This is a genomic window from Desemzia sp. C1, from assembly GCF_020882875.1.
In the GTDB taxonomy this organism is placed as follows: Bacteria; Bacillota; Bacilli; order Lactobacillales; family Carnobacteriaceae; genus Desemzia; species Desemzia incerta.
The window spans coordinates 1,704,499-1,762,169 of sequence record NZ_JAJIZP010000003.1 but is presented as its reverse complement, the minus strand read 5'-3'; the positions used below and the strand labels follow the sequence as shown (position 1 = coordinate 1,762,169).

Here is a 57,671-nt window from a genome sequence, read left to right as displayed (position 1 = left end):
ACCATTTCGTCTGTCTTCATAGCTAATAGATATCTCTTCAATCCTTCATACACACTTGGTGATTCAATATTCGATTCACTCAACATCTTTTCGACAAATGATTCCTTCACATTTCCGGCATCAATAGCCTCAGCTGCTAGTTTTTCCAAATATAGAACCTCTACACCATTGTCTTCTAGAGCTTTTGCAAATTCATCGTGTTCTTTTTGGATCACTTTTAAATAAGGAATATCATCAAATAACAATCGCTCCATAATTTCAGGAGTTAAGTTCTCTACTTCTCTTCCTGGTCTTTTCAATAAGACGGTTTTTAGTTTCCCTATCTCTGAATTTACATGAATAGGTGCTGTCTGTTTTGTCATATCATATCCTCCTCATTTATCTTTCCACACCCTTATAATAGCGGTTCCAACCTCCATAAAGGAAATGAAACGTACAAACAAAATGTCGATTTGCTCACACTATGAAAAACACTTTTTATAAATATACGTTTTAAGCATGAAAATCCATTTCTTGTTTATAATAATTGCATAAAAAATGTATTTATACAATTATTATAAACTATAAGAAATGGATAATTTTTTAATGAGAGTTTGTACAGAATTAAAAAATAAGTGTTTTATTTTGTTTAAAAGCTTAATTCCAACTGTTAGGATTTTTTATTTCTGTTTTTGCTGTGCGAAAACACCAATTGAATTTTTTATAAAACGTATTTTATTGAAAGGATTGTTGTAATGTATTTTTATGAGTTGATAGACAAAAAAGCCTTTGTAAGATTAGACTCTACTCTAACTTACAAAGGCTCTCTGTGTTGGTTATTTAGCTAATTTGCTCATTTCATCTGCCACAAATTGAACTTCTGTACCTACAATAACTTGAATGTTTCGATCACTGACTTTGTTGATACCTGCAATGCCTGCAGATTTGATTTTAGCATCATCAACAACAGTCATGTCATTGATTTCTAAACGTAAACGAGTGGCACAATTATCGATAGAAGAAACATTTTCTTTCCCGCCTAATCCAGCTAGAATCGTCTCGGCTTGTTTTCTAAAACGTTCATCTCTAGAGCTTAGTCTAGAAGAAATGCTGTCTGTTTCACTTTCTTGCATGTCTTCTGCTAATTCATCTCCACGTCCTGGAGTAGCTAAATCAAACTTAAGAATAATGAAACGGAACAAGAAATAGTAAACAGCAGCAAAAATTAATCCTTGAATCAGCAGCATATACGGCTGATTAGCCAACGGCAAATTGAATGACAATATATAATCCACTAAACCAGCTGAAAAACCGAACCCGGCTGTCCATTGGAAAGCAGCAGCCATAAATAACGAAAGACCTGTCAATACTGCATGTGTTACATACAATGCTGGAGCAGCAAACATGAATGCAAATTCTAACGGCTCAGTTACACCGGTGAAGAAAGAAGCAAATCCTGCTGCCATCATTAATGATGCTGTCGTTTTCTTTTTAGCTGTTTTAGCTGTATGATACATTGCCAAAGCTCCAGCTGGAAGACCGAACATCATAACCGGGAAAAACCCAGCTTGATACATGCCGGTAACTCCTTTTACGCCAGTACCTGCCCAAAAATTATTGATATCTGCAATACCAGCTACATCAAACCAGAATACAGAATTTAGTGCATGATGCAATCCTGTAGGAATCAGCAGACGATTGAACAAACCATATAGTCCCGCTCCTGCTGCTCCTAAACCACTGATTGTCGTACCAAAAGTAACTAATGAATTATAAACTGGCGGCCATACAAATAACAGCGCCATAGATACCAGCATCATAACAAATGAGGTTACGATTGGCACTAACCGCTTCCCGCTGAAGAAAGCTAATGCTTGAGGTAATTTGACATTGTAGAAGCGATTATACAATGCTCCTGCGATCAATCCAGATAAAATCCCAATGAATTGCGTCTCGATACTTTTAAATGCTAAATCAACTTCTTCAATAGGAATACTTTGCAGCATAGCCACAGACTTAGGATCCAGCAACACCGTAACGATTTGCCAAGCAACTAGTCCACTTAACGCTGCTGCTCCATCTTTATCTTTAGACATTCCTAATGCGACTCCTACTGCAAATAAAACTCCCATATGATCAATAAGTGCACTACCCGATTTGATCAGAAAAGCAGCAATCACGCTGTCTCCGCCCCAACCAGATGGATCTATGTAATATCCAATACCCATTAATATTGCTGCTGCAGGTAATACAGCAACTGGCAACATCAATGATCTGCCTAATCTTTGTAAGTAAGCCTTCATTTTTTTCCTCCAATATGTTCTAACCTAAGTGACCGGTGACTGTTTTTTTCTTCGCTCCTTTTGTGTAGTAAAGTAAATCACTTTCAAAAAATAAAATCGATGAATAAGTTCTTTTTCACGAGTATTAAATCTAGCAATAAATGCACTAATAACATTTGATTCATGTGATCACTTTCTAAATGAAATCATACCAATCCAGCAGATTAATGTCAATCCAATGTTCTGCTGTTGAATACGTATTCGAATAAACCCGACACCTAGGTTTTTCTGGGTCACTTCATGTGATACAGTTATGTAGTAAGCGTTTTATTTTAATGTATACCAATTAAAAAAACAGCAAGGTCACATCTTTTAGACATGAACTTGCTGCTGTGTATTTGCTGATTGGTATTTTCGAAATTGTGTTTACTTCACGGTTAATTGTTGCCCTACAAATATCAAGTCTGAGCTTAAGTTGTTCCATTGTTTTAATTGAGCAATAGAAACTTTATTAGCTAAAGCAATGCCTGATAGCGTATCTCCACTTGTTACTGTATATTTGCTGTTTGAAGCAACAGGTTTAACAGTTGTAGACGTTCCTACTTTAACCGCTAATTTTTGACCTACATAAATCGTATCGGAACTTAATTTATTCCATGATTTCAAATCTGAAACCGAAACACTGTATTTATTAGCAATTGCTGTTAATGTGTCACCACTTTTGACAGTGTAATTGACATCCAGATTGCTGACAACTGTTTCTTGTTTTGGAGCAGGAGCCGTTGAGTTAGAAGATGCTGTTCCTTGAATCGTTAACTTTTGCCCCACATAAATGGTATCCGATGACAATTTGTTCAACGATTTCAAATTAGCTACTGTAGTATTGTGTTTTCTGGCAATACCTGACAATGTGTCTCCAGATTTGACTGCATAGCTGCTTGTCCCAGTGTTAGAACCAGTACTTGGAGCTGAAGGTTTTACGGTTTCTTCTTTAACCGCTCCGCTAACAGTTAGCTTCTGACCTACATAAATCGTATCGGATGACAGCTTGTTCAATGATTTCAAGTTCACTACAGTAGTATTGTATTTTCTTGCAATACCTGACAACGTGTCTCCAGATTTAACTGCATAGCTGCTTGTTCCAGTATTAGACCCAGTACCCGTAGATGGTGCTGGTTTAGTTTCTGTATTAGCTGTACCTTTAATTACTAACTTTTGACCCACATAAATAGTGTCAGATTTTAAGTTATTCACCGATTTTAAATTAGCTACTGTTGTTCCATATTGCTTAGCCAATCCAGACAATATATTTCCAGCTTTAACTGTGTGTTGAGTAGCGGTTGATCCAGTATTGTTTGAAGGAGTTCCTGCAGAAGGTTTTGTCTCTTCTTTAACCTGACCACTAACAGCTAATTTTTGACCGACATAAATTGTATCAGATGATAATTTGTTCAACGATTTCAAATTAGCTACTGTAGTGCTGTATGTTCTTGCAATGCCTGACAGCGTATCTCCAGATTTAACCGTATAGCTGCTTGAAGTATTCGAACCTGTGTTAGAGCCGTTTCCTCCAGTTGAAGGTTTAATTTCTTCTTTAACAGCTCCATTTACAGCAAGTTTTTGGCCTACATAAATCGTATCGGATTTTAAATTATTCAACGATTTTAATTTCGCTACAGTTGTGTTGTATCTTCTTGCAATCGCTGATAATGTATCTCCAGATTTAACAGTATACTGACTCGTATTCTCTGTATTATTATTGCCGTTATCAACCGGTTTTTGTGTTTCTGGAATCGAAGGAGCAGGAGTGTTTCCATTTGAACCTCCAGATTGCTTCACATCAAAACGAGTTAAATTGTATTCGTTGATCAAATTGTTTAATTTTGCTGCATACGTTGGATCTGTTGCGTAACGACCTTCTAACCAAGCTGTAGCTTCGTAAACATTAGAAGTATTGCTGACCCAAGCTCCAGCATAAAATTCGGGATTCCATGAAGTTCCTCTTTTTAGTAAGTTTGCATTATCTTGGAAAGATTCAGCATATGAAGGATACTTTTTAAAGTTTTGCGGAATGTTGATCCAGCCTGTACTCGTTGAGTATTCTTTTGTGTACATCGTAACGGACTCGCCATTATATGAACCTTTGATACCAAACAAGTTGTGATTTGGCGATTTAGCAAGAGCACTTCCTCCCCAACCACTTTCCAATCCTGATTGAGCAATCATTACAGATGCATATAAATTGTTTTTCGCTGCTATTTCACTTGCAAAAGAAGCTACCGTTTCAATGAATTGTGCCGGTGTTTGAGATTTATTGATATCTTTTAATTCTTCTTTAGGAGCAGATGAAGCTTGTTGGTTAACAGTTAATGTTTGTCCGACACGAATAACATTTTTATCAGAAATATTGTTCCACTTTATAAGATCATTTACATTTACACCATATTGTTTAGAGATCTTGTTTAAAGTATCTCCGCTTTTAACGACATGAACAACTGGCGCAGCTTTTTTAGCAGCAGTCGTCGTTACAGCTTTTTCTTCTTTCACATCTGTTGATGTAGTTGCCACCATCATTCTGGCTTTAGAAGGTGCTGGTGTATTTTGCTCAGTTTTCACGACTGTTTCTTTTACAGGAGCTGATTTAACCTCTTCGGCAGCCTTATCCTCTACAACTTTTGTAGATTCTTCTACTTCAGCAGGTTCTTTTGCTTCACCATTAATATCTACAGCTTCATTAGCAGGTATTTCAGTTACGACTTCCTTATCTGTTTCTGCTGGAGCTTCCTGCTCAAATGCTGGTTCAATTTCATTTTTTTCTGTAGCGTTGTCAGTCTCTGTTGCAGTATTTACAGCTTCCTCTAATAATTGATCCACTTCTTCAATTGATAATTTTTCAAAATCAATCGAGTTAAAAATTTCTGGAGTCACTAACTTTTTCAATTCTACTAATAATTGCTCTTTTGCAGTTTCTTGGTCTTCTAACGGGCTTTCGACAGCTACTGTTGCAGTTTCACTAGTTTCTGTTTCAACAGCCACTTCATTGCCTTCAGCAACGGTGTTGTTTTGTTCTACTTCAATAGTGTCTGTTTTACTGTTATCAGCTTCGGTTCCATTAGCTTCAACAGCTTCAGTATATGTAGGAAATGCTAGTAAACCTAGTAATAAAGACGTGCTAAACAGTGCAGTGCCTTTTTTTAATCGGGCATTAGAACACAGATTCTTTTGCATTGTTTTTTCTTTTTCTACTAAGAAAATTCTTTCTTTTCTAGTTATCACCAAAGTAGGTCCCTCCTATGAATAAATCCTTCAACATTTTACGATAGATAATCTAATTATAACGGTAATCTTTTATAAATGAACCCTAAAAAAATAGTTTTGTTAAACTTAACATTTGTCACACGAATGTAATTTTACAAATAAACATCTGGCTCTATTATAACTGAAATTTCACTCTTATTTTGTATATAAAATAAGAACTTTTAGTGAAGTGTTTATTCAAAATTATGATAAACTAAATGGAGTATATTCAGAAAGCAGGTAACTTATGACATCTACTAAATCATCTACATTTATGAAGCGTTATCCTTGGTATGTTTGGAGTTTGATTTTAGCGCTCCCTTTTATTTTAATTGTTTTAAGCGGTTCAATAAGCGAGGAGATTATTCAATTTATCGATCGCAGCATTGGTCAACCTATCTTATCTTTGAGAAACCCAACACTGACTCCTTTTTTTATTTTTCTAACTGACTTGGGAGGAACCATTTTTTTAGGCCTCTTCGTCCTTTTGACAGCTGTTTTGTGTGCTTGGAGATACAAAAATCGTTCAGCAGCTTTATGGTTAGTTGTACAATCTGTTCTGGGAGCAGGCCTACTGAATCAACTCTTAAAAGTGATTTTTCAACGTGCTCGGCCTGTTATTGAACATTTGGTGGAACAAGGGGGACTCTCCTTCCCGAGTGGGCACTCAATGGGGTCTATGATTTGTTATGGTGGGATTTTATTTCTGCTTACTAAAATTATTCGTCAAAAAAAACTGCGTATTGGTTTATTTATTTTTGCAGCGGTTCTTATCTTGCTTATTGGAATAAGTCGCATCTATCTTGGTGTACATTTTGCAACAGATGTTATCGGAGGTTTTTCAGCCGGTGCTGCCTGGTTGAGCTTTACGATTGGAACATACCCTAAGTGGAAGACTGTTATAAGTCGAAGTAAATAAAAGGAGTGTTCATAAGTGCTTGAAAATGCTTTACGATTCAGCCATACATTATTGAAAAATACTATCAGTCAAGGAGATATCGTGGTAGACGCTACTGTAGGAAATGGATCAGATACCGTCCTACTAGCTAAATTGGTCGGAACTAACGGTAAGGTCTACGGATTCGATGTCCAAAAAAAAGCCATAGAAACGACTAAAGAAAAATTGATTTATACAAATTTACATCAGCAAGTGGAGTTATACCAACAAGGTCATGAAACACTAGGTGAAATCATTGACCCCAAAACTCCCGTCTCTGGAGCTATATTCAACTTAGGCTATTTACCTAAAAGCGATAAATCGATCATTACTAGAAGTTCAACGACACTAAAAGCTATTTCTACTCTCCTACCGTTGCTAAGAAAAGGTTCCTTATTGATTATTGTTGTCTATTATGGTCACGAAGGCGGAGAAGAAGAAAAAGATGCTGTACTTGAATACGTTTCGCAATTGCCTCAAAAAGAATACAGTACATTGAAATATGGGTTTATAAATCAAAAAAATTACCCGCCATTTTTGTTGGCTGTTGAAAAACTAGTTTAAGAGGCAAAATAAAAAAGAGATGGAATATCCATCTCTTTTTTATTTAACTTAATAATTCTTTTAATACATCTACTTTATCCGTCTTTTCCCAAGGCAGTTCAATATCTGTTCTGCCAAAATGACCGTAAGCTGCAGTTTGCTTGTAGATAGGTCTTTGCAAATCAAGCATTTGAATAATACCTGCAGGTCTCAAGTCGAAATTAGAACGAACAGCTTCAATCAATTTAGCTTCTGAAACTTTACCCGTTTCAAATGTATCAATCGAAATAGAAACGGGTTGAGCTACACCAATAGCATAAGCTAATTGCACTTCACATTTATCTGCTAAACCAGCAGCAACGATGTTCTTCGCAATGTATCGTGCAGCATAACTTGCTGAACGGTCAACTTTTGTAGGATCTTTTCCAGAGAAAGCTCCTCCACCATGACGAGCGTATCCACCGTAAGTATCTACAATAATTTTACGTCCTGTCAACCCAGCGTCACCTTGTGGTCCACCAATAACGAATCGACCCGTTGGATTAATAAAGTATTTTGTTTCTGCATCCAACAATTCAGCAGGAATTTCTTGTTTGATCACTTTTTCAATCATATCTTGCTTTAGCTCTTCATAAGCCACTTCTGGAGCATGTTGGGTACTAATAACCACAGTATCCACTCGAACTGGTTTCCCTGCTTCATCATACTCTACAGTAACCTGTGCTTTAGCGTCAGGTCGTAAGTAAGATATCTCATTCTCTTTACGTAAAGCTGCAATTTTTCTTGTTAAACGATGACTTAACGAAATAGGCAACGGCATCAATTCTGGTGTTTCGTTGATAGCAAAACCAAACATCAATCCTTGATCTCCAGCTCCTATTTGACTTAACTCATCATCATTCAATTCTCTAGATTCAACTGAATCATTGACCCCTTGAGCAATATCTCCCGATTGTTCATCTATTGCGACAAGTACACCACATGTTTCTGCATCAAATCCATATTTTGCTCTTGTGTATCCAATATCTCGAACGGTATCACGAACGATTTTTTGAATATCTACATAAGCAGTAGTTGAAATTTCTCCTGCTACTAAAACTAAACCAGTTGTGACTATTGTCTCACAAGCTACACGAGCTGTTGAATCTTTTTCTAAAATGGCATCAAGAATTGCGTCGCTTATTTGATCCGCAATCTTATCCGGATGTCCTTCTGATACGGACTCGGATGTAAATAATTTTCTTTCTGACATTAGATATCCCCCTTTGTTTTTTCGGTTACAAGGCTTCTCCACTATTCAAAGTGAATCCTATCGGGAATCCTTTTGCAAACCTTATACAGTTTATCACAATTAGATACAAAATGATACGTCAATTGGTCTATGAAAAACTTTTTATTTATCCATTGTATTTTTTTGGTATGATAGATAAGAAAATGATCCACTGCACTCATTACCTATTTGAATATAATGTTACCTCAAGAAAGGAGCTTCTCAGTGACACAAACTTTTAAACACTTTATTGAGCAATTTTTATACAATCCTATTGTACTGGTTTTTCTTAGACCACTTAGTTATTTAATAATAGGAACAGTATATGCCTTACAATATAACACTTTTAATCGCTCCGTTTTTTTCCTGTTATACCTATACTTATTTACGAACTACTATATTGAGTCGTATTTGTCCAAACATGAACTGTTTGCTAAGAGCACTCTCACTCTTCCATTTATCCTGTTAGAAATCATTAATCTTGTGCTGATTAGTACACTTGCTGTATCAACGAATTACTTAGTAGCATTGTTAACTATTCTCTATAGTCTAATCATGCACTTCCAGCATTATCTTAAAAGTATAGGGTGGTCCAATTTGACCATTTTAGTTGTCAGTTTTTTTAAAGGCGGAATCATTACCTACTTGAGTTTCTTTACTCAAGTTCACTTTTTACCGCTGGAGTTATTAAAATGGAGCATTCCATTGGTCCTGGTCAATATTTTGGTAGAGATGCATACGTATTACCTGCAAACAACTGTCCAGCAACCTATATTGAAAAAAGATTTCCTTTTAAAGACACTTATCCTGATTACACTTATTTATCTGACAACTATCTTTTTACTCGCCAGCACTTTTGGTTACTTGTTAGTATTGTTCCTATTCACTGTTCCATTTATTCTTCATTTTATAAATATGATCCATCGTAAAAAAGAAAAAAAACTGTGCTTAAAAACACTGTTCCTTTATCAAATGACTTATCTATTTGTCTTTACTCTTATTGAAACCATTTCTTTTTACCTACTATAATGTGCAGCAAAAAGCATCCTCATAAAAAGGATGCTTTTGTTTGTTCCATTCAAAATAAAAAAACTGACGGCGTCATTATGACGTCGTCAGCTTTTATCGCATGACCCGTACGGGATTCGAACCCGTGTTACCGCCGTGAAAGGGCGGTGTCTTAACCGCTTGACCAACGGGCCTTAATTAATTATTTTTAACCATAAGGTAATGGGCCTAAATGGACTCGAACCATCGACCTCACGCTTATCAGGCGTGCGCTCTAACCAGCTGAGCTATAGGCCCTGAAGACATAAAAAAAGAGCGGGTGAGGAGAATCGAACTCCCATCATCAGCTTGGAAGGCTGAGGTTTTACCACTAAACTACACCCGCATTTTAGTTATGGCCCGGGACAGAGTCGAACTGCCGACACCTTGAGCTTCAATCAAGTGCTCTACCAACTGAGCTACCGGGCCTTATATTCAGTTAAAACGGTCTCGACGGGAATCGAACCCGCGATCTTCTGCGTGACAGGCAGACATGTTAACCCCTACACCACGAGACCTTTGTTGCTGTTTCTATTGCTTATAGAGCAATATATTGCGGGGACAGGACTTGAACCTGTGACCTTCGGGTTATGAGCCCGACGAGCTGCCAACTGCTCCACCCCGCGATAATATAAATGTTTCTGCCCACAAAAAGTGAGTTAAGGAGGATAAGGGATTCGAACCCTTGCGTGCTTTTACACACCTGACGGTTTTCAAGACCGTTCCCTTCAGCCGGACTTGGGTAATCCTCCGGTATAACAATTAATCTATTTGATTTGATAAGGTAATGAAACCTTATGACCCGTACGGGATTCGAACCCGTGTTACCGCCGTGAAAGGGCGGTGTCTTAACCGCTTGACCAACGGGCCTTTAATTCTTATCATATTATGGAATGGTGCTAAAACTTACGGAGAAGGAGGGATTTGAACCCTCGCGCCGCGTTAGCGACCTACACCCTTAGCAGGGGCGCCTCTTCAGCCACTTGAGTACTTCCCCAAACCACATATATGCTGTTATACATCCAAGAAAAACTTGGTGCAATGGGCCTAAATGGACTCGAACCATCGACCTCACGCTTATCAGGCGTGCGCTCTAACCAGCTGAGCTATAGGCCCATAAAAAAAGCGGGTGAGGAGAATCGAACTCCCATCATCAGCTTGGAAGGCTGAGGTTTTACCACTAAACTACACCCGCATAAACGGTCTCGACGGGAATCGAACCCGCGATCTTCTGCGTGACAGGCAGACATGTTAACCCCTACACCACGAGACCATTGTTGCTATTTCTATTGCTTATAGAGCAATATATTGCGGGGACAGGACTTGAACCTGTGACCTTCGGGTTATGAGCCCGACGAGCTGCCAACTGCTCCACCCCGCGATAATATAAATGTTTCTGCCCACAAAAGTGAGTTAAGGAGGATAAGGGATTCGAACCCTTGCGTGCTTTTACACACCTGACGGTTTTCAAGACCGTTCCCTTCAGCCGGACTTGGGTAATCCTCCATAGTTACAAGGAAAATCTAATCAAAAGATCAAAGTGGACCTTGTAGGACTCGAACCTACGACCGGACGGTTATGAGCCGTCTGCTCTAACCAACTGAGCTAAAGGTCCAAGTTCTTTTATTCAATTAAAGTAGCGGCGGAGGGGATCGAACCCACGACCTCCCGGGTATGAACCGGACGCTCTAGCCATCTGAGCTACACCGCCATAATTAAATTAAGAAAGCTTGTTACAATGGAGCCTAGCGGGATCGAACCGCTGACCTCCTGCGTGCAAGGCAGGCGCTCTCCCAGCTGAGCTAAGGCCCCTAGAAAGAAATCGGGAATACAGGATTCGAACCTGCGACCCCTTGGTCCCAAACCAAGTGCTCTACCAAGCTGAGCTAATTCCCGTATACTTTTTGCAACACTCTATAAAAGAGATGCACCCAGCAAGAGTCGAACTTGCAACCGCTTGATTCGTAGTCAAGTACTCTATCCAATTGAGCTATGGGTGCAAAATAAATGGTGCCGAGGGCCGGAATCGAACCGGCACGGATATCACTACCCGCAGGATTTTAAGTCCTGTGCGTCTACCTGTTCCGCCACCCCGGCTTTAATGAACAAGTTATTGTTTCTAGCATAACTAGAAAGCGGAAAACGGGGTTCGAACCCGCGACCCCCACCTTGGCAAGGTGGTGCTCTACCACTGAGCTATTTCCGCAAATGGTGCCGGCTAAAGGATTTGAACCCTCGACCCTCTGATTACAAATCAGATGCTCTACCAACTGAGCTAAGCCGGCTGATGTTACAACCAATAAAAATATGGTGCGGGTGAAGGGACTTGAACCCCCACGCCTCGCGGCGCTAGATCCTAAATCTAGTGCGTCTGCCAATTCCGCCACACCCGCATATCTTAAATTAGGCAACATACTAGCTGATACAACTAGTATGAGTCATGCAGGATTCGAACCTGCGACCCTCTGATTAAAAGTCAGATGCTCTACCAACTGAGCTAATGACTCATGGTGGAGGTTAACGGGCTCGAACCGCTGACCCTCTGCTTGTAAGGCAGATGCTCTCCCAACTGAGCTAAACCTCCAAAAAAACTATGCGTGGCAACGTCCTAGTCTCACAAGGGGAAACCCCTCACTACCTTCGGCGCTAAGAAGCTTAACTTCTGTGTTCGGCATGGGAACAGGTGTGACCTTCTTGCCATCATCACCACACATATTGAGAACCTTGCGCTCTCAAAACTGGATTTGTCTAATATCGCATTCGTTCGGATCCGTTGAATCCACCTAAAATCTTGGTTAAGTCCTCGACCGATTAGTATTGGTCCGCTCCGCCTATCACTAGACTTCCACTTCCAACCTATCTACCTGATCATCTCTCAGGGGTCTTACTCACTTACGTGATGGGAAATCTCATCTTGAGGGGGGCTTCACGCTTAGATGCTTTCAGCGTTTATCCCTTCCACACATAGCTACCCAGCGATGCTCTTGGCAGAACAACTGGTACACCAGCGGTGTGTCCATCCCGGTCCTCTCGTACTAAGGACAGCTCCTCTCAAATTTCCTACGCCCGCGACGGATAGGGACCGAACTGTCTCACGACGTTCTGAACCCAGCTCGCGTACCGCTTTAATGGGCGAACAGCCCAACCCTTGGGACCGACTACAGCCCCAGGATGCGATGAGCCGACATCGAGGTGCCAAACCTCCCCGTCGATGTGGACTCTTGGGGGAGATAAGCCTGTTATCCCCAGGGTAGCTTTTATCCGTTGAGCGATGGCCCTTCCATGCGGAACCACCGGATCACTAAGCCCGACTTTCGTCCCTGCTCGACTTGTAGGTCTCGCAGTCAAGCTCCCTTCTGCCTTTACACTCTACGAATGATTTCCAACCATTCTGAGGGAACCTTTGGGCGCCTCCGTTACATTTTAGGAGGCGACCGCCCCAGTCAAACTGCCCGTCTGACACTGTCTCCCGACCAGATCATGGTCGAGGGTTAGAGTGGCCATACAGCAAGGGTAGTATCCCACCAATGCCTCCACCAAGACTGGCGTCCTGGCTTCAATAGCTCCTACCTATCCTGTACAAGCTGTACAGACACTCAATATCAAACTGCAGTAAAGCTCCATGGGGTCTTTCCGTCCTGTCGCGGGTAACCTGCATCTTCACAGGTACTATAATTTCACCGAGTCTCTCGTTGAGACAGTGCCCAAATCGTTACGCCTTTCGTGCGGGTCGGAACTTACCCGACAAGGAATTTCGCTACCTTAGGACCGTTATAGTTACGGCCGCCGTTTACTGGGGCTTCAATTCTGAGCTTCGCCGAAGCTAACCCATCCTCTTAACCTTCCAGCACCGGGCAGGCGTCAGCCCCTATACGTCATCTTTCGATTTAGCAGAGACCTGTGTTTTTGATAAACAGTCGCTTGGGCCTATTCACTGCGGCTGACCAATGGTCAGCACCCCTTCTCCCGAAGTTACGGGGTCATTTTGCCGAGTTCCTTAACGAGAGTTCTCTCGCACACCTTAGGATTCTCTCCTCGACTACCTGTGTCGGTTTGCGGTACGGGCTGTTTGTTTCTCACTAGAAGCTTTTCTTGACAGTGTGACATCAGAAACTTCGGTACTTAATTTCCCTCCCCATCACAACTCATCCTTAGAGAAGCAAGCATTTCACTCACTTCAAGACTCATTGCTTGGACGTGCATATCCAGCAGCACGCATTTCTTAGCCTCCTGTGTCCCTCCATTGCTCAAACAAAACAAACAGGTACAGGAATATCAACCTGTTGGCCATCGCCTACGCCATTCGGCCTCAGCTTAGGTCCCGACTAACCCTGGGAGGACGAGCCTTCCCCAGGAAACCTTAGTCATTCGGTGGACGGGATTCTCACCCGTCTTTCGCTACTCATACCGGCATTCTCACTTCTAAGCGCTCCACTAGTCCTCACGATCTAGCTTCAACGCCCTTAGAACGCTCTCCTACCATAGAACCAATGGTTCTATCCACAGTTTCGGTGTTATGTTTAGCCCCGGTAAATTTTCGGCGCAGGGTCACTCGACTAGTGAGCTATTACGCACTCTTTAAATGATGGCTGCTTCTAAGCCAACATCCTAGTTGTCTAAGCAACCCCACATCCTTTTCCACTTAACATAAACTTCGGGACCTTAACTGGTGGTCTGGGCTGTTTCCCTTTCGACTACGGATCTTATCACTCGCAGTCTGACTCCCGGACATGAATCAATGGCATTCGGAGTTTATCAGAATTCGGTACCCCGATAAGGGGCCCTAGTTCAAACAGTTGCTCTACCTCCATGATTCTACATTCCGAGGCTAGCCCTAAAGCTATTTCGGAGAGAACCAGCTATCTCCAAGTTCGATTGGAATTTCTCCGCTACCCACACCTCATCCCCGTACTTTTCAACGTACGTGGGTTCGGTCCTCCAGTGCGTTTTACCACACCTTCAACCTGGACATGGGTAGATCACTTGGTTTCGGGTCTACGACCACATACTCATTCGCCCTATTCAGACTCGCTTTCGCTACGGCTCCGTCTATTCAACTTAACCTCGCATGTAATCGTAACTCGCCGGTTCATTCTACAAAAGGCACGCTATCACCCATTAACGGGCTCTAACTATTTGTAAGCACACGGTTTCAGGTGCTATTTCACTCCCCTTCCGGGGTTCTTTTCACCTTTCCCTAACGGTACTGGTTCACTATCGGTCACTAGAGAGTATTTAGCCTTGGGAGATGGTCCTCCCGGATTCCGACGGAATTTCTCGTGTTCCGCCGTACTCAGGATACTGATCAGAGTGAACGTCGTTTCGAATACAGGGCTTTTACCTTCTTCGGCAGTCCTTTCCAGGACGCTTCTTCTACGACGTTCATTTATGACTCTATGTGTTCAGTCCTACAACCCCAGAAAGCAAGCTTTCTGGTTTGGGCTCTTCCCGTTTCGCTCGCCGCTACTCAGGGAATCGAATTTTCTTTCTCTTCCTGCAGGTACTTAGATGTTTCAGTTCTCTGCGTCTACCTCTACTGACCTATGTATTCAGTCAGCAGTAACATCCTATTAAAGATGCTGGGTTCCCCCATTCGGAAATCTCTGGATCAAAGCTTACTTACAGCTCCCCAAAGCATATCGGAGTTCGTCCCGTCCTTCATCGGCTTCTAGTGCCAAGGCATCCACCGTGCGCCCTTAGTAACTTAACCTATCATTACTAAATTGGTATTACTTGTTTTATCTTACGATAAGAACATTAAAAAACTCATTTAAAACGCGGTGTTTTCTCGGTTTTCTTACTTAAATGTTTCTATTAGACAATATCCAGTTTTCAAAGAACAAAGTTCTGAGAGACTAAACCTCTCAAAACTAAACAAAGTAAAAGCGAACCGTGTAAAGTTCCGTTATATCCTTAGAAAGGAGGTGATCCAGCCGCACCTTCCGATACGGCTACCTTGTTACGACTTCACCCCAATTATCTGTCCCACCTTAGGCGGCTGGCTCCCGAAGGTTACCTCACCGACTTTGGGTGTTACAAACTCTCGTGGTGTGACGGGCGGTGTGTACAAGGCCCGGGAACGTATTCACCGCGGCGTTCTGATCCGCGATTACTAGCGATTCCGGCTTCATGTAGGCGAATTGCAGCCTACAATCCGAACTGAGAATGGCTTTAAGAGATTAGCTTAACCTCGCGGTTTTGCGACTCGTTGTACCATCCATTGTAGCACGTGTGTAGCCCAGGTCATAAGGGGCATGATGATTTGACGTCATCCCCACCTTCCTCCGGTTTATCACCGGCAGTCTCACTAGAGTGCCCAACTGAATGCTGGCAACTAATAATAAGGGTTGCGCTCGTTGCGGGACTTAACCCAACATCTCACGACACGAGCTGACGACAACCATGCACCACCTGTCACTTTGTCCCCGAAGGGAAAGCTCTATCTCTAGAGTGGTCAAAGGATGTCAAGACCTGGTAAGGTTCTTCGCGTTGCTTCGAATTAAACCACATGCTCCACCGCTTGTGCGGGCCCCCGTCAATTCCTTTGAGTTTCAACCTTGCGGTCGTACTCCCCAGGCGGAGTGCTTAATGCGTTAGCTGCAGCACTGAAGGGCGGAAACCCTCCAACACTTAGCACTCATCGTTTACGGCATGGACTACCAGGGTATCTAATCCTGTTTGCTCCCCATGCTTTCGAGCCTCAGCGTCAGTTACAGACCAGAAAGTCGCCTTCGCCACTGGTGTTCCTCCATATATCTACGCATTTCACCGCTACACATGGAATTCCACTTTCCTCTTCTGCACTCAAGTTCTCCAGTTTCCAATGACCCTCCCTGGTTGAGCCAGGGGCTTTCACATCAGACTTAAAGAACCGCCTGCGCTCGCTTTACGCCCAATAAATCCGGACAACGCTTGCCATCTACGTATTACCGCGGCTGCTGGCACGTAGTTAGCCATGGCTTTCTGGTTAGATACCGTCAAGGGACGAGCAGTTACTCTCATCCTTGTTCTTCTCTAACAACAGAGTTTTACGATCCGAAAACCTTCTTCACTCACGCGGCGTTGCTCCGTCAGACTTTCGTCCATTGCGGAAGATTCCCTACTGCTGCCTCCCGTAGGAGTCTGGGCCGTGTCTCAGTCCCAGTGTGGCCGATCACCCTCTCAGGTCGGCTACGCATCATCGTCTTGGTGAGCCATTACCTCACCAACTAACTAATGCGCCGCGGGTCCATCTACAAGTGACAGCCGAAACCGTCTTTCTTCTTTCTGCCAGGAGACAAAAAGATCTATGCGGTATTAGCATCCGTTTCCGAATGTTATCCCCCGCTTGTAGGTAGGTTACCCACGTGTTACTCACCCGTCCGCCACTCTTCTTTCCCGGTGCAAGCACCGGTAGGAAGCGTTCGACTTGCATGTATTAGGCACGCCGCCAGCGTTCGTCCTGAGCCAGGATCAAACTCTCATATAAAGTCGTCACCCGAAGGTGACTGCTTAATGATGCTTGAAGCTCATTAATTGATTGCTAGCGAATAATTATTCACTAATGTTGTTGTTTCGGCACTTGCCGAAACTCCTTACACGTTTGGTTCGTCTTACTTTGTTTAGTTTTCAAAGGTCTAATTTCGTGTTTCGTTGTCGTTTTGACAACTACTTAATAATATCAGGTCGACATTTACTTGTCAATAACTTTTTTAAAAAAATGTATTTTTATTCAAAAGTTGTTTCTTTGCAAGCGCTACATCAACTTGTTACATATTATCACGTTGCTTCATATTAAGTCAATCTTTTTTCAAAAAATTCTTAATATCGTTTTGTCTGCTTATGTATTTCAGCGACATCAACTACTATATCAACTTTTCTATCTCTGGTCAATAACTTTTTTGAAAAATATTTATAAAACTTATTCAATAACTTTTGCATAAATAAACCTTTTAATTTATTCGGTCTTGTTTCTTCATATAATGCTGCCACGTTTAAGGTAATAGATAATGATATAAATTGAAGTCTGCTTTCTCTACACCCGTATCATAATTTTTTATTTCTTTTACAAAAGTAAATCCTGCTGCTTTATAAAACGCATTTAAATATTCTTTTTCTGCCATACAGTCTAATCGAATACCTTTTACTTGTCTTTCCATTGCGATTTTTTTTGCTTCTTCAACTATATCATGCGCCACTGAAGTGCCTGCGAATTCACGCATAATATTGACCCGATGCAAATACATCCATTCTTGATTGTCTGCCCCCCACATTTCTTTATCCCACTTGCTTTGTTGATTCCATAGTATAAACATGCCTGCGACTTTACCATCCAATGTAGCGTAGTATACTTCTCCGCGTTCGATAGCTTTTGGCGTATTATGATTATCTTTTCCTTGTAAGACTTCACTCCACTGAGTAGAACCAATGGATTTCAACCATTCTGCTGTCTGTGTCAATATTTCCTTTATCACTTGGTGGTCTTTTGCAGTTGCTTGATGGATTTGTAATGTTTTTTTCATTCAAACTGCTCCTTTCTAATGAAAAAATCGTTGTCCACTTGTCGATTTGAGGGAGAACCCTTCAGATCGATTGAGTGAACAACGATTATTTTACATTAACAATTATAGTCTGTCATTTAATTCTTTTGCTAGATCTTCAAAACCTGGTTTACCTAATAAAGCAAACATATTTTTCTTGTAAGCTTCTACACCTGGTTGGTCAAATGGATTTACGCCATTCAAGTAACCTGAAATACCTACTGCAATTTCAAAGAAGTACATTAGGTAACCTAAAGTGTATGCATCTGTTTGAGGAATTGTTACTAATAAGTTAGGAACGTCTCCGTCAGTATGAGCTAATAGTGTACCTTGGAAAGCTTTTGTATTTACAAAATCAATATCTTTCCCTTCAAGGTATCCTAAACCATCTAAATCTTCTTCGCTTTCAGGAATAGCTAAAGCTTTTTTAGGTTTGTCCACTTTGATGACTGTTTCAAAGATATTTCTTGAACCTTCTTGAATAAATTGTCCTAGCGAATGCAAATCAGTTGAGAAGTTTGCACTTGAAGGGTAAATTCCTTTTTGGTCTTTTCCTTCTGACTCACCGAATAATTGTTTCCACCATTCAGAGAAGTATTGCAAGCTTGGTTCATAATTGATCAATAACTCAGTTACTTTTCCTTTACGGTATAACACGTTACGAATAGCAGCGTATTGGTAAGCTTCGTTTTCTTCTAATTTATCACTAGAATATGCATCGCTAGCATCAGCAGCACCTTGCATCAATGCATCGATGTCAGCTCCACTTACTGCAATCGGAAGAAGTCCTACAGCAGTCAATACAGAGAAGCGTCCCCCTACATCATCAGGAATTACGAATGTTTCATATCCTTGAGCATCTGCTTCGCCTTTTAGTGCTCCTTTTGCTTTATCAGTTGTAGCATAGATTCGATCGTTTGCTCCTTCTACACCATACTTCTTGATCAATAATTCTTTGAAGACACGGAATGCAATAGCAGGTTCTGTAGTTGTTCCAGATTTCGAAATCATGTTTACAGAAAAATCACGGTCTCCAATGATTTCAACTAGTTCAGCTAAATAAGTTGAACTGATACTGTTTCCAGCAAAGAAGATTTGTGGAGTCTTGCGTTTGTCGCTTCCCAATAAATTGTAGAAAGTATGGTTTAAGAAATCTAGAGCAGCTTTTGCTCCTAAGTAAGATCCGCCGATCCCTAAAACAACTAATACTTCAGATTCATTTTGAATTTTTTTAGCCGCTTCTTTAATACGGGCAAATTCTTCTTTATCGTAATCTTTTGGTAAGTTGATCCATCCTAAATAGTCGCTTCCTGCTCCTGTTCCATTGCGCAACATAGAATCAGCTGTCGTTACTTGTTGTTGTAAATTGGAAATTTCGTGTTCTTGCACAAATTTTCCAATCTTTGAATAATCAAATTGGATATGACCCATTTTAAATAACCTCCATTAGTATGTATTATGGTTTTTGGCTTTCATCAATACTCTATTACTTTAGTTGTTTTCCCTTGAAAATGCAAGAAAAAACAGCACTTTCATTTGTGAAATGAAAACGCTGTTGATGGTTTTTTATTGATTAAATAATGGTACTCCAGAAATGTCGATATTTTCCAAAGTCTCTATCAGCGTATCAGAAGACATCCAAGCATATTGAGTTGAGTTTTCTTTCAACAATTCATTTAACTCTGTCGTAATATTCTTATTTAACGAAAATACAAATAGCGGTACACGTGAGCCGTTAACTACTGAGTTGGTCAACTCATATAAATCTAATGCAGAACCTTGAATATCTAAAATATTTTTTAGTTCTTCAATTATACAGGCTAAACCTGTCTTCTCTTCGTAAATAGGTGTCATGGGCAACTCATAAGAGTCCTCATTATGTTTTACCAAAAAAACGTATTTCCCATTAAAGGCTTGAGCCATCACAGTACCGGCTACAAAATGTCCTTCAGTCATGTATAAACCCCTCTCAAGAATGATCCACAATTACATTAGTTCAACTATATGACAATGGACTAACTATCACCTAGAATTGATTTGATTCTTCTCGTCCTCTTTGGCTTGCTTGATCCATTTAGGCAAAGTTTCTCTTATACTCTGAAATCCAATTTTCCCTTTTTTTGTGTAGTGGCGTTTTTTCTTAGGATAGTAAACAAATGTTTGAGGATCTTCTAAGGCTCTGAGGGACAAGCTGATTTTTTTAGTGTATTCATCTATGTCAATGATCATAACGGTTATTTGGTCTCCTACCTTTAACAAATCTCCCACTTCTTTGACATAACCGTGTTTGCATTCCGATATGTGAATCAAACCTTGAGTTTCTTCATCTAGCGAAACAAAAGCTCCATACGGTTGTATACCGGTAACTTCTCCTTTAGTAACCATCCCAATTTTATATTCCATCCTAACACCTCTTTTCTCAAATTTCTCGAATATCAACTTTACAACTGTATTATAACATCAACATTAAAGATTTTATACCGTTTTGAAAATGACGCCGTTTTCAAAACGGTATGTTATTTTATGTACTTTATAAAAATGTTGATTTCAGCTATTTTCTGCAGTAATTTCAAGTAACTTTTTGTTCTTTCTTTTTATCAAGACAGAATAAAGAGTCGACTAGAACAACTCTAGTTGACTCTCTATTCCTTTTTTAATTGCAAAGAATCAAAAATTTATTCAGCATCTGCTGCCAACAATAAACTTCCTAAAATTCCAGCGTTGTCTTCCAAACCAGGTGCAACAATATACTGTTCTAGATCAGGTACTTGTACATAGTCATTGATCAATTCTGCAAATTTCTGACGGACTAACGGGTACAGTTGTTTCTGCTTCATCACTCCGCCGCCTAATACAATACGTTCAGGAGAAAGAATCAATGTGTAGTTCATCAAAGCTTGAGCAAGATAATAAGCTTCCATTTCCCATACTTCTTCTTGATCAGCCAGCAAATGGCCCTTTTTCCCAAATCTGCCTTCAATAGCCGGCCCTGCAGCAATTCCTTCTAAACAATCACCATGATAAGGACAAGTCCCTTTATAAGTTTCATTCAGATGCAAGCGAACTGGGATGTGCCCCATCTCAGGATGTCCATATCCTTCTAATAATTCCCCGTTAATCACTGCTCCGCCGCCGATTCCTGTACCGACAGTCAAATACACACAACTTTTCAATCCTTTAGCAGCTCCTAATTTGATTTCTCCAAGAGCTGCAGCATTCACATCTGTTGTCCATCCTATAGGAACAGAATAACGATTTTTTACTGATCCAAGAAAATCATAAAACTTCCACGCCGTTTTTGGTGTAGAGGTAATATACCCGTATGTATCTGATTCTTTATTAACGTCGATTGGACCGAATGAACCGATACCGATAGCTGTTAATTCATATTGATCAAAAAACGCAAATACTTCTGTCATTGTTTCCTCAGGTGTAGTTGTAGGTATACTGACTCTCTCTTTAATAGTAAAGTTTTCATCACTAACCGCACAGACGAATTTAGTTCCGCCGGCTTCGATTGCTCCAAACATATTCTTCATTCCTTTCAGCATAAACTTGCTTTTTCATTATATCAAATATCTTTTGAAAAAAGAATTCGTTTTCATTGATTTTATTAAAAAAGAACTTCTGCCTCTATTCAGCAGAAGTTCTTTGCGTTTATACTAATTCAATTGTTTCGATTACTACATCATTAACAGGTTTGTCTTGGAAACCACGTTTAACGTTTTGGATACTGTTCGCTACAGCCATGCCGTCGATGACTTGCCCAAATACAGTATGACGTTGGTCTAACCATGGTGTTCCACCGTTATTTTTGTATTCTTCAACGATTTCTGCTGGATAGCCTGCTGCTTCTAATTGAGCAACCATGTTCGCTGGAGTATTTGATGCAGTTACGATAAAGAATTGGCTGCCGTTTGTATTCGGTCCAGCATTTGCCATTGATAGAGCTCCATAAATATTGAAAGCTTCTGTAGAGAATTCGTCTTCGAAAGAATCTCCCCATAAACTTTCTCCGCCCATACCGCTTCCAGTTGGGTCTCCACCTTGGATCATAAAGTCAGGAATGACACGGTGGAAGATAATTCCGTTGTAATAACCTTTTTCAGCTAATCCTACGAAGTTTTCAACAGTTTTTGGTGCGATTTCCGGGAAAAGCTTGATTGTAATATCTCCCATGTTTGTGCGGATGATGGCTTTGATTTCATTTTCTGCCACTTCTTTTGATAATTGAGTATACATAAGTTTCCTCCTAAAATAAGGTACATTGAATTGATATACCTTTTTCTTCTTTGTTCATACAGTGTTTATGATAACGAATCTTTTTCTCGAATGCTACTATTATTTTCCAAACAGCCGGTTTTAATGGACTAACCATCTTGTTTTTTTCTTTTTTGTTCAGAAAAATCGTTTTTTACTTCCACCTCTTTTAGTTCGTGGTATGATAAAATAGCTTTATATTTAAATCACAGGAAGGAACAAAGAACATGTTCTCAAATTATCCCTTAATGGCAGCTTTTTCTGCAATTGTATTTGCTCAATTTATCAAAGTCCCTGTAGCTTATGTATTAAATCGGAAGACCACTATCGCTTTAGTGACTTCCACCGGAGGAATGCCAAGCTCACACTCAGCAGCGGTTTCCTCATTGATTACTGCTTTAGCTTTAGAGTATGGTATCGAATCCCCTTTAGTAGCTATCGCAAGTACTTTTGGAGTAATCGTTATGTTTGATTCGATGGGTGTTCGCAGACAAAGTGGTGAACAAGGCATTTTATTAAACGAACTGATCATTGAGTTCACTCGTTTGCGTGAAAAAGTATGGAATTTGTCTCAAGATCCGACTACAAAAAACTTTAAACAAGAACAAAAAGAGCGTCATTTGAAAGAATACTTAGGTCATAAGCCTATTGAAGTCTTTTTTGGTATTCTGACAGGTATCGCTGTAGCTTACGTCACTAAGATGATTTTAGGACAATAGCATCTCGAATAAAGTGGTTTTTTATTGAAAATATGCGACGGAGGGTTAATTTTGGAATTAAGAAATGACATTTACGATATTACAATTATTGGCGGCGGTCCAGTTGGCTTATTTGCGGCTTTTTATGGTGGCATGAGAAATGCTAAAGTCAAAATCATCGACAGCTTGCCTCAACTAGGTGGCCAAGTTTCGATGCTTTATCCTGAAAAAGACATTTATGATATTCCTGCTCTACCTGTAATCACTGGAGCAGAACTGACTACTAATCTAGTTGTTCAAAGATCTCGTTTCGACCAAACGATTTGTTTGGATGAAGAAGTGTTAGATGTTCAAAAAAATGAACAAGAGATTTTTGAACTAACGACTACAAAAGGAATGCATTTTTCTAAAGCCGTGATCATCGCTGCAGGAAACGGTGCTTTCCAGCCGAGAAAACTGGATATTGAAGATGCCGAACACTATGAAAACAAAACGCTCCACTACTATGTAAACAACATTGAACAATTCAAAGACCGGACAGTTATGATCTGCGGTGGTGGTGATTCAGCAGTGGATTGGGCACTTGCGTTAGAACCGATTGCAAAAAAAGTTTATTTGACTCATCGTCGAAATAAATTTAGAGCTCATGAACACAGCATCAGTTTACTGGAAGACTCTAGTGTTGAAATGATCACACCTTTTATCCCTCACTCTATCAGCGGGAAGGATCATAAGATAAAAAGCGTCACCCTTCAAGAAGTTCGTAAAGACAATCAATTAGAAATCGAAGTGGATGACTTTTTGGTCAATTACGGATTCACGTCTTCTATCGGACCTATGAAAAATTGGGGCTTTGAAGTGTCTCGAAATGAAATACCTGTAAACACTAAAATGGAAACATCGATTCCCGGAATTTATGCTATAGGAGACATTTGTACTTATAAAGGAAAAATCAAATTGATTGCTACCGGATTTGGTGAAGGTCCTACAGCCATCAATAATGCTATGAGCTACATCAATCCAGATGAACGCGTACAACCTATGCACAGTACCAGCTTATTTTAATCTGTTCTAAACCCACTAATTGTAGGCGATTAGTGGGTTATTTGCTTATCATTTCATTCTTTTGATCCTTTACGGGTATAATAAGAGAGAGTTCTATTAAATGGAGGGGATCAATGTGGTAGAAAATGATAATGTCATGCACCAAACAGCAGTCAACCTGTTGCATGAACGAGGCGTTAAAGAAGAAGATATTGCAGAATTAGTTTTATTTTTGCAAAAAAAATATATTGTAGACTTGAGCTTAGAAGAATGTATTGAGAACGTTAAGTCCGTTCTAAAAAAACGAGAAGTGCAAAATGCCATTCTAACGGGTATCCAATTAGACATCTTAGCGGAGAAAAACCAACTGATGTCTCCGTTACAAGAAATTATTACTGAGGACGAAGGTCTATTTGGCATCGATGAAATATTAGCCTTATCGATCGTAAACGTCTACGGCTCTATCGGTTTTACAAACTACGGGTATATTGATAAAGTAAAACCTGGTATTTTAGAAAAATTGAACAGCCACGAAGACAACGAAGTCCACACGTTTTTAGATGATATTGTTGGAGCTATTGCAGCTTCTGCTGCTAGCCGTTTAGCTCACGACAATCCTTCTAAAGCGGAGATCACTAAATAATAAAGTTTTCAAAAAAAAGACAGCTTTCATTTGAAAGCTGTCTTTTTTGCGTAGAAATAAACTCCGGCAATCATTAATTCAATCAATACAAACGCTAAAATAAAACAATGCATGAAAAACCCTTCTGGCAATGCCATAATAATAGGATCTGTGGAAGGATTGAAAATCCAAGCATCATTGTTAAAAAATACTTGATGGAATAGCACAAATAATTGATCAAAGTTAGCTGCAATCAAAAATAATATCACTAAGGGAGCAAATATCCCCCACATAAACGGTATTAGTAAAACCCAATTTCTTTTCGTCTGCTTTAAAAATCTCAGATAGAAAAATGAAGCAACCGTTGTGACTAGTAAAATTCCATAATCTAATAGGAATAATCGTTTTACTTCATAAAAATGAAATAGTCCGCTTTTTGAGCTTGGAAAGTTTGGCATGTTCAGCTCACTGACCCACGGTTTATTCAAGTAATCCAATAAGATATGATAGTTTTCCATGATGACCGGCTTTGATAGTCCTACACGTTCTGGTATATCAAAGAAATCAACATCAAATGCATACAAGGGCGTAAAATTGATGGTGACCATTACAGAAAAAGAAACGATCCATAGAAAAATCATAGCTATCCCAGCAAAATCTATCGCTTTTGTTTTCATTAAATGATCCACTCTCCTAAAGAATCCACGATGTGGGTAGGCTGTACCTCCACTTTCTCTAGATCCTCTGGTTTTGTGAATCCAGTGTAGACAAGTAACGTGTCCACTCCGCTGTTGATACCGGCCATGATATCTGTTTCATAATTGTCACCGACCATCAAGACTTCCTCAGCAGGCAGTTTGATTAATTTCAAAGCTTCTTCCATAATAATCGTTTCCGGCTTTCCTACGAATGTCGGTTCAATTCGGGTAGCTGCAGTCAGTAACGCAGCCAATGATCCCGCACCTGGAACCAATCCGTGTTCAGTCGGCAAATTAGTATCTTTGTTCGTTGCAATATATTGGGCCCCATTGTGGATCGCTAAAGTGGCCGCTTTAAATTTTTCGTAATTCACTTCTTGATCTAGACCTAGAACCACATAATCAGGGTTCTTGTCATCTTCTACAAACCCTCTGTCTGCCAAAGCTTGCTTCAATCCTTTTTCCCCTATGATCAATACTTTATTTCCATTATTTAAGGACTTCAAGTAATCAGCTGTAGCTAACGAGCTGGTGTATACTTCTTCTGGCAAAGCAGGAATACCAAAGTTTTCTTGCAGATTTTTAGCAGCTGTTTCAGGTGTTTTTGTAGAATTATTGGTTAAGAATAGAAATGGTATGTTTTTCTCTCGTAATCTTTGGATAAATCCTGGTGCATCAGGTATGCTTTCTTTTCCTTTATACATTGTTCCATCCAAATCGATCAAATATCCTTTGTAGTTCACGTTATCCAACCTTTATGATTTATTTTTCGCTCTATCTACATCGCCGCGGCGAATGTTGAATCTTCTTGAGCCTTTTTCATCCTTAACAGTCTTTACCAAAACAGATTCTGTTTCAGAGGAAATCGTTTTGGTTTCCGCTGGGACTTCTTTTTTAACGAAGTTTCTTTTTCTCGTATTTTTATTCGTTCTTTTAGCTCCACTGGCATTCTTGCCAGGAGTGTTAGGAAACTCTTGCGTGTGAGTATTTTTTACATTGGTAACATTTTTCTTTTTTTGTTTTTTGTGACGTGTATTTTTTGAAGAACTGCTCTGGCTTTTTGCCGGCTCTAATCGTTGAATCACAAAATAAGGCGCACCAAAATTGCAGTACTCATATAAATAATCTTCTAACTGGCTGATTTTTTTATCTTGAGGAACTTTACGATTTTGATTGCTGTAAAATCCTTTCAGCCTCAATTGTTCAAATCCCCAATCACCTACGATGTAATCATACTTGTCTAGTATAGGACTGTAGCGTTCGCTTAATCGGCGAGCATCAAAAGCTTCTCGATAATCTTTTGTGATTTCATACTTTTCGCCATTTATCGTAATTGTTGTAGGATCGATTTTTTGAACAATCAGATCCTTTTCGGGAACGATCGTTTCTTCGATTGTTTTATCTAATTTTGTCGCATCATTTTTAGTGTCTTTTTCTTTCCCTTTTTCATTCTTGCGATTCGGTCTCTTTTCCGTTTGACGTTTACGCGTGTGTTTGGGTTTAGAGTCTTTTGCGTCATGAATGATTTGTTTTTTAGACGTATTTTTTTCAGTTTTCTCATTCGTTTGGGTCATATTGTTCACCTTCATTTCTTAGCTCTTCATCCAGCTTAGTTTGGTTTAGTGGGTATTGCTTTTTAAGATGTTGCCCTACTACATTACGAATAAATAAAGGAAAAATCAATTCATTTTCTCCTTTTAATTCGATCGTCGGGAAAAATGGAATATACATAAAATGGTCAACTGTAGCAAATGTATAGTCACGATCTGCTCTAACACTTTTTCCTTGCCAATACACTTCTCCAGTTGTTGGATCAAAACTCACTCCATTATACACTATTTCTCCAAAGTATTTCCCTCTGAATCCCATTCCTCGAATAGGGAATTTTCTCAAATAATGGCGATTTTTTTCCATTTCTTCTACTACACGAATCAATTCAGCTCCTGGAAGGGTTACCCTGAGTATTCGCATAGGGTGCGGCAGCATTTGATGCAATTCATCATTTGTGATGACTCCATCATTTAACGAAGTCATAAATAAACCTGCATTCAATACAGCAGCTTCTGTTTTAGCATAATATTTTAAAGCTTCTAAACTGATCTGCATCAGCTCAGAATCTGCATACCAGCTATTAGGCAAAGCTTTTGGCAAGAACGCGATTTGTTGTTGCTTCAACAATTGATGTCCTTTTTGAGAATAAGCCATAATCAATTCTTCTTCATTGAATGGAGCAGGAATCTCATCAATAGGAGTCACAGACGCAGAAGAGTCCATTATAGAATTTTCATCCACATCAATGACTACATGTCCTACATATTCTCCGTATCTTCCGGCTGCTCCTAAGAGAGAATCTCTGATGCGTTCTCCTTTTGGCAATACGTGATGTGTATGCGAACCTAAAATAATGTCAATCATCGGAAACATTTCAGCGATTTTCCGATCGTCTCCAATTCCTAAATGCGACAATAAAACGATCGTATCTGTTAATGGCTCTAGGATCTCCAGCATTTGAGTAATCACTTCAAAAGAATCTTGGATATTCCATCCTATTGGAATGTAGCTTGTTGGGAAAGACGCCGTCAAAGCAAATATTCCTATACGGTGTCCTTTTTTAGTGTTGAAAATTTCAAAAGGTACGGTTCCTTTAGGCAATTCTCCGCTTTTTGCATCTCGCATATTTGAAATAATGGTTTTAAAATTGGCAGAATCATAAAGCCGGTTTAATTGTTCTTTTGAGCTCCCAATGCCTTCATTGTTGCCAATAGTTACCGCATCATAATGAGCGTCATTCATCAAATCGATCATTGCAGTTCCATTTGTGGCTTCAATCAACGGATGCACCCGGTCACAAGCATCACCAATATCAAACGCAAAAAAGGAATCTCCGCTATTTTCGATTCGAGTGCGCTCTTCCCGCAAATAATGAGCTATACGCGGCCACTTGCTTAAGTGTGAGTGAATATCGTTTGTATGGTACAAATGAATACGTTCCATAACATTCCCCTTTACCTCTATAAACTGGTTCAACAAATGTTCGGTCAAGATCACACCTATTATTCGTTGATGGTTTTACTGGTGTTCTTACTTTTTTGTTCGTGAATAATCTTACTCTACTTTATTATACCAATCATTTGTCTCCTTTTCTTCCTTTTCAGAAAAAAAGAATTTTTAAAACAGCTGAGAATCCTGTAAAAGAAAAGAGTGTGGAAAAAGGCGTTTATCCCCGTTTCACTAGAGCGAATAAGCACAGGACGGTCGTAGATCATTCGAGCATTATTTGTGAAGTGGACGTTGGGGCTGGCTTTTTAAGCACGTTTACAAAACCAATATTCGTAAAACTAAAGGAGCTGGGAGTTATTTCCCAGCTCCTTGTCTCTAAACTTGATCTTAAGATCTTAAATCAGCAGCAATAAGACTGTAAATACTATTGATCCAACTACAAAACTGCTGATACTGCTTTTTTGTTCCTCAGGCAACTCTTCTTTCATAATGTTTAAGATCATGCCACCGGAGACAAATGCAAACAGTACTGAGACCCCAAATTCTCCGATCTCAACAAATAAAGCCAATAGCCAACCAAAAAGGGATGCAAAAGACAGTAATAGCCGCCCGTACTGATCATACACTTCTTCATGATGCCGCCGCAGACTCCAATCATTGGCGATAAAATGAACCGCTAATGCTAGAAAATAAAATATTAAGCTGCTCACTTGTTCAAAATGCTGATTTAACAGCAAATAGCCTATAATTGTGTTGTAAACAAAAAACAACCCGATATGCACCCAAAAAACGCCTGATACTTCTGCTAAAGATTGAGCAGGTTCGGTATGATTTTTTACTATCTTCGCTTTTTTTTCTAAAGCATAGAACAAAACCAAACCTGCCATAGCTACTAAATAAATATGGTGTTCAATATACCCAAAGGCTGTATTCGTCAACTCTTTTGAGAGCACTTTTTGATATTTGTTTAATTCGGGCAATAGATGAACAAATAGATACGCTACGGATACCCCAGCTGCTAGAGATAAAAATTTGCTTCTTGGTATCTTGCCGGCAAATTTCATGTATTTAGAAAAAAAGTGCAGCAAGGAAAAACCCAGCGCACAAAAAAATGTCAATGCTATGTACATTAAGGCTGCTCCTTCCTATCACAGTGGTCAAATTTTTGAGTTTTCAGTACTGAACCACTCTCTATTTGAATAAAAAAACTCTTTTTATACCTTAACTATGCCTAAAGCAAAAAAATTTGCAACCGTTATACTCCTTTAAATACAACGATTAAAGCACTTTTATCTGCTTTTAGCTTAAAGCTGGCTAGCTTGAAAAGAGTAAGTGATTATAGTAGAATTAAAAAATGGTAAAGTAACTGGACAGTTTTTAACAATCGCATAGCAAGAATACTCTAGTAGGAAGCACACAATCAGCTTATCGACCAGCATTGTGTACTTCCTAATTCTTATGTATAAAAACTACTCAACCAACTAAGGAGGAATTATCATGATTGAGTTTAAAGATGTTAATAAATACTATGGTGATTTTCATGCTTTAAAAAATATCAATCTAACTTTTACAAAAGGAGAAGTGACCGTCGTCATTGGACCATCTGGTTCAGGGAAAAGTACGATGCTTCGCTGTATTAATGGGTTAGAAGAAATAAACGAAGGTCAATTGTTGGTTAGCGGTGTAGATCTGCACGCTAAAGATACCAATATCAATAATATTCGCAAACATGTGGGAATGGTTTTCCAACATTTCAATTTATACCCGCACATGACAGTTTTAGAAAACGTTACTTTAGCCCCTATTAAAGTGTTAAAACAAGATCCAAAAGAAGCTCAAAAAACAGCTGAAAAATTGTTGGACAAAGTAAACATGTTAGATAAAAAAGATTCTTATCCAACTCAATTATCTGGTGGTCAAAAACAACGTATTGCGATTGCACGTGGTTTAGCGATGAATCCAGAAGTGTTATTATTTGATGAGCCGACTAGTGCACTTGATCCGGAAACGATCGATGATGTATTAGACGTTATGAAGAAATTGGCTAAAGAAGGGATGACAATGATCGTTGTAACTCACGAAATGGGATTCGCTCGTGAAGTTGGAGACCGCGTCATTTTTATGGCTGATGGAGAAGTAATTGAAGATAAAAATGCTCAAGAGTTTTATGAAAATCCTGAGGATCCAAGAGCAAAACAATTCTTAGGCAAAATTATCCACCATGTATAATTTGGAGGTATTAGTATGAAAATAATGAAAAAACGTCCTCTGCTTTTCTTACTGCTGCTCCCGATCATTTGGCTTTCTGCTTGTACTTCTGGACAAGTAGCCAACCAAGACATTACAGAACGTATAGCAGTAGCTTCTACCCCAGAAATTATTTGGGGAGTAAAAGCAGATACTAATTTATTCGGACTTTACAACATTGCTAAAGGCGAGATTGAAGGATTTGATATCGATATCGCTAAAGCTCTGACAGAAGAAATCACTGGCAGTGCTGATAATGCTGAGTTTGTAGAAGTCACATCAAAAACACGTATCCCTTTGATCAAGAACGGGAACATCGACGCTATCATCGCTACAATGACCATTTCTGAAGAACGAAAAAAACAAGTTGATTTCTCAGATGTGTATTTTGCAGCTGGTCAATCTTTACTTGTCCCTAACGACAGCGCTATTCAAAGTATCGAAGATTTAAATGCCGATACAACTGTTCTAGCTGTTAAAGGTTCTACTTCCGCTCAAAACATCCGTGAACATGCACCAGAAGCAAATATCTTGGAACTTGAAAATTATTCGGAAGCTTTCACAGCCTTACAATCAGGACAAGGCGATGCTATGACTACGGATAATGCCATTCTATTGGGAATCATTGATGAAAATCCTGGTTATCGCTTAGCTGGGGACCCTTTTACTGATGAACCTTACGGGATCGCTATCAATCACGGACAAGAGAACTTTTTAAATGAAGTCAATAAAGCATTGGATACTATTATTGAAAATGGAACGTATGCTGAGATCTTTACTAAATGGTTCCCTGAGGAAGAAGTTCCTGAATTAAATTAATCTGTACAGCTTCTTTAAAGAAGTTTTATGAAACGTTAGAAATGAGGTGCCTGAAATGATTGAAATCTTAACCAATTATAACGATGTATTGATAGAAGGTTTTATCAATACCTTGATTGCTAGTTTGATTGCCTTGGTCATCAGTTTAATTATCGGTACACTGTTGGGGATTTTCCAAGTATCGACAAATAAACTTTTAGCTGGTATCGCTAATTTTTATGTCCAATTATTTTTGAATATTCCATTATTGATCATTGTGTTATTTTTCTATGTAGTGTTTCCTATGTTCTTTGTTGGAGTAAATGGCTTTACTGCCGGGATCATTGGTTTGACGATCTATACTTCAGCTTTTATTGCAGAAACGGTAAGAGCAGGTATCCTAGGAGTACCTAACGGACAAATGGAAGCTGGCTTGTCTACTGGTTTGACTTATGGAGATACTATGAGATACATTATCTTGCCTCAAGCCATCAAAATCGTGATTCCTCCACTAGGCAATCAATTTATCAACTTAGTGAAGAACTCGTCTGTTTTAGCAATGGTGGCTGGTTTGGATTTGATGTATTATGGAGATTTGATCGCTAGTGAAACATTCAACACATTTGATACTTACATTATTGTTGCATTATTTTACCTGATAATTACTTTACCATTAACTTACTTGATGCAGTATGTGGAACGCCGCTTAGCTGCAAATGATTAGGAGGAGATTCATTTGGATTTTACTGGAGCTTATTCCTGGGTGAACATCCGCTTTTTATTGGATGGACTCCTAGTTACACTTGAAATAGCTGCTATTTCAATTATTTTGAGTTTTATTATAGGGGCTATTTTAGGCTTAGTACGTTATATGAAGGTTCCTGTACTTTCTTTTCTTGCAGGAGCAATCGTAGATATCATTCGTAACTTGCCTTTGCTGTTGATCATTTTCTTTACTTACTTTGCCTTACCTCAAATTGGTATTCGTTTAAGTATTTTCTGGTCTGCAGTTGCTGCCATGACGATTTTTGAATCCGCTATGCTTTCTGAGATCATTCGTGGTGGATTGAATTCCATCCCTGTTGGACAAATGGAAGCTGGTCGATCAACTGGATTGACTTATGCTCAAACGATTTGGTACATCATTATTCCGCAAGCTTTACGGGCTATGGTTCCACCAATCGTCAGTCAATTCGTAGCATTAGTGAAAGACACTTCATTAGCTACGATCATAACTTTACCTGAACTGACACACAATGCTCGAATCGTTTACGGACAAGACACAAATTTTGTTATTCCAATGTTTATTGCTATGGGATTCCTTTATTGGGTAGTCTGCTACACCCTTTCGAAATTGTCTAAACGCTTAGAAACAAGTAACGCTTAACAACAAAAAAGATCGACAAAGAAGAAATCTCTTTGTCGATCTTTTTTAATTTAGTTTTATCATTCCATCTGACAAGTGTGCAAGAACTTTTTGATGAACTGTATTTAATACGAGACGAACAGAGCCGATTTTTAACTCAGTTCCTTCATAAGCTTTCTCTATTTGTATACTCTTCTCTTCTGGGACAGCCAAGGTCGTTTTGATTGCTCCTATAGACCCGGCTTCTTTAATGATCATTCCTTCTTGAGCAAAAACCTTCCCTCCTCGAATACATCCTGCGATTTTTACTTGTCCTTTAGAAACGATTCTAGTATTCAAACATCCATGTCCTGTAATATCAATGTTTCCATTGCATTTCAACGTACTATTAACGGCACTATCAGCACTGATACTTGTGGGTTCTGTTGAATTGGAAAAAGTTGTCTCTTGCGCATCCGTCAGCTGCTGTGTCAACTCTTTTAATTGATCGACAGAGATCTCTAAATGGGCTTGTTGAATAAATAGTTCTTGGATTTTTGTTGCGCCGTCTATCCATTCTTGGGATAAAAAGGTTTTGTTTTGAGCAACGATTTGTGTGTATTCTTTGATTTGATCTAAAAAGGTTTGAAATCTTTTTTGCACTAACTTATTGAGTAAAGACCGTTGGTTCTGCCTTACACTGCTTTGTTTGTAAGCATACGATTGAGTGATTTGTTCGAGGGCTGTATAAATTTGTTCCAATTGCTTCAAGAGTTCACTGTTCAATTGACTTAAGCGAGTCAACAGTTCATTTCTTTCCCCTGCTGAAAATACAGAGTTTGAGATATGTCCTTTACATACGATAGAGTGGGTCGCTGTAATGGTGGAACTGTTCACTGAACTATGCAGTACCAAGTCATTTCCAGCATCAATGACCATATTTTCTTCTACTGCTCCGAAAACTTCCACATCTCCATAAAAATGAATATTTCCAGTGGCAATTGCTACATTTTCCTTTTGGACAAACTTTGGGATAATGGAAGCTTTCACCACTTGGTTCTTTTGATGGACGAGTGGGCGACCTATCTTTGAGGCAATAATGCGATTTTCTTCAAGACCGATTCCCTGCCCTGGTTGAAAAGTAATTGCTGTGACTGGTTTAGGATAAATCAGCTCATTCGTGACACTTCTGCCGACTTCGCCTTCAATCGGCGGATGAATGATGGCAAGGATTTCTCCCGCTTCAACAGTGGGAATTTGTTGGTTTTCTCTGAAGTCGATATTCCCTTTTTCATCTTTATGTAACACTTTCTTAACAGCAGAGTCGACTTTGGCCTCTAGATAACCATCCTTCCCTTCCTTCGCTGGTGAACCTGTTGCTACTTCAATGATTTGGTGAGTGTTAGACTGAGTCACCTCACGTAAAGCCGCTTCATTTATGCCATAAATAATACCCGCTTTATTCAGCTTTTTCTTCACCTCTACCATACCGATTTTCTGATCGATCGTTTTGTATTCTTCTACTTTAAGAACAGCCTCATGAGTTGGAGAGAAGTTTTTTATCTTTGGTACTATCTTATAACCAGGCTCCACTTCTATAAAAGCCGTTAGTTGATGTCTATCCGTTGTCACATCACATTTGGGTGGGCTAATGGATGGTTTTATTTCAATCTGCAGGTGATCTTTTTCGGTCAATTCAAAATAAGGGTCTTTTACTCTCTCGCCATTTTTTATCACCACAATATCTTCTCTGTTTTCATCTATATGTATTTTTGGCGCGACATCTGGTGCGTCCTTCACACCTATTTTCTCGTTCATCATCCAAGCTTTTCCACTTAAAAAACTATTTTTCCTTTTCATGTAACTTTTATAGAAAGAAGTATTCTCTTTCATTTCGTCTATCTTCCTTTGGTTTTCTGGCATATTCTTGTCCTCCAATCTTGTTAAATTTATCTTCAATCAATAAAACGCGCTTACATTCTATAATATTTAAACAGTATTCTTTTTCTATCTTCTCTTCTATTATAACCTTCTCTCCATTAAAGACAAGACGACTTTAATTATTTTATACTGGTTGTTATTTTTCGATTTTTTAAACAGCTTTATTATTTCCCTATTCCTACTCATAAGGGAATTGTATTTGTCTGACATTACCGTTAAAATAGGGAAAATAAATGGCTTGGAGGGATCAAGTTGGTTTTATCAGAAAAGCATCAGCATTCTGTACAGCAATTGCATCAATTGATTGATACAGTAGATCATATAGTGATCGGAAAAAAAGACATTACAACATTAACACTAACCGCTATGCTCGCTGGAGGTCATGTATTATTTGAAGATATTCCTGGAGTAGGAAAAACTTTGCTGGTCAAATCGATCGCTAAAATACTTGGTGCCGATTTCTCTAGGATTCAATTTACGCCTGATTTAGTTCCTAGTGATATTATTGGATACTCTATACCTGTATCTGGAGAAGCTGAGTTTACTTTTCGAAAAGGTCCTTTGTTTGCTTCCTTAGTCTTAGCAGATGAGATCAATCGGACTTCTCCTCGAACACAAGCAGCTATGTTGGAAGCTATGTCCGAACACCAAGTTACTATGGACGGAAAAACGTACCCTTTACCTGAGCCTTTTTTTGTATTGGCTACTCAAAATCCTATTGAACATGAAGGGACTTATCCCTTACCAGAAGCTCAATTGGATCGTTTCTTGATTCAACTTTCTTTAGGGTATCCAACTCATGAACAAGAAATTCAAATGTTGGCGAGTCCAAACCAATCTGAAATGCTAAATACGATTCAACCCCTGCTAAGTTTAAAGGAGTTTCAAGAATTAAAGCAATTAGTTCCGACAGTACATGTTCAACCTGAATTACTGGCGTACATCGTCAAATTAGGAGATTACACTCGTACAAATTCTAAAATCCGTCTCGGCATCAGCCCTAGAGGGAATCAATACTGTTTAGCAGCAGCTAAAGCCTATGCTGTATTGAATTTGCGCGATTACCTTATCCCGGATGATATACTAGCAGTTATTGCTTCTGTGTATCAACATCGTTTGTTGTTTAAAGAGTACCTTACACCTAAACAAAAAGCCGTTGCTATACAATCTCTTATCAAAGAAGTTCCAGTACCTTTAAAACGAAATAAAAGGTGATCATGATCAAAACTACATTCTTCATTCTAAAAAAATTGTTGTTTATCTTATCTTATGTCGTCATTTTGTTGTATACATTCATTTTCCCAACACCTGTTTCTTGGGTAGTGTTTTATTTTTTTACCCTTCTATTCATTTTCTTGTGGGTAACTACTCTAATTACATGGAAAGATGTTCAATTTGAGTTTTCAGCAGACAAAAAGCACTTATCGACAGGGTTTTTGAAATTGAAGACTCGATTTTATTTTCCTATATGGGTATCAAATCTAGACATAACCATAGGAAATGACAAGCAATCTTTTTCAACACGCATTCCCAGCTTATTTAAATATCGTTTGGTGGTTCCTTTTGAACAACTGTCTTTTAAGCGCGGGAAATACGATACGCTTTTGCTTCGCACTTACGGCAAGGACTATCTAGGTGTATTCACGCATCGGTCAAAGCAGCGAATTCCGGTTGATTTGTCGATTTACCCTAAACCTCTGCCCTTTGACACCCTTTACCCGCTTTTACAACAACTAAATACACGGTTGGATTTGACGCTTCTTTCTGGCCATCAATCAGCCCAGTTTCGTCAACTGCGGGAACACCAAGCAAAAGACTCTTTGAAAGATATTGATTGGAAAGCTAGTTTTAAAAAGCAATCCTTGATGGTAAAAGAGTACGATAAAGAATCGGATACTGCTGTCACAATTGTCTTTTTAGGGTATCAAACGGAGTACTTTGAAGAGTTGCTCCGTTTGGCCTATAATCTTTATTTAGAAATTTCTCATTCCCAAGCCGTAAAATTGAGGTTGATTGGAAACTTTGAAGATGTGATTTCGTTGAAAGAAACTAAAGATTGTTTTTTAACGATCCAACCGGCTTTAGACTCGACCGAAATGGATTCTATTTTGGAGAATGAGGGTGTATTACCGGCTCAAACCATTCTGATCAGTCCCAAAAATCATACTTCATTGGTCAAAGAAAATCCTTCCGCTGCTTTTTACTCTATTACTGAAGATACACTGAATGACTTTCAGATTGGAGGTGTTTGATATGGCACCTACAAAAGAAGATATCTTAAGAATTCTAAAAAAATGGTCTTTAGTGCTCATAAATAGTGGTTTGTTTTTTCCTATTTTGCGTTTTTTTGTCCAATTGAACGACTTCCCTGCTTGGACTCCTCTTTTGGTTTATCTTGTGATCGTCCAATGCGTATGGATTCTCTTACCAAAATGGTACCTTTGGATCCCTGTTCAAGCAGCAGCTCTGAGTTACTTGATGTACGTCTATTTTCCTTTGGAAGAATCTTTCGGTTTAGAATGGTTGGCTGTTTTTTTACGACAAAACCGGATACTTCTCGATCAATTGCTTTCAGGTGACATTACTCTTTTGCCTAGTACATTAAGTTTGTTTGCCATATGCGCCGTTTTGTTAATCAGCAGTTACGCATTGATAAAACGGTTCAATCCTTTTTTATCTTTTATAACAGCATTAGGTTATTTACTAATCTTACAAGTCTTTACAGCGACTGAGTTGATGAACCTTATTCTTTCAACGTTGTTTTTCGGACTTTTGCTGATTGGTCTGACAAAAATACCTTCAGATAGTTCGTGGAGAAATACTCTGGTTACTTTACTCTTGTTTATGACTATAAGCTTTCTATTCGTCTCTATATCCTCTTGGGCGACAAATGCATTTACTGCCCAACAAGAGTGGATCATTTCAAAAACGGACAGCTTTCATACTGAACTAGAGGAACAAGGGCTTTTTGAATGGATAGACAAATACAGTCCTGGCGGAGTTTCTTCTAGAAGCGGGTATAGTGAAAACGACTCTAATCTTGGAGGTCCTCTTACTCAAAGACAAAATACTGTCTTTATTGCTCATACTGATCAACCGCATTACTGGCTGATTGAGTCAAAAGAAATCTATACAGGAAAAGGTTGGGAAACGAGCGTTGAAGAACAAGTAGAAGTTGATTTATCGCTATTTCAATTATTGGATAGAGAAAAAACGACTGTTGAATTAATGGATATTCTGATTGAACTCACTGACTCTTTTGACCAAATTCCTTATACTTATCAGACTATTGGTTTTGATTTTTATGAGGAAACAGAATCTATCAATTTATTAATGGAGATTCCTACTGGGCAGTATATCCTTGAAGATAAAGAAAATCGAGTAGATTCTTATACGGTGACTTTAGCTTCACCTGATTTGGATCTTACAGATCAGGACTCTTATTCCGATTCTGATGGCGAAGCAGTTAGTACATCATTTCATGATCGTCACACTCAACTTCCTGTTGATCTGCCGGAACGTGTAGTAGCATTGGCTCAAGATATTACAAAAAATGCTGAGACTACTTACGAAAAAGTCCGAGCCATAGAGCAATACTTGAAAGAAGATGATGGATTTGAATACAGTCTGTCTCAAACAGCTTACGTTCCTGAAGGAAGAGACTATGTCGATCATTTTTTATTTGATACAAAAGTTGGGTATTGTGATAACTACTCTACAGCTATGGTGGTTTTATGCCGAGCTTTAAATATCCCTGCTCGTTGGGCAAAAGGATTCAATAGTGGGAACCGAGTCAGTGAGGATGGAGAAATTCATTATGAAGTCACCAATGCTAACGCGCATTCCTGGCCAGAAGTTTATTTTGAAGAGATGGGTTGGATCCCTTTTGAACCGACTCCGCCTTTTACTCAGCCAGTTACTGATGAAACGACTTCTAATGAAGTGATTGATGATACAATCACTGCTGACGAATCCAGAACTCCTGAGTCCAGTGAATCGATAGATGAGTCAACTGAGGAAGAAGCAAGTGTAACAACAGACTCTATGGAAGAGGAAGCTTCTTCACCAGTGATTCCTGCTGAAAAAAGCTGGATTGAAAAAAATATCAGTTTTATTAGTATTGCGGCTATTATGCTCTTGCTTATAAGCTGCTTTATTAAAAGATGGACACTGACGTCTTATTTGATTAGCGGAATGCTGCACTCCTCTTTTCTTTCTCTGCAACAAAAGACAGCTCTGGTATATAGGTTATTTCAATTGAAGAAAAGACCACTGCCTCACCAAACCTTCCGTCAATACTTTAAAGAATGGTCAATGTTGATGCCTGAAAAAGAGTCTACAATCGAATCATTTGTTCAAATGATGGAGGAAATTGCCTATTCTCCAGAAGAGGATATGGCAAGTGCTTCTACTGAACAACAAATTTTACTGCTCAAGATGGTAGAATTATTTAAACTCTACCAGGCTAAGCCTAAAAATTTAGCGCAATAGCATACCAATAAAGCGTCCTTTCTACAGAATAGAGGTAGAAAGGACGCTTTATCTATTAATTTGATAATGAAACAGATTCTTGTTGATAGATTTTTTTGGCAACTTGTAAGCTGAATTCAGCACAGTATCTTCCAGCCGTATCTAAGTCTTCGATGCCATCATCTGTTACTTCAGAATTGGATATCGTTCGTATAGACAAAAATGGCACTTTGAAAGCATCAGCTATTTGTGCTACTGCATAAGCTTCCATTTCTTCTCCACTTGTTTGGAAATGTTGATGGAACCATTCGATTCGGTCAATTTCTCTATTCCAAAAATCTGCTGTCCCTATCTTACCGACGACAACTTTTCCACGAGAATACTCTCCCGCCACATCTCTTGCAGCTGATAAAAGTTCTGGATCGCTTTTAAATACAAATTTTTCTTCTAAGCGACCATCTTCCTCGCGGATAAACGAATGCATCGGAACCCAATTTTCTGGAGACATCCCTTCTTCTTTATCTCGATGTGGTGACATAAAAGAGTTGATGTGGATGATTTCTTCTCCGATAATCGTATCAAACACACGTAAATTGGGATCATGACCACCCGCCGTTCCTTGATTGATGATCAAACCAGGATGGTATTTGTCGATCAAAATCGTAGTAGATGCAGCAGCATTAGCCATTCCAATTTCAGACCTGGAAACAATTAAAGGCATACTGTCAATTTCACCTATGTAAAACGAATATGTACCAAATTTTTCTTCTTTATATGTTTCCATTGCTTCCAAAAGTGCGATTATTTCTCCATCCATAGCTCCTTGGATAGCGATTAAAGGTTTCATTTGTATCAACATACTCTCTCCTTGTTAAAAGCGAATTTTTTTTAAATTAAAATAAAAATCGTTTGTCTTTATATACTATAATCTATTAAATAGGATTATTCAACATTAAAAAAAGATTTTAAAAACGAACTTTACTGATAAATAAAAAAACATACTACTTTGTAAAGTAGTATGTTTTTGGTTCTATTTAACTGTCACACCTTCTACAGCAACTTCTTCTGCTGTATCACGTAAAACTTTTTGCGATTGATATGGATAACGAATTCCTAATGTATGCTTAGCAATTTTTACCGTATGATCACTAATCCGTTCCAAGTTTGAAACAATGTCTACGAATAAGATTCCATCTGATGGAATCCCTACTCCTTTATTTAAACGTTGAATGTATTTTTCTCTTATGGCATGCTCTAATTGATTCACTTCTTTTTCACGCTTGATGACTCTTCCAGCTAAAGAATAACTGTCTTCGTTATAAGCTAAAATCGTGTCTTCAATATTTTGTTGAACTAACTTAAATAAAGACATCAAGTCCTCATCATAAAATACTTTCTCTATTTCCGTACTATCTAAATTCTTTTTGTTATTCTTTGCAGCTATTGAAGCTTCGCGGATATTTTTCAAAATACTTTCGCAGTGATCTCCGATTCGCTCAAGGTATTTCGTCACATCCATCATCACTACATGGTCGCCTGTGTTGTGAAGCGGCAATTCAACATTTGACAACAGCATAAGGTACTCTGTGATTTCAATATCTGTTCTGTTCACAACTTCTTCTAATTCCATCGTCTTCTTTTTGCTGTTTTCATCTTGTTTTTTATAATAAGAGAACATTTCTTGGAATTCTTCCAATACGAGTTCTCCCATTTGATTGATTTCTACTTTAGCTTGATTCAACGCCATAGCAGGGGAACTTTGGATCAATGTCTGATCCAGAGAAGTACCACCATACTTAGCTTCAGCCTCTTGGCTAGGCACTATTTTGGTCACTACAGCTGCAATTTGATTAATGAACCACATTTGAATTAACACGTTCGTAATATTGAACAATCCATGTGCAAATGCAATCTGCATTTCTGGGTTTAAGTTCAGTAAAGATCCAAGGTAAATAATCAGGTCCGTAAATGGATATAAGACCAGCATAATCAAAATAGTTCCAATCAAGTTAAAAATAACATGAGCTCCTGCTGTTCTTTTGGCCGCAACACTGGCACCGATTGCTGCCAATATAGCAGTAATAGTCGTTCCGATATTATTTCCAAATAACACAGGCAATGCACCTTCAAGAGCAATACTTCCGTGAGCGTATAATTCTTGTAAAATCCCAATTGTAGCACTTGAACTTTGTAACACTAAAGTCAGTCCTGTACCGGCAAAAACACCTAAAAATGGGTTTTCAGACAATTGAAGCATAAGATTTTTAAACTCTGGTAAGTACTCAAGTGGAGCCATACCTGCGCCCATCAATTCTAATCCGTAAAACAATCCACCAAAACCAAAAATAATTTGACCCATACTATTGATGGATGGATTTTTGAAGAAAAACAGCAATAATGCTCCTATAGCTAAAATAGGTAAAGAATAAGCTCCAATATCTATTCCAATAATAAAAGCTGTAATAGTAGTTCCTACGTTCGCTCCCATGATGACCCCTATAGCTTGTTTCAGCGTCATAAATCCAGCACTGACTAATCCTACTGTAATTACGGTTGTTCCAGAACTGCTTTGAATCAAAACTGTAACTAAAATACCTGCTAAAATCGCTCTTAGTGGTGTAGATGTAAATTTATTTAATATGTTTCGCAAGTTATCTCCAGCTGATCGTTGTAATCCGTCTCCCATGTATTTTAATCCAAAAAGGAAAATACCTAGTCCTCCTAAAAACTGAAATAACATTTCTTGTATATCCAATGATACCCCTCCATGTGTTATATAAACAATTATAAAAATAACCTTCATTTCTATAATAGAGGTTGGTATCAGAATAAAAAACATTTTTCTAGTTATTATGAGACTTTTCTTAACATAGAATTTACAATGTTAACACAAATTTTACATATTTAGAATTCATTCCGTTCTAGTCGTAGGAACAACTTAAAAAAGACATGATGCACTTTTAATCTCTAAAATGAAGGGCTAACCCTTTTAAGAAATTACGAGCGTATCTATCTAGACATACTTTATAATTGCGATGCCCTTCTTTTCTTAATAAGGCGCTTAATTCGCTTTTACTAATGTCTACGTCCACATCATAAAAAATATCCAATAGATCATCACTGGTTAATGAAAGAGCGATTTTTACTTTTTTCAACATTTCATTGTTAATACTTAAAGAGTTTTTCAATGGTTCTTCTGCTTTTAGAGAGTCATTTTTTCCAGAATCTTTTTTTCCACGTTTAAAAGTAATCAACCCATTTAAAAAACTGATCAATACGGTATTGTCTACTATAATATATGAATCTGGATCAACCTCTTCATCTTCTTCAAATTTATCTGGGTTCACCAGCATTTTTTCGACTTCTTCTTTAGTCACTTGAATACCACCAAGTTTAAACATTTCTATCATGTCATTTTCTTTGATATCCAGTGCGTAACGCAATCTAATTAAACGATCATTATTATTCATTATTTCCTCCACCATTCTAAAATTTCTATCTTACTTAGTATACCTTATTTTTCAACCAGAATAAAAAACAAACTGAAACTTGGAACCATTATATGTTCCAAGTTTCAGTTTGTTTAATCTGCAGCCCCTGCATAGCCCTCTCGAATATCAAATTCCGTGAGAGGTTCTGGACCTCTCATGACTTCTCTTTCAATATTCAACACACCGTTTCTGGTCGCTTTGACTTTCCAACGGACTAATTGAACCGTGCCGTGCTTGATCTCAATGGCGGTAATAATGGTAGGATAGATACAACAACCCGTATTAAAATAAGGATGATCTTTCTTCTTAGGGTATTTAAATCGATGGGTGTGACCACAAATCAGCATCATTTTGTGTTTCTCGATCCATTTGTTGTAATTCTTTTCTACCTTGTGTCGTTTGCTGACGTTTTTTACTGGACTAGAAGGATTGCGGATACCAAATGCATGAAGAAATCGCCAAAAATATTTAACGACAACATAGTCAGTCTCCAAAACTGATCGTTAGGGGCATCTCCTTGATGTCCATGCACAGTCAGTATTTCTTGACCAGTATCTCGATGCTTTAAAACCAAAGCTTCGACAGGTTCAAGTCCTTTTAGAAAATCAAAAAACACTTCATTATACTCATCATAATTCGTGTAGTAGTTCTTTTTTACATAGGATGGATACTTCAAGAAAATATCATGATTGCCATATATTTTGACTAATCGATCTTCATCAAAGAATTTTTTGATGGTATCGTAAACTGCAGGATGAGCATTTTTGGTGTGTTCGAAGTTTGAATACTCCAACATCTCGTCTCCATCCCCAGCCTCTACATAAGTATAATCATTTCTATAGTAATGTTGCAGTGCATACAGGTATATATCCCGATTCCTGGTAAATTCATCCGATAAGCTCCCGTCACCTCTGTGGACATCACTCATAAAAACGTATTTTGAATCATCATCAAAATATTCTACTTTAGCGTTTTTATAAGCCTCTGTTAACCTTCGATCGGTAAACATCTCCTTCACCTCTTCTGTTAAATCTTATTTACATAAAAAACGTACACTTTCTTCATTAATAAGTATACTGTATTCAGAGAATATAGTGAAAGAGAACAGCTTATAGAAGAGTGAATTAACTAAAACCGACTATAGAGTGAGGTACGTACGGCTCTTCAAGATACGCTATTTCATCCGTCGTTAATTGGAGGTTTAAGGCATTCATTGGCCCTTCTAATTGACTCATTTTCGTTGCTCCAATAATTGGTGAGACGACTGGATCTTTTTGCAGCAACCAGGCCAAAGCGATTTCCACTCGAGGCACACCTCTGTTTTCAGCTACTTCGCCTAACCGTTCAACGATTCTTCGATCTTGATCAGATGTAGAATCATACTTGCTCATGGCTACTTTGTCTGTTTCTAAACGTTTAGTCGTTTCAGACCAGTCTCTCGTCAATCGACCTGAAGCTAGTGGGCTATACGGAGTTACGGCAATTTTTTCTTCTCGGCAAAGCGGCATCATTTCTCTTTCTTCTTCACGGTAAATCATATTGTAATGGTTTTGCATCGAAACAAAACGAGTCCAGTTGTTCTTTTCTGCTACATGCAACGCTTTTTGAAATTGGAAAGCATGCATAGCTGAAGCACCGATGTAGCGCGCTTTTCCTGATTTCACCACATCATGTAAAGCTTCCATGGTTTCTTCTATAGGTGTATTGTAATCCCATCGGTGGATAATGTATACATCAACATAATCCATATCTAATCGTTTTAAGCTATTATCGATTTCTGCCATAATCGATTTACGCGAAAGCCCCGCTCCATTTGGACCATCATGCATTTTCCCATGAACTTTAGTGGCCACTACTACTTCTTCGCGTTTAGCATAATCTTTTAAAGCCCGTCCTAAAATTTCTTCACTTGTACCCAATGAATAGACATTTGCTGTGTCAAAAAAGTTGATGCCCAAGTCTAAAGCTTTTTTGATGATTGGGCGACTATCTTCCTCTTTCAAAGCCCATTTGTGCAGCCATTTATCTGGATCGCCAAAGCTCATACAACCTAAACAAATTCGTGAAACGTCCATCCCGGTATTCCCAAATTTAACGTATTCCATTACTCCATCTCCCTTTTCCATGACGATACCATTAGTATACTCCTTAGAGTCCACTCTAATGCAAGCGTTTTTAAATCGTCTTATAGCATCCCTATTTTTGTGCGAACCTCAACATCGTTCGGTTCAGTTTATCCGTCTCGTCATGAAAGATGGCGTGCCCGCTTTTTTAAAAGGCACCACGAGATTTTGCGGAATCAATTGCGACATCTCCTCTGTCAATTGATAGGAGCAAATCTGGTCTTTCTCCCCATGACAAATTAGTGTAGACACAGTAATCTTTTCCAGATCCTTGCTTAAATCTTCTTCTCGCATCATGATCGCAGAAAGCAAAGTCCCGTACGAGGAAGCTTTTAATGCTGTATTGATTAGCCAATCTCTATAGACGGCATAAGGCTTTTCGTGAAATAATTGCTTAACAAAGTCTTGAATCATTTTAGGCCGGTTTATTTGAATTTGCTCTATGACTTGAGTAATATCCGCTTTTTTCCAACCCGTTAAATAGTAAGGTCTTTTAACAAACTGCGGTGCGGCTGCACTGATCAAAATCAACTTTTGCACACCATAACTCTGATGACGAGCCATATAGCGTACTGCTGTAGCTGCACCCATCGAAAATCCCACCAAGATAGCTTCTTCAAGCTGCAGTTCTTCCATCACAGATTTAACATCATCTGCCAACTCATTGTAACTGTACTCTTCGATAACAAGATCTGAATCTCCAAACCCTCGCAAATCGACTCCTATAATGCGGTAACCTCTGGGTAAAAAGTAATTGTATTGGTATTCAAACATGCGATGATCAAATGGCCATCCATGCAAGAATACCAGCGGCTTCCCTTCGCCAATATCTTCTACTGCGATAGCATTATTCTTTTTACCTTTAATCGTCTTTTTCATACGCTGTCCCTCCTGTTTCTTCTCTACTCCAGTATAATAGAACAACGCTTTTTTCAAATGAATAAAGCTCAGGTTAAATTAGATTGTTATGAGGATCAATCTATTATCCGAATAATATAAATCTTGGTATTTCAAATCGCTCAGGTAGATGGTTTCTTTCGATTTTAGTGATTCGTTCTCGTAACTGTTCAAACTATAAAGAACAGCTAACTGATGGCATCCTTCCTTGAACTGTTCCTGAATATAAGCTTCTAAACCTCTTAAGCAACTTTTGTATTTATACGCTTGATTGTCGCGCTTATCGAATGAAGGTATATCGACAGCCAATGCGGCTGCTTGATACGGCAACTCTTTGAATGGAAAATACACACTATAACTGAAACGCTCTCCAGTGTCTTCACTCACGTTTTCTTCAAATTGAAACAGTTCTTTAAAAGCCAACAAAAATTCGTTTGATTGATAATCCTTTCTTTTCTTCGTGATCGTTTCTAGATTCAAAGGAATGGTTGAGGCAATATATATGTACTCTGTCATAGGAAAACCCCTTTTTCTGATTATACGTAAATACTAATTTTTATTCTGCAATCAAAACTACCTTTTATGTCTGCTTTCCTGTAAAATAAATCTAAGCTAAATGGAAAGATGTTTTATGGAAAGGAAGTGTTTTGATGAAACCGATTATTGGCATACCTGGAAATATCCTGACTCAACAATCTCCAAGCTTTGATGGTCTTCCGATCACTTACACTCCTCACGGTTTTGTTGAGGCTACTATTACAGCATATGGATTACCCAACATGATTCCTTTAGGAGATCCCAAAGATGCTAAAGCATATATTTCTCATATTGATGGCTTGTTGCTGGCAGGTGGGCAAGATGTGTCTCCTTTACTATACGGCGAAGAACCGATCCCTGCTTTAGGAACGACAAGTCCACTTCGAGATACCTTTGAAATAGCATTAATCAAAGAAGCCGTTAAACAGCAAAAACCTATTCTAGGTGTTTGCCGAGGATTGCAGTTGTTAAATGTAGCTTACGGTGGTACATTATATCAAGACCTTGCGACTTCGTATTCGGATCTGACCGTCCAACACATCCAGCACACACAATATGACAATGGAGCCCATACGATAACTTTGGATCCGGACAGTCGTTTAGCAAAAGTTTTTGGACCCGCTTATGTCGTCAATTCTTATCATCATCAAGCCATAAAAGAATTGGCTGAGCCTTTTGAAGCTGTTGCTTGGAGTAAGGATAAATTGATTGAAGGTTTCGAAGCTAAAGATCCTTCTGCCAATATCGTAGCCGTCCAATGGCATCCCGAATTGATGATCCACACAGACGAAAAAATGCAGCAATTATTCACTGATTTTGTGAGTCGTGTCAAAAAAAGCATTGCACCAGCTTTGTAAGCGAACACTGAAACTATTTCAAAAAATCCCGCAAAAAAACTCCGACTGGAACGTCCGGTCGGAGATCTTTTTTTGAAAAAAATAAAAAGCGGTCAAAACCTTGTTAAACCACTATATGTTGTGTTTGTAAGTTTTTTCTAATCGAAATATGGTGTTTTCCAATTGCAAGTCGATATAAACAAGTGTAGAATAATGATATCATTTAGAAGCGAAAAGGAGAATATACTATGGCTAATAAAACAATCGTCATTTACTCAAAACCGAATTGCATGCAATGTAATTTTACCAAAAAATACTTGGATGATAAAGGTGTTACTTACGAAATAAAAGATATTTTTGAATCTGAACAAGCTTTAGCAGAAGTGCAGCAATTAGGATTCAGTTCAGTTCCCGTTATCCTTGCTGATGGTGAAGAAGCATTTAATGGATTCCGCCCTGATTTATTAGATCAATTAGTATGAAAGTAGTTTATATTTCCTTGACCGGCCAAACGAGAAAATTTGTGCACAAACTAGACATGGATTTGTTGGAGATTTCTTCGACAAATCCATTTATCAGTATTAATGAGCCCTTTATCATTGTTGCGCCGACCTATGAAAGAGAAGCTACAGAAATCTTATACGATTTTATTGAAACAGCTGATAACAAAAAGTACTTTAAAGGAGTCGCTGGCGGCGGGAACTTAAACTTTGGACAGTTGTTTGTTTTTACAGCGAAAGATCTTGCAAAAGAATATGATGTACCTTTACTACATACCTTTGAATTTCAAGGGAATGACGAAGATGTAAAAAAATTGAAGAAAGCGGTGAACGACCTTGGACAAGCCTAAATTAGCAACAAAACCCAATGAGGTCACTTATTTTAAATTAAACAATGAATTGAATCGACCTGTTAATGGATCTATTCCATTGCACAAAGATCGTGAAGCAGTCCGTGCTTACTTTTTAGAATATGTGAATCCCAATACTGTTTTCTTTTATACGTTGGATGAAAAGTTAAACTATTTGGTAGAAAATGATTATATCGAAGAAGAGTTTTTAAACCAATACGATAGAGAATTCATCAAAGATTTATTTAATGAGATCTACAATCGTAAATTCCGTTTCCGTTCTTTCATGTCTGCTTATAAGTTCTACACACAATACGCGTTGAAAACAAATGACGGCAAGAGATTCTTGGAACGTTATGAAGATCGTATCGTATTTAACGCATTGTATTTGGCAGATGGCAATAAAGAACTAGCGTGGACGATCGCAGATGAGATTATCAATCAGCGTTATCAACCTGCTACACCTACTTTCTTGAATGCTGGACGTAAACGTCGTGGAGAATTAGTCTCTTGTTTCTTGATCCAAGCAACAGATGATATGAACAGTATCGGACGCGTTGTCAACAGTGCATTGCAATTGTCTCGTATCGGTGGTGGGGTTGGAGTAAATCTATCCAACTTGCGTGCTGCAGGAGATCCCATCAAGAAAATCGAAAATGCATCAAGCGGTGTTGTACCGGTTATGAAATTATTGGAAGACAGCTTCAGCTATTCTAACCAATTAGGTCAACGTAATGGTGCCGGAGCAGTTTACTTGAATGTATTCCATCCAGATATCGTTTCGTTCTTATCCACTAAAAAAGAAAACGCCGATGAAAAAGTTCGTGTGAAGACTCTTTCTCTTGGTCTAACTGTACCGGATAAATTTTATGAACTATGTGCTCATGACGAGCAAATGTACTTGTTCAGTCCGTATGATGTAGAACGTATCTATGGTAAGCCTTTCTCTTATGTAGACATTACTGCTGAATACGACAACCTTGTCAATAACGAAGAAGTTCGCAAATCTAAGATTCGCGCTCGTGATTTGGAAAACGAAATCTCTAAATTGCAACAAGAATCAGGATATCCTTACATCATCAACATTGATACAGCTAACCGTGAAAACCCGATTTATGGAACGATCACGATGAGTAACTTGTGTAGTGAAATCTTGCAAATTCAAGAACCTTCTCTAATTAACAATGATCAAAGCTATGAAACATTAGGAACAGATATCAGCTGTAACTTAGGTTCAACAAATATCGTGAACTTGATGGAATCTCCTGACTTTAGTAAATCAGTTGATGCTATGGTTCGTGCGTTGACAACTGTTACAGATCAATCAAGTATTGATGCTGTCCCTTCTATCAAAAATGGAAACGATCAATACCACACGATTGGTTTAGGAGCTATGGGCTTACACACCTACTTGGCTTTAAACCAAATCGAGTACGGTTCTCCAGAATCGGTTGAATTTACAGATGCTTACTTTATGCTATTAAACTTCTACACGTTGAAATCAAGTAACCGTATCGCTATGGAACGCAACACTTCTTTCCATAACTTTGAGAAATCAAAATATGCGACTGGTGAATACTTTGATAAATACACTGCAGCAGATTTTGCATTTGAAAATGAAAAAGTTCGTCGTTTATTCGACGGCATTGCTGTCCCAACAAAAGATGACTGGGCTGCTTTGAAAGCATCAATCATGACTGGCGGATTGTACCACCAAAACCGTCTGGCTGTAGCGCCGACAGGTTCGATCAGCTATGTAAATGAAACATCTTCCAGCTTGCATCCAATCACTCGTCTGATTGAAGAACGCCAAGAGAAGAAAACGGGTAAAACTTACTACCCTGCTCCATACCTGTCGAATGAAACACTGCCTTATTACAAATCAGCGTACGATATCGACATGCGTAAAGTCATTGATGTCTATGCAGCAGCACAAAAACACATTGATCAAGGAATGAGCTTGACCTTATTCTTACGTTCTGAAATACCTGAAGGCTTATACGAATGGAAAAACGGCCGTACAAATAAACAAACCACACGTGACTTAAACATCTTAAGACACTACGCGTGGAAAAAAGGCGTTAAATCCATTTACTACGTCAGAACATTTACAGAAAACTCAGAAGAAATCGGCTCAAACCAATGCGAAAGCTGTACGATATAAAAAGTAAGTGAAGTGCCTCGCTTAGCTCCGACAGAAAAATCTATTTTCATTTTAGAGGACGCTTTTTGTCCTCAAAAACGAAAATGATTTTATCCGAGGAGCTGAGGCACGTAACTGAACTAAAAAGGATGCGGAGAAAGCCCGAAAGAGATGAAGGAAAAATAGGGGAAAATTATTGTGGTGCTTTTCAACCACAAAATTTTCCATCTTTTTTCCAAAATCTCTGGCTTTCGCAGCTCTACTAAAGGATGCGGAAATCGCTGGTCTGACTCGAAAGGATAATCCATTCTCTTTTTAGAGGACGCTTTTTGTCCTCAAAAAAGAGAATGATTTTACCGAGAGTCAAGCGATTGCAGCTCTACTAAAGGATGCGGAGTGGGTCTGGGAGCAATGAAGCAAAAACAGGAAAATTTGAATGGGGTTCTTTCTACCCCAATCAAATTTTATCTTTTTTGCAAAATTGCTGACCCACGTAGCTCTACTAAAGGATGCGGAGTTCACCCCTCCCCTCCTCTTTAGTTTTACTCAAAAAATGCAGCAAGTAACACCTTGACCATATAAATTTGAAAGTAAGGAGATTTTGATTCGATGACAGAACAATATCATGCCATAAATTGGAATAAAATTGAGGATATGATCGACAAGCTGACCTGGGAAAAACTGGTTGAACAGTTTTGGACAGATACGCGTATCCCTGTATCAAATGACTTGAATGATTGGTACAACCTTCCTAAAGAAGAAAAAGATATGATGGGAAAAGTTTTTGGCGGACTTACTTTGCTGGATACTCTTCAATCACAAGATGGAGTCGCTTCTTTGAAAGACTCGATTCGGACTCAACATGAAGAAGCTGTTTACAATAACATCCAGTTTATGGAATCTATGCACGCTAAAAGCTATAGTGCTATCTTCAGTACTTTAAATACAAAATCAGAAATTGAAGAAATCTTTCAATGGACGAATACAAATGACATGTTGCAGAAAAAAGCAGCTGTCTTAAATGACATTTATCAAAACGGAACAGAATTGCAACGAAAAGTTGCGAGTGTTTTATTGGAATCCTTCTTATTCTACTCAGGATTTTTTGCTCCTCTTCATTATTTAGGAAACAATAAAATGCCTAACGTAGCTGAGATCATCAAGTTGATCTTGCGTGATGAATCTGTCCATGGAACATACATTGGATACAAATTCCAAATCGCATACAATCAATTACCGGAAGACGAGCAAGAAAGTTTGAAGAATTGGACATATGAATTGCTCTTCACTCTTTACCAAAATGAAGTGAAATACACTCAATACCTTTATGACGAAATCGGCTGGACAGAACGCGTAAAAGTTTTCCTACGTTACAACGCTAATAAAGCTTTGCAAAACTTAGGTTTCGATCCTCTATTCCCGGATTCTGCAGATGATGTAGATCCAGTCATTATGAATGGAATCTCTACTGGAACCTCCAACCATGATTTCTTCTCGCAAGTTGGAAACGGGTATTTAGTGGGTATGGTGGAATCTATGGAAGACGAAGATTATGCTAAGTGGACGGTTTAATAACCCCTCTATTCTAGTCTTTCCAATCTATAAGTGAACATTTAGCCTTTTTTCACTGATTTACCTTCGTCATTAACCGAAAAACAATTGCTTTTTTATGCATTAAAATTTAAAATTGTATTATTGAGCCTAGTGCATCCGCATTAGGCCGTTTCTTTTGGCGTTTTTGCTGTTTAAAACGTCAGTTAATAAAAATATTCTATAGTAAGGAGCGTATATATGAAATTTATTTGGCAATACCTGCGGAAGCATCCTAAGTTATTGATTATTAATACTATTGGAGCTTTTGGATTTATCTTGATCAACTTAGGTCTTCCTACTTTGCTGGCACAAATGATTGATAATGCAATCATTCCAGGAGATAGCGGCTTGATTTGGCGTTATGCGTTTTTTATGCTCCTGTTAACAATATTCGGTTTTGCAGGCAGGGTCGTCAATTCTTATGCGTCCAGTAAAGTCGTCAGCACGATGACAATGGACATTAGAAATGATACTTATACCAGTATGATGAAATTCTCTCATGCTGAATACAATGAAATCGGGGTTTCTTCTTTAGGTACCCGAATCACTACTGACGCGTTCGTCATTCTCCAATTTACAGAAATGATTTTGCGTTTAGGAGTCATCACTCCTTTGATGTTGGTCATGAGTGGAGTTTTGATCATACGGACAAGTCCTAACTTAGCTGTAGCTGTTCTTCCAGCGATCCCTGTCATCATCTTATTGATTTTTGTTATTGCTCGTGCAACTCAGCCATTATCCAAGAAACAACAATCCCTTTTAGATAATATCAACCGTATTTTAAGAGAAAGCCTGACTGGTCTGCGCGTGATTCGTGCGTTTAACCGTGAGGACTTTCAAGAAAATCGTTTTGGCGATACAAACAATGACTATAGAAAAGTGTCTTCTCGCTTATTCAAATTAGTCGCTTTAACACAACCTGGATTCTCTTTGATCATCAATATAGTAATCATATCAATTGTCTGGCTAGGTGCTCGTCAAATTGCTGAAGGTACTATTCAAGTCGGAGTTCTAGTAGCTTTCATTGAGTATGCTTTCCATGCCTTATTCTCTCTCTTATTATTTGCAAATATCTTTATCATGTACCCACGAGCTTCAGTGAGTGCGAACCGGTTAAAAGAAGTATTGGAAAAACAAAGCTCTATTGATCCAAATGAACAAGGTGTAAGAGCAACAGAAACAGAAGGCTACATCACTTTTGAGAATGTCAGCTTCCAATATCCTGACGCAGATAAACCTGTATTGAAAAACATCAGCTTTGCGTCAAAACCAGGCGAAACCATTGCTTTTATTGGATCAACTGGTAGCGGAAAATCTTCTATCGTTCAATTGATTCCACGTTTTTACGATGTCACTGAGGGTCGTATTTTAGTAGACGGCGTAGACATTCGTGAATACAACTTGAAAGCACTTCGCCGCAAGATCGGCTATACCCCACAAAAAGCTTTATTGTTTACTGGTACAATCACAGAAAACCTTAAATACGGAAATTGGGATGCCACACGCAGCGAGATTGAAGAAGCTTCATCTGTCTCTCAATCAAAAGAATTTATTGAACGCTTGAAAAACCATTACGAAACAGTTTTATCAGAAGGCGGAAGTAATTTATCTGGTGGACAAAAACAACGTTTGTCTATTGCCCGCTCGATCATTCGTAAACCAAGTATTTATATTTTCGATGATAGTTTCTCAGCTTTGGACTTTCAAACAGATGCTATTTTGAGAAATCAATTGAGCTTGGTCACACAACATGCAACAACGATCATTGTCGGACAACGCGTCAGCTCTATCATGAATGCAGATCAAATTATTTTGCTGGATGAAGGAGAAATCGCTGCAAAAGGTACTCATAAAGAACTATTGCAAACAAGCCCTCTTTATCGTGAAATTGCATCATCTCAGTTGAGTGAGGAGGAGTTGAACCAATGAAAGGTTTAAAACAAATAGCTCGTTTATGGGTCTACCTTAAAAATTATAAAGGCCAATTTTTCTTATCTATATTTGGAACCGTAGTTTCTTCTATCGCAAATGCTTTAGAACCATTTATTATTGGTTTAGCTATTACTGAAATTACTAGAAACTTCGCAGATATGTTACGCGGTGTTGAAGGCGCAGGAATGAATTATCCTTATTTAACACAAATATTGATTCTGTATTTCGTTCGCGGAATGTTTTTCCACGGCGGTCAATACCTTGCTCAATACACTTTAACGAATGTAGTTCAACAAGGTATGCGTGATTTAAGAAATGACATTTCTTCTAAAATCAATCGTCTGCCGGTTTCTTATTTTGACAAACATCAAATTGGAGACATTTTAAGCCGTGTTACAAGCGACGTGGACGCTATTACGAATGCTTTGCAACAATCACTCGTACAAGTACTGAATGGTCTCTTATCCATCTCATTTGCTATTGTAATGATGTTAACGTTGAACATTCCGTTAGCTTTTGTGGTCATCTTGACTATTCCATTGGCTATCATAGTTGCACGCATCATTATTTCGGCTTCTCAAAGTTCTTTCCGTGGTCAAGCAGATGCTTTAGGAGATTTGTTTGGATTCACTCAAGAGAATTTGAACGGATTTACTGAGATCAAATTATACGGAAAAGAAGATGATTCTATCACAGAGTTCAAACGCCGCAACTTAAATTTGCGCGACCAAGGATTCAAAGCTAGTTTCATTTCTTCTCTTTTAGCTCCTATTGTAGGTTTGATTTCAAACTTTGCTTACATCATTGTGGCAATGGTCGGAAGCTACTTTGCTTTCAATGGCGCTTTGACGATCGGTAACTTGCAAGCTTTCGTACAGTACGTATGGCAAGTTAACCAGCCTATCACAACCATTGCTCAGCTTTCTGGAATCATGCAAAGTGCCGGAGCTGCAGCTGGACGTATCTTCGAATTCTTAGATGAATCTGAAGAAGTTCAAGGTATGGTAACGACTGAACTGCCGGAAAAAGTTAAAGGTGCAGTTGAATTTGATCATATCTCTTTCAGTTACAATCCTAAAAACCCTTTGATGAAAGACATCAGTGTTCGCGTTAATCCTGGTGAAATGGTTGCAATCGTTGGACCAACTGGTGCTGGTAAAACTACACTGGTCAATCTATTGATGCGTTTTTATGATGTTGACGGCGGAAGTATCAAAGTTGATGGCGTCGATATCAAAAAGATTACCCGCTCTGATCTACGCAAACACTTTGGAATGGTTTTACAAGACGCTTGGTTATATCAAGACTCTGTTATGGAAAATCTTCGCTTTGGGAAATTAGATGCGACAGATGAGGAAGTCATCCATGCAGCTGAAATTGCCAACGTAAACCACTTCATTCAGACTTTGCCAAACGGTTATGGCATGGAAATCAATCAAGAAGCCAGCAACATCTCGTTGGGGCAAAAACAATTGATGACGATCGCTCGAACAGTATTGTCTGATCCAGATATTTTGATCCTGGATGAAGCGACAAGTTCTGTTGATACTCGTTTAGAGAAACTGATTCAAGAAGCGATGGATAAAGTGATGGAAGGTCGAACAAGTTTTGTTATTGCTCACCGTTTGTCTACTATCCGTAATGCAGATTTGATTTTGGTTATGGACCAAGGTTCTATTATTGAACAAGGAACACATGACTCATTGTTGGCACAAGGCGGTTTCTACGCTAACTTGTACAACAGTCAGTTTTCTGAATCGGCTGCAGAATAATGAAGTCTTAAAAACTATCTGATTATAAAAAGCGTTGATGACACAATGAACTGCTCCCTGTCAAGTAGACAGGTAAATAAACAAAATATTTGTGCCATGTATGATACTTTTCATCCATGGCTTTTTTTATGCCGGAATGCTTAAGCCCATTTTTAACGTCACCCGTTGGGTGTTATAAAACCCAATATATTGTTTAATATCATTCTCTAATTCTTCAAAGCTCACATAAGTGTTCAGCCGATACATTTCTTCTTTAATAATTCCCCAAAAGTTCTCCATTGGACCGTTATCAATGCATTTCCCCACACGAGACATACTGTGGGTGAGTTGATGTTTCTTCACAAAATTATTAAAGTCGTATGACGTGTATTGATATCCCCGATCGCTATGAATAAGCGTTTGGGTTGGTATAATCTTGTCTTCAATTTGGCGAACTGTATCACGAACTAAGGCATTATCATTACGCTTCGATAGTTTAAAGGCTACGATCTTATTTTCGCCATAATCCAATATGGCACTAAGATAAGCTTTGGCGTTCTCTCCATACTTAAATTCAGTCACATCGGTTAATAAGACTTCCATCGATTGATAGTCCTTTCGGAATTCTCTATTGAGGACATTATCGGCGATATGTGCAGGATTGTGGGGCTTGTAACGATATCGTTTCCGACGGATAACAGCTTTCAAGTTCAGTAATTTCATCAAACGATAGACACACTTATGGTTTACTTTAGCGTTCATGAAGTGGTTCAGATAGATAGTTATTCGACGATAGCCATAAATACCTTTATGCTTTTCATAGACTTGAAGGATTAATTCAACAAGCTTTCGAAGCCGTTTTTCCGACGCAGTCGGCTTGCGTTTCAACCACTTATAATAACCCGCTCTGCTCACACCCAAAGCATCACAGAGATGGATTACTTTGTATCCTTCTTTTTGTAGTTTCTTGATCGTTTGGTATTCCGCTTCATACCTCGTTTGCGTGACATCAACTCTCTTTCCACTTCTTCTAACTTTTTTAACGCTACGTTCTCCGTTTCTAGATACTCATTTCGTGCTCTTAAAGCTGCATTTTCAGCCCGGATTCTTTCTTCTTCCGTTTGAACAGAGTTTGGTTTGCCGCGACCTCGTCCATCTACTAGTCCGTCAGGACCATGCTTCTTATATTTTTGAACCCATGAATACACGCTATTGTAGGATACCTGATACTTCTCAGCAGTTTTTTTATAAGATAAACTATTAGCTAGGCAGTCTTGGACTATTTTGATTTTTTCTTCTTGTGTTGATTTTTTATCTGTCATCGTATACACCTCGGATTTTGGAGAATAGCTCCTCATTTCTTCCCCTTTAGTATACTTGTTTATCCAGCTCCTGACAGTATCAACTTTTGGGATATTATATTTAACAGCTAGCTGACCTATAGGTAATCTATCTTCTAAATATTCTTTCACGACTAAGTCCTTAAATTCTTTGCTATATTTATTGTACTTAGATTTAACTTGAATCCCACTAATTCCATGCTCTTGGTATCTTAAGACTTTATCCCAAAAGGACGTCCAATTAATTAATAAACCATAGGCTTCTTTTAATTCTTTGAAACTGATTCCTTCATTCAGATACATCAAAATATATCTTTCGATTTCTTCAGTTGTATGTTTACTGTTTGAACGCATAAAAATCCCCCTAAAGTAATTTTACTTTTTTAAGTGTCTACTTTAGGGGGAGCATATCACAATTGTCATCAACGCTTTTTTTAGATATCGAGGTTTATCTATTTTTAATCATATATAGAATTCATGAAATAAGATGCTTTAACTCATAAGTTTCAGGTTGATTGGATTCAGCTATCTTTGTGAGCGAGAATTCTCTGTCCCTCTTTTTCACCACAAAAAAGGATCACCACCTGCCAATAAGCACAGGTAGCGATCCTATTTCTTCTTTTCTATCGATATATTTCTTTTTTACTCTGTTACAGGAACTACTGCACCATCCCAAGTTTCAAGAATGTAATCTTGAACTTCTTGAGATCTTAAAACTTCTACTAATTTAGTAATAGCTTCATTGTCTTTATCTTCGCTTCTTACTGCAATGATATTTGCATAAGGCGAGCTTTCACTTTCTAAAGCAATTGAATCTTCTAACGGGTTTAATCCTTGATCTACTGCAAAGTTGGAGTTGATTGCTACAATGTCCCCTTCACCTTGTGTGTAAAGTGTTGGCATCAAAGCAGGATCATTTTCATATTCAAAGACTAAGTTCTTCGAATTTTCTGTAATATCATCAAATGTTGCAGTGGTTAAATCTGTTCCTTCGTCTACACTCACTAATCCAGCTTCTTGGAAAATAGCAATAATACGGCCCCAGTCAGGTTGGTTGCTGCTGACAAGAATCGTTGCTCCATCCGGCAGCTCATCTAAACTAGCATATTCTTGCGAGAATAAGCCGATTGGTTCCAAATGAATTCCACCAGCATTAACGAAGTCATAATCATTTTCAGCTA

Annotated in this window: 45 protein-coding genes, 25 tRNA genes, 3 rRNA genes, 2 pseudogenes and 1 riboswitch (2 of these 76 only partly in view); of the genes and pseudogenes, 20 read left to right on the top strand and 55 right to left on the bottom strand. The window is 38.6% G+C overall.

Annotation, left to right across the window (positions count from 1 at the left end):
• The 3 genes and pseudogenes from LMF32_RS09035 to LMF32_RS09025 form a co-directional block, all read right to left on the bottom strand.
• Window positions 1-362, bottom strand: the start of a protein-coding gene (locus LMF32_RS09035; RefSeq protein ID WP_230524534.1) for an arginine deiminase. It extends 970 nt beyond the left edge of the window; only the first 362 of its 1,332 coding nucleotides appear in the window; it begins with the start codon at window positions 360-362; the stop codon falls past the left edge of the window.
• Between the two features lie 462 nt (window positions 363-824).
• Window positions 825-2,282, bottom strand: a pseudogene (gene nagE, locus LMF32_RS09030) (N-acetylglucosamine-specific PTS transporter subunit IIBC); the annotation flags it as partial.
• Between the two features lie 405 nt (window positions 2,283-2,687).
• Window positions 2,688-5,537, bottom strand: a complete 2,850-nt coding sequence (locus LMF32_RS09025) for a LysM peptidoglycan-binding domain-containing protein (protein ID WP_230524533.1) — start codon at window positions 5,535-5,537, stop codon at window positions 2,688-2,690.
• 268 nt (window positions 5,538-5,805) lie between these two features.
• On the opposite strand from LMF32_RS09025, the gene LMF32_RS09020 reads away from it, so the two are divergent.
• Window positions 5,806-6,477: a phosphatase PAP2 family protein gene (locus LMF32_RS09020; RefSeq protein ID WP_230524532.1), complete on the top strand. Its 672-nt coding sequence runs from the start codon at window positions 5,806-5,808 to the stop codon at window positions 6,475-6,477.
• 15 nt (window positions 6,478-6,492) lie between these two features.
• On the top strand, window positions 6,493-7,059 hold the full coding sequence (locus LMF32_RS09015; RefSeq protein ID WP_230524531.1) for a class I SAM-dependent methyltransferase: 567 nt from the start codon (window positions 6,493-6,495) through the stop codon (window positions 7,057-7,059).
• Between the two features lie 43 nt (window positions 7,060-7,102).
• Here the strand turns inward: LMF32_RS09015 and metK are convergent, their stop codons facing one another.
• Entirely contained in the window at window positions 7,103-8,290 is a 1,188-nt protein-coding gene (gene metK, locus LMF32_RS09010; protein WP_188205168.1) for a methionine adenosyltransferase, read from the bottom strand.
• Window positions 8,288-8,374, bottom strand: a riboswitch (SMK box riboswitch). (Overlaps the previous gene by 3 nt.)
• A gap of 159 nt (window positions 8,375-8,533) precedes the next feature.
• Here metK and LMF32_RS09005 point away from each other — a divergent pair.
• Complete coding sequence (locus LMF32_RS09005; protein ID WP_230524530.1) at window positions 8,534-9,337, top strand: hypothetical protein; 804 nt, start codon at window positions 8,534-8,536, stop codon at window positions 9,335-9,337.
• Between the two features lie 101 nt (window positions 9,338-9,438).
• On the opposite strand, the gene LMF32_RS09000 is transcribed toward LMF32_RS09005, so the two are convergent.
• The 34 genes from LMF32_RS09000 to LMF32_RS08835 form a co-directional block, all read right to left on the bottom strand.
• Window positions 9,439-9,510, bottom strand: a tRNA-Glu gene (locus tag LMF32_RS09000).
• A 29-nt stretch (window positions 9,511-9,539) separates the two neighbouring features.
• A tRNA-Ile gene (locus tag LMF32_RS08995) sits at window positions 9,540-9,613 on the bottom strand.
• 17 nt (window positions 9,614-9,630) lie between these two features.
• Window positions 9,631-9,701, bottom strand: a tRNA-Gly gene (locus tag LMF32_RS08990).
• A gap of 10 nt (window positions 9,702-9,711) precedes the next feature.
• A tRNA-Phe gene (locus tag LMF32_RS08985) sits at window positions 9,712-9,784 on the bottom strand.
• A gap of 16 nt (window positions 9,785-9,800) precedes the next feature.
• A tRNA-Asp gene (locus tag LMF32_RS08980) sits at window positions 9,801-9,873 on the bottom strand.
• A 35-nt stretch (window positions 9,874-9,908) separates the two neighbouring features.
• A tRNA-Met gene (locus LMF32_RS08975) sits at window positions 9,909-9,981 on the bottom strand.
• Window positions 9,982-10,017: 36 nt separating this feature from the next.
• Window positions 10,018-10,107 (bottom strand) — tRNA-Ser (locus LMF32_RS08970).
• A 46-nt stretch (window positions 10,108-10,153) separates the two neighbouring features.
• Window positions 10,154-10,225, bottom strand: a tRNA-Glu gene (locus tag LMF32_RS08965).
• A gap of 39 nt (window positions 10,226-10,264) precedes the next feature.
• Window positions 10,265-10,352 (bottom strand) — tRNA-Ser (locus LMF32_RS08960).
• A gap of 45 nt (window positions 10,353-10,397) precedes the next feature.
• Window positions 10,398-10,471: transfer RNA gene (locus LMF32_RS08955), tRNA-Ile, on the bottom strand.
• Window positions 10,472-10,479: 8 nt separating this feature from the next.
• A tRNA-Gly gene (locus tag LMF32_RS08950) sits at window positions 10,480-10,550 on the bottom strand.
• Between the two features lie 5 nt (window positions 10,551-10,555).
• Window positions 10,556-10,628 (bottom strand) — tRNA-Asp (locus tag LMF32_RS08945).
• A 35-nt stretch (window positions 10,629-10,663) separates the two neighbouring features.
• Window positions 10,664-10,736, bottom strand: a tRNA-Met gene (locus tag LMF32_RS08940).
• 35 nt (window positions 10,737-10,771) lie between these two features.
• Window positions 10,772-10,861, bottom strand: a tRNA-Ser gene (locus LMF32_RS08935).
• Between the two features lie 35 nt (window positions 10,862-10,896).
• Window positions 10,897-10,970, bottom strand: a tRNA-Ile gene (locus tag LMF32_RS08930).
• Window positions 10,971-10,992: 22 nt separating this feature from the next.
• A tRNA-Met gene (locus tag LMF32_RS08925) sits at window positions 10,993-11,066 on the bottom strand.
• Window positions 11,067-11,094: 28 nt separating this feature from the next.
• Window positions 11,095-11,167 (bottom strand) — tRNA-Ala (locus LMF32_RS08920).
• Window positions 11,168-11,177: 10 nt separating this feature from the next.
• Window positions 11,178-11,251, bottom strand: a tRNA-Pro gene (locus LMF32_RS08915).
• 30 nt (window positions 11,252-11,281) lie between these two features.
• Window positions 11,282-11,355: transfer RNA gene (locus LMF32_RS08910), tRNA-Arg, on the bottom strand.
• Between the two features lie 8 nt (window positions 11,356-11,363).
• Window positions 11,364-11,452 (bottom strand) — tRNA-Leu (locus LMF32_RS08905).
• Window positions 11,453-11,489: 37 nt separating this feature from the next.
• A tRNA-Gly gene (locus tag LMF32_RS08900) sits at window positions 11,490-11,561 on the bottom strand.
• Window positions 11,562-11,564: 3 nt separating this feature from the next.
• A tRNA-Thr gene (locus LMF32_RS08895) sits at window positions 11,565-11,640 on the bottom strand.
• A 23-nt stretch (window positions 11,641-11,663) separates the two neighbouring features.
• A tRNA-Leu gene (locus tag LMF32_RS08890) sits at window positions 11,664-11,748 on the bottom strand.
• Between the two features lie 41 nt (window positions 11,749-11,789).
• Window positions 11,790-11,862: transfer RNA gene (locus LMF32_RS08885), tRNA-Lys, on the bottom strand.
• Between the two features lies 1 nt (window position 11,863).
• A tRNA-Val gene (locus LMF32_RS08880) sits at window positions 11,864-11,939 on the bottom strand.
• 11 nt (window positions 11,940-11,950) lie between these two features.
• Window positions 11,951-12,066 (bottom strand): 5S ribosomal RNA (gene rrf / locus LMF32_RS08875).
• An 80-nt stretch (window positions 12,067-12,146) separates the two neighbouring features.
• Window positions 12,147-15,065, bottom strand: a 23S ribosomal RNA gene (locus tag LMF32_RS08870).
• 207 nt (window positions 15,066-15,272) lie between these two features.
• A 16S ribosomal RNA gene (locus LMF32_RS08865) occupies window positions 15,273-16,823 on the bottom strand.
• The 16S, 23S and 5S rRNA genes sit together here with 25 tRNA genes alongside, the layout of an rRNA operon.
• Before the next feature lie 505 nt (window positions 16,824-17,328).
• Window positions 17,329-17,856: a GNAT family N-acetyltransferase gene (locus tag LMF32_RS08860; protein WP_230524529.1), complete on the bottom strand. Its 528-nt coding sequence runs from the start codon at window positions 17,854-17,856 to the stop codon at window positions 17,329-17,331.
• A 102-nt stretch (window positions 17,857-17,958) separates the two neighbouring features.
• A complete protein-coding gene (locus LMF32_RS08855) occupies window positions 17,959-19,305 on the bottom strand; it encodes a glucose-6-phosphate isomerase (protein ID WP_092480677.1) in 1,347 nt (448 codons plus the stop codon).
• 135 nt (window positions 19,306-19,440) lie between these two features.
• On the bottom strand, window positions 19,441-19,830 hold the full coding sequence (locus tag LMF32_RS08850) for a hypothetical protein (protein WP_230524528.1): 390 nt from the start codon (window positions 19,828-19,830) through the stop codon (window positions 19,441-19,443).
• Window positions 19,831-19,896: 66 nt separating this feature from the next.
• Window positions 19,897-20,277, bottom strand: a complete 381-nt coding sequence (locus LMF32_RS08845) for a CvfD/Ygs/GSP13 family RNA-binding post-transcriptional regulator (RefSeq protein WP_092480675.1) — start codon at window positions 20,275-20,277, stop codon at window positions 19,897-19,899.
• 272 nt (window positions 20,278-20,549) lie between these two features.
• Window positions 20,550-21,413 (bottom strand): ROK family protein, encoded by an 864-nt coding sequence (locus LMF32_RS08840; RefSeq protein WP_278046317.1) that lies wholly within the window; start codon window positions 21,411-21,413, stop codon window positions 20,550-20,552.
• 118 nt (window positions 21,414-21,531) lie between these two features.
• Complete coding sequence (locus LMF32_RS08835) at window positions 21,532-22,116, bottom strand: peptidylprolyl isomerase (protein WP_092480674.1); 585 nt, start codon at window positions 22,114-22,116, stop codon at window positions 21,532-21,534.
• A 245-nt stretch (window positions 22,117-22,361) separates the two neighbouring features.
• On the opposite strand from LMF32_RS08835, the gene LMF32_RS08830 reads away from it, so the two are divergent.
• The 3 genes from LMF32_RS08830 (at window position 22,362) to LMF32_RS08820 (ending at window position 24,519) form a co-directional block, all read left to right on the top strand.
• A complete protein-coding gene (locus tag LMF32_RS08830; RefSeq protein WP_092480673.1) occupies window positions 22,362-22,853 on the top strand; it encodes a divergent PAP2 family protein in 492 nt (163 codons plus the stop codon).
• 51 nt (window positions 22,854-22,904) lie between these two features.
• Window positions 22,905-23,897 carry an NAD(P)/FAD-dependent oxidoreductase gene (locus LMF32_RS08825; RefSeq protein ID WP_092480672.1) on the top strand — a complete coding sequence of 331 codons (993 nt, stop codon included), beginning with the start codon at window positions 22,905-22,907 and terminating at the stop codon, window positions 23,895-23,897.
• Window positions 23,898-24,033: 136 nt separating this feature from the next.
• Window positions 24,034-24,519: a phosphatidylglycerophosphatase A gene (locus tag LMF32_RS08820; protein WP_092480698.1), complete on the top strand. Its 486-nt coding sequence runs from the start codon at window positions 24,034-24,036 to the stop codon at window positions 24,517-24,519.
• Between the two features lie 26 nt (window positions 24,520-24,545).
• On the opposite strand, the gene LMF32_RS08815 is transcribed toward LMF32_RS08820, so the two are convergent.
• The 5 genes from LMF32_RS08815 to LMF32_RS08795 all read right to left on the bottom strand — a co-directional run bounded on the left by LMF32_RS08815 (window position 24,546) and on the right by LMF32_RS08795 (window position 29,326).
• Window positions 24,546-25,175, bottom strand: coding sequence for a TIGR01906 family membrane protein (locus LMF32_RS08815; RefSeq protein ID WP_230524526.1), 630 nt, complete (start codon window positions 25,173-25,175; stop codon window positions 24,546-24,548).
• Complete coding sequence (locus LMF32_RS08810) at window positions 25,175-25,939, bottom strand: TIGR01457 family HAD-type hydrolase (RefSeq protein WP_347401913.1); 765 nt, start codon at window positions 25,937-25,939, stop codon at window positions 25,175-25,177. The genes LMF32_RS08815 and LMF32_RS08810 overlap by 1 nt, the downstream gene beginning before the upstream one ends.
• A gap of 12 nt (window positions 25,940-25,951) precedes the next feature.
• Complete coding sequence (locus LMF32_RS08805) at window positions 25,952-26,770, bottom strand: YutD family protein (RefSeq protein WP_188204539.1); 819 nt, start codon at window positions 26,768-26,770, stop codon at window positions 25,952-25,954.
• Window positions 26,754-28,190, bottom strand: coding sequence for a bifunctional UDP-sugar hydrolase/5'-nucleotidase (locus tag LMF32_RS08800; protein WP_230524525.1), 1,437 nt, complete (start codon window positions 28,188-28,190; stop codon window positions 26,754-26,756). The genes LMF32_RS08805 and LMF32_RS08800 overlap by 17 nt, the downstream gene beginning before the upstream one ends.
• A 401-nt stretch (window positions 28,191-28,591) precedes the next feature.
• Window positions 28,592-29,326 carry a hypothetical protein gene (locus tag LMF32_RS08795; RefSeq protein ID WP_230524524.1) on the bottom strand — a complete coding sequence of 245 codons (735 nt, stop codon included), beginning with the start codon at window positions 29,324-29,326 and terminating at the stop codon, window positions 28,592-28,594.
• Window positions 29,327-29,687: 361 nt separating this feature from the next.
• On the opposite strand from LMF32_RS08795, the gene LMF32_RS08790 reads away from it, so the two are divergent.
• From LMF32_RS08790 to LMF32_RS08775, 4 genes are read left to right on the top strand one after another with little or no spacing between them, the layout of a single operon-like run.
• Window positions 29,688-30,425, top strand: a complete 738-nt coding sequence (locus LMF32_RS08790) for an amino acid ABC transporter ATP-binding protein (protein WP_177192541.1) — start codon at window positions 29,688-29,690, stop codon at window positions 30,423-30,425.
• A gap of 15 nt (window positions 30,426-30,440) precedes the next feature.
• Window positions 30,441-31,262 carry a transporter substrate-binding domain-containing protein gene (locus LMF32_RS08785; RefSeq protein ID WP_278046289.1) on the top strand — a complete coding sequence of 274 codons (822 nt, stop codon included), beginning with the start codon at window positions 30,441-30,443 and terminating at the stop codon, window positions 31,260-31,262.
• 55 nt (window positions 31,263-31,317) lie between these two features.
• On the top strand, window positions 31,318-31,965 hold the full coding sequence (locus tag LMF32_RS08780; RefSeq protein ID WP_092480664.1) for an amino acid ABC transporter permease: 648 nt from the start codon (window positions 31,318-31,320) through the stop codon (window positions 31,963-31,965).
• Window positions 31,966-31,977: 12 nt separating this feature from the next.
• Window positions 31,978-32,628, top strand: a complete 651-nt coding sequence (locus LMF32_RS08775) for an amino acid ABC transporter permease (RefSeq protein ID WP_092480663.1) — start codon at window positions 31,978-31,980, stop codon at window positions 32,626-32,628.
• A 45-nt stretch (window positions 32,629-32,673) separates the two neighbouring features.
• Here LMF32_RS08775 and LMF32_RS08770 read toward each other — a convergent pair whose 3' ends face one another.
• On the bottom strand, window positions 32,674-34,509 hold the full coding sequence (locus LMF32_RS08770; protein WP_230524523.1) for a FapA family protein: 1,836 nt from the start codon (window positions 34,507-34,509) through the stop codon (window positions 32,674-32,676).
• Between the two features lie 270 nt (window positions 34,510-34,779).
• Here LMF32_RS08770 and LMF32_RS08765 point away from each other — a divergent pair, with 270 nt between their 5' ends.
• From LMF32_RS08765 to LMF32_RS08755, 3 genes are read left to right on the top strand one after another with little or no spacing between them, the layout of a single operon-like run.
• Window positions 34,780-35,742, top strand: coding sequence for a MoxR family ATPase (locus tag LMF32_RS08765; RefSeq protein ID WP_230524522.1), 963 nt, complete (start codon window positions 34,780-34,782; stop codon window positions 35,740-35,742).
• Window positions 35,743-35,744: 2 nt separating this feature from the next.
• Window positions 35,745-36,779 (top strand): DUF58 domain-containing protein, encoded by a 1,035-nt coding sequence (locus tag LMF32_RS08760; protein ID WP_230524521.1) that lies wholly within the window; start codon window positions 35,745-35,747, stop codon window positions 36,777-36,779.
• A 1-nt stretch (window position 36,780) separates the two neighbouring features.
• Complete coding sequence (locus tag LMF32_RS08755; RefSeq protein ID WP_230524520.1) at window positions 36,781-39,018, top strand: transglutaminase-like domain-containing protein; 2,238 nt, start codon at window positions 36,781-36,783, stop codon at window positions 39,016-39,018.
• Window positions 39,019-39,073: 55 nt separating this feature from the next.
• Here LMF32_RS08755 and LMF32_RS08750 read toward each other — a convergent pair whose 3' ends face one another.
• From LMF32_RS08750 to LMF32_RS08715, 8 genes are all read right to left on the bottom strand, one after another.
• Window positions 39,074-39,844, bottom strand: coding sequence for a 5'-methylthioadenosine/S-adenosylhomocysteine nucleosidase (locus LMF32_RS08750; protein ID WP_230525098.1), 771 nt, complete (start codon window positions 39,842-39,844; stop codon window positions 39,074-39,076).
• 183 nt (window positions 39,845-40,027) lie between these two features.
• On the bottom strand, window positions 40,028-41,752 hold the full coding sequence (locus tag LMF32_RS08745; protein WP_188204531.1) for a Na/Pi cotransporter family protein: 1,725 nt from the start codon (window positions 41,750-41,752) through the stop codon (window positions 40,028-40,030).
• A 205-nt stretch (window positions 41,753-41,957) separates the two neighbouring features.
• Window positions 41,958-42,467 carry a DUF1456 family protein gene (locus LMF32_RS08740; RefSeq protein ID WP_230524519.1) on the bottom strand — a complete coding sequence of 170 codons (510 nt, stop codon included), beginning with the start codon at window positions 42,465-42,467 and terminating at the stop codon, window positions 41,958-41,960.
• A 113-nt stretch (window positions 42,468-42,580) separates the two neighbouring features.
• The gene (locus tag LMF32_RS08735; RefSeq protein WP_230524518.1) at window positions 42,581-42,835 is read right to left on the bottom strand and encodes a hypothetical protein; all 255 of its coding nucleotides are present in this window, start codon (window positions 42,833-42,835) and stop codon (window positions 42,581-42,583) included.
• A gap of 65 nt (window positions 42,836-42,900) precedes the next feature.
• The gene (locus tag LMF32_RS08730; RefSeq protein ID WP_230524517.1) at window positions 42,901-43,497 is read right to left on the bottom strand and encodes a metallophosphoesterase; all 597 of its coding nucleotides are present in this window, start codon (window positions 43,495-43,497) and stop codon (window positions 42,901-42,903) included.
• A gap of 115 nt (window positions 43,498-43,612) precedes the next feature.
• A complete protein-coding gene (locus tag LMF32_RS08725; protein ID WP_230524516.1) occupies window positions 43,613-44,593 on the bottom strand; it encodes an aldo/keto reductase in 981 nt (326 codons plus the stop codon).
• A 123-nt stretch (window positions 44,594-44,716) separates the two neighbouring features.
• Window positions 44,717-45,490 (bottom strand): alpha/beta hydrolase, encoded by a 774-nt coding sequence (locus LMF32_RS08720; RefSeq protein WP_230524515.1) that lies wholly within the window; start codon window positions 45,488-45,490, stop codon window positions 44,717-44,719.
• A 78-nt stretch (window positions 45,491-45,568) separates the two neighbouring features.
• Window positions 45,569-46,024, bottom strand: coding sequence for a hypothetical protein (locus LMF32_RS08715; protein WP_230524514.1), 456 nt, complete (start codon window positions 46,022-46,024; stop codon window positions 45,569-45,571).
• Between the two features lie 134 nt (window positions 46,025-46,158).
• Here LMF32_RS08715 and LMF32_RS08710 point away from each other — a divergent pair, with 134 nt between their 5' ends.
• The 7 genes from LMF32_RS08710 to LMF32_RS08680 all read left to right on the top strand — a co-directional run bounded on the left by LMF32_RS08710 (window position 46,159) and on the right by LMF32_RS08680 (window position 55,171).
• A complete protein-coding gene (locus tag LMF32_RS08710) occupies window positions 46,159-46,902 on the top strand; it encodes a gamma-glutamyl-gamma-aminobutyrate hydrolase family protein (protein WP_230524513.1) in 744 nt (247 codons plus the stop codon).
• Window positions 46,903-47,129: 227 nt separating this feature from the next.
• A complete protein-coding gene (gene nrdH, locus LMF32_RS08705) occupies window positions 47,130-47,363 on the top strand; it encodes a glutaredoxin-like protein NrdH (RefSeq protein WP_230524512.1) in 234 nt (77 codons plus the stop codon).
• Window positions 47,360-47,731: a class Ib ribonucleoside-diphosphate reductase assembly flavoprotein NrdI gene (gene nrdI / locus LMF32_RS08700; protein ID WP_230524511.1), complete on the top strand. Its 372-nt coding sequence runs from the start codon at window positions 47,360-47,362 to the stop codon at window positions 47,729-47,731. The genes nrdH and nrdI overlap by 4 nt, the downstream gene beginning before the upstream one ends.
• Entirely contained in the window at window positions 47,718-49,895 is a 2,178-nt protein-coding gene (nrdE, locus tag LMF32_RS08695) for a class 1b ribonucleoside-diphosphate reductase subunit alpha (protein ID WP_230524510.1), read from the top strand. Before nrdI ends, nrdE begins: the two co-directional genes overlap by 14 nt.
• Before the next feature lie 588 nt (window positions 49,896-50,483).
• Window positions 50,484-51,446 carry a class 1b ribonucleoside-diphosphate reductase subunit beta gene (gene nrdF / locus LMF32_RS08690; RefSeq protein ID WP_092480642.1) on the top strand — a complete coding sequence of 321 codons (963 nt, stop codon included), beginning with the start codon at window positions 50,484-50,486 and terminating at the stop codon, window positions 51,444-51,446.
• Between the two features lie 219 nt (window positions 51,447-51,665).
• A complete protein-coding gene (locus tag LMF32_RS08685; RefSeq protein WP_092480641.1) occupies window positions 51,666-53,396 on the top strand; it encodes an ABC transporter ATP-binding protein in 1,731 nt (576 codons plus the stop codon).
• Window positions 53,393-55,171, top strand: coding sequence for an ABC transporter ATP-binding protein (locus LMF32_RS08680; protein ID WP_230524509.1), 1,779 nt, complete (start codon window positions 53,393-53,395; stop codon window positions 55,169-55,171). Before LMF32_RS08685 ends, LMF32_RS08680 begins: the two co-directional genes overlap by 4 nt.
• A gap of 126 nt (window positions 55,172-55,297) precedes the next feature.
• Here LMF32_RS08680 and LMF32_RS08675 read toward each other — a convergent pair.
• The 3 genes and pseudogenes from LMF32_RS08675 to LMF32_RS08665 all read right to left on the bottom strand — a co-directional run.
• Window positions 55,298-56,131: pseudogene (locus LMF32_RS08675) on the bottom strand (IS3 family transposase); the annotation flags it as partial.
• Window positions 56,089-56,472 carry a helix-turn-helix domain-containing protein gene (locus LMF32_RS08670; RefSeq protein ID WP_230525064.1) on the bottom strand — a complete coding sequence of 128 codons (384 nt, stop codon included), beginning with the start codon at window positions 56,470-56,472 and terminating at the stop codon, window positions 56,089-56,091. The pseudogene LMF32_RS08675 and the gene LMF32_RS08670, both read right to left, overlap by 43 nt.
• Before the next feature lie 660 nt (window positions 56,473-57,132).
• Window positions 57,133-57,671, bottom strand: the 3' portion of a protein-coding gene (locus LMF32_RS08665) for a MetQ/NlpA family ABC transporter substrate-binding protein (protein WP_230524508.1). Its footprint extends 307 nt past the window's final position; the window shows 539 of its 846 coding nt (coding positions 308-846); the start codon falls outside the window, past its right edge — the gene reads right to left on this strand; its stop codon occupies window positions 57,133-57,135.

Coding starts and splice junctions, on each gene's coding strand:
- nrdI (WP_230524511.1), top strand. CDS start 47,360: ATGAAAGTAGTTTATATTTCCTTGACCGGCCAAACGAGAAAATTTGTG.
- LMF32_RS08760 (WP_230524521.1), top strand. CDS start 35,745: ATGATCAAAACTACATTCTTCATTCTAAAAAAATTGTTGTTTATCTTA.
- LMF32_RS08780 (WP_092480664.1), top strand. CDS start 31,318: ATGATTGAAATCTTAACCAATTATAACGATGTATTGATAGAAGGTTTT.
- LMF32_RS08800 (WP_230524525.1), bottom strand. CDS start 28,190: ATGGAACGTATTCATTTGTACCATACAAACGATATTCACTCACACTTA.
- LMF32_RS08805 (WP_188204539.1), bottom strand. CDS start 26,770: ATGACCCAAACGAATGAGAAAACTGAAAAAAATACGTCTAAAAAACAA.
- LMF32_RS08815 (WP_230524526.1), bottom strand. CDS start 25,175: ATGAAAACAAAAGCGATAGATTTTGCTGGGATAGCTATGATTTTTCTA.
- LMF32_RS08720 (WP_230524515.1), bottom strand. CDS start 45,490: ATGAAAAAGACGATTAAAGGTAAAAAGAATAATGCTATCGCAGTAGAA.
- LMF32_RS08670 (WP_230525064.1), bottom strand. CDS start 56,472: ATGACAGATAAAAAATCAACACAAGAAGAAAAAATCAAAATAGTCCAA.
- LMF32_RS08750 (WP_230525098.1), bottom strand. CDS start 39,844: ATGAAACCTTTAATCGCTATCCAAGGAGCTATGGATGGAGAAATAATC.
- LMF32_RS08860 (WP_230524529.1), bottom strand. CDS start 17,856: ATGAAAAAAACATTACAAATCCATCAAGCAACTGCAAAAGACCACCAA.
- LMF32_RS08715 (WP_230524514.1), bottom strand. CDS start 46,024: ATGACAGAGTACATATATATTGCCTCAACCATTCCTTTGAATCTAGAA.
- LMF32_RS08770 (WP_230524523.1), bottom strand. CDS start 34,509: ATGCCAGAAAACCAAAGGAAGATAGACGAAATGAAAGAGAATACTTCT.
- LMF32_RS08795 (WP_230524524.1), bottom strand. CDS start 29,326: ATGTACATAGCATTGACATTTTTTTGTGCGCTGGGTTTTTCCTTGCTG.
- LMF32_RS08730 (WP_230524517.1), bottom strand. CDS start 43,497: ATGTTTACCGATCGAAGGTTAACAGAGGCTTATAAAAACGCTAAAGTA.
- LMF32_RS08855 (WP_092480677.1), bottom strand. CDS start 19,305: ATGGGTCATATCCAATTTGATTATTCAAAGATTGGAAAATTTGTGCAA.
- LMF32_RS08710 (WP_230524513.1), top strand. CDS start 46,159: ATGAAACCGATTATTGGCATACCTGGAAATATCCTGACTCAACAATCT.
- LMF32_RS08685 (WP_092480641.1), top strand. CDS start 51,666: ATGAAATTTATTTGGCAATACCTGCGGAAGCATCCTAAGTTATTGATT.
- metK (WP_188205168.1), bottom strand. CDS start 8,290: ATGTCAGAAAGAAAATTATTTACATCCGAGTCCGTATCAGAAGGACAT.
- LMF32_RS08820 (WP_092480698.1), top strand. CDS start 24,034: ATGCACCAAACAGCAGTCAACCTGTTGCATGAACGAGGCGTTAAAGAA.
- LMF32_RS08835 (WP_092480674.1), bottom strand. CDS start 22,116: ATGTATACTCAATTATCAAAAGAAGTGGCAGAAAATGAAATCAAAGCC.
- LMF32_RS08725 (WP_230524516.1), bottom strand. CDS start 44,593: ATGGAATACGTTAAATTTGGGAATACCGGGATGGACGTTTCACGAATT.
- LMF32_RS08850 (WP_230524528.1), bottom strand. CDS start 19,830: ATGACTGAAGGACATTTTGTAGCCGGTACTGTGATGGCTCAAGCCTTT.
- LMF32_RS08845 (WP_092480675.1), bottom strand. CDS start 20,277: ATGGAATATAAAATTGGGATGGTTACTAAAGGAGAAGTTACCGGTATA.
- LMF32_RS09020 (WP_230524532.1), top strand. CDS start 5,806: ATGACATCTACTAAATCATCTACATTTATGAAGCGTTATCCTTGGTAT.
- LMF32_RS08755 (WP_230524520.1), top strand. CDS start 36,781: ATGGCACCTACAAAAGAAGATATCTTAAGAATTCTAAAAAAATGGTCT.
- LMF32_RS08735 (WP_230524518.1), bottom strand. CDS start 42,835: ATGCTGATTTGTGGTCACACCCATCGATTTAAATACCCTAAGAAGAAA.
- LMF32_RS08840 (WP_278046317.1), bottom strand. CDS start 21,413: ATGAAGAATATGTTTGGAGCAATCGAAGCCGGCGGAACTAAATTCGTC.
- LMF32_RS08785 (WP_278046289.1), top strand. CDS start 30,441: ATGAAAATAATGAAAAAACGTCCTCTGCTTTTCTTACTGCTGCTCCCG.
- LMF32_RS08740 (WP_230524519.1), bottom strand. CDS start 42,467: ATGAATAATAATGATCGTTTAATTAGATTGCGTTACGCACTGGATATC.
- nrdH (WP_230524512.1), top strand. CDS start 47,130: ATGGCTAATAAAACAATCGTCATTTACTCAAAACCGAATTGCATGCAA.
- LMF32_RS08830 (WP_092480673.1), top strand. CDS start 22,362: ATGTTCTCAAATTATCCCTTAATGGCAGCTTTTTCTGCAATTGTATTT.
- LMF32_RS08680 (WP_230524509.1), top strand. CDS start 53,393: ATGAAAGGTTTAAAACAAATAGCTCGTTTATGGGTCTACCTTAAAAAT.
- nrdF (WP_092480642.1), top strand. CDS start 50,484: ATGACAGAACAATATCATGCCATAAATTGGAATAAAATTGAGGATATG.